The 53386-nt window shown below is 44.4% G+C and carries 40 protein-coding genes and 2 pseudogenes; 17 read left to right on the plus strand and 25 right to left on the minus strand.

Going from position 1 to position 53386, the window contains the following annotated elements; genetic code table 11:
* Positions 1–160 precede the first annotated feature (160 nt).
* Positions 161–493, minus strand: coding sequence for a hypothetical protein (locus K1M91_RS17540; RefSeq protein WP_232803558.1), 333 nt, complete (start codon positions 491–493; stop codon positions 161–163).
* Between the two features lie 341 nt (positions 494–834).
* Positions 835–1146 (minus strand): hypothetical protein, encoded by a 312-nt coding sequence (locus K1M91_RS17545; RefSeq protein WP_232803559.1) that lies wholly within the window; start codon positions 1144–1146, stop codon positions 835–837.
* A 394-nt stretch (positions 1147–1540) separates the two neighbouring features.
* Here K1M91_RS17545 and K1M91_RS17550 point away from each other — a divergent pair.
* Positions 1541–1864: pseudogene (locus tag K1M91_RS17550) on the plus strand (transposase); the annotation flags it as partial.
* 320 nt (positions 1865–2184) lie between these two features.
* On the opposite strand, the gene K1M91_RS17555 reads toward K1M91_RS17550, so the two are convergent.
* From K1M91_RS17555 to K1M91_RS17585, 7 genes are all read right to left on the minus strand, one after another.
* Positions 2185–2862, minus strand: a complete 678-nt coding sequence (locus K1M91_RS17555; protein WP_232803560.1) for a hypothetical protein — start codon at positions 2860–2862, stop codon at positions 2185–2187.
* Positions 2863–3326: 464 nt separating this feature from the next.
* Complete coding sequence (locus tag K1M91_RS17560) at positions 3327–4295, minus strand: alpha/beta fold hydrolase (protein ID WP_232803561.1); 969 nt, start codon at positions 4293–4295, stop codon at positions 3327–3329.
* A gap of 97 nt (positions 4296–4392) precedes the next feature.
* Positions 4393–5652: an AAA family ATPase gene (locus tag K1M91_RS17565; protein WP_232803562.1), complete on the minus strand. Its 1260-nt coding sequence runs from the start codon at positions 5650–5652 to the stop codon at positions 4393–4395.
* A gap of 1 nt (position 5653) precedes the next feature.
* Positions 5654–6295, minus strand: coding sequence for an RNA ligase family protein (locus K1M91_RS17570; protein ID WP_232803563.1), 642 nt, complete (start codon positions 6293–6295; stop codon positions 5654–5656).
* Between the two features lie 156 nt (positions 6296–6451).
* Positions 6452–6796 (minus strand): phosphotyrosine protein phosphatase, encoded by a 345-nt coding sequence (locus tag K1M91_RS17575; RefSeq protein ID WP_232803564.1) that lies wholly within the window; start codon positions 6794–6796, stop codon positions 6452–6454.
* A complete protein-coding gene (gene prfH / locus K1M91_RS17580; protein WP_232803565.1) occupies positions 6796–7452 on the minus strand; it encodes a peptide chain release factor H in 657 nt (218 codons plus the stop codon). The genes K1M91_RS17575 and prfH overlap by 1 nt, the downstream gene beginning before the upstream one ends.
* Positions 7449–8639, minus strand: a complete 1191-nt coding sequence (locus K1M91_RS17585; protein WP_232803566.1) for an RNA ligase RtcB family protein — start codon at positions 8637–8639, stop codon at positions 7449–7451. The genes prfH and K1M91_RS17585 overlap by 4 nt, the downstream gene beginning before the upstream one ends.
* A 400-nt stretch (positions 8640–9039) precedes the next feature.
* On the opposite strand from K1M91_RS17585, the gene K1M91_RS17590 reads away from it, so the two are divergent.
* Positions 9040–9909 carry a hypothetical protein gene (locus tag K1M91_RS17590; RefSeq protein WP_232803567.1) on the plus strand — a complete coding sequence of 290 codons (870 nt, stop codon included), beginning with the start codon at positions 9040–9042 and terminating at the stop codon, positions 9907–9909.
* A gap of 66 nt (positions 9910–9975) precedes the next feature.
* Here the strand turns inward: K1M91_RS17590 and K1M91_RS17595 are convergent, their stop codons facing one another.
* The 6 genes and pseudogenes from K1M91_RS17595 to K1M91_RS17620 form a co-directional block, all read right to left on the minus strand.
* Positions 9976–10299, minus strand: a complete 324-nt coding sequence (locus K1M91_RS17595; protein ID WP_232803568.1) for a hypothetical protein — start codon at positions 10297–10299, stop codon at positions 9976–9978.
* Positions 10300–10435: 136 nt separating this feature from the next.
* Positions 10436–11803, minus strand: a pseudogene (locus K1M91_RS17600) (PfaD family polyunsaturated fatty acid/polyketide biosynthesis protein); the annotation flags it as partial.
* A 177-nt stretch (positions 11804–11980) separates the two neighbouring features.
* On the minus strand, positions 11981–17380 hold the full coding sequence (locus tag K1M91_RS17605; RefSeq protein WP_232803570.1) for a beta-ketoacyl synthase N-terminal-like domain-containing protein: 5400 nt from the start codon (positions 17378–17380) through the stop codon (positions 11981–11983).
* Positions 17380–19623, minus strand: a complete 2244-nt coding sequence (locus tag K1M91_RS17610; protein ID WP_232803571.1) for a PfaB family protein — start codon at positions 19621–19623, stop codon at positions 17380–17382. The genes K1M91_RS17605 and K1M91_RS17610 overlap by 1 nt, the downstream gene beginning before the upstream one ends.
* 5 nt (positions 19624–19628) lie before the next feature.
* Positions 19629–27020, minus strand: a complete 7392-nt coding sequence (locus tag K1M91_RS17615; RefSeq protein WP_232803572.1) for a type I polyketide synthase — start codon at positions 27018–27020, stop codon at positions 19629–19631.
* Positions 27021–27076: 56 nt separating this feature from the next.
* Positions 27077–27811, minus strand: a complete 735-nt coding sequence (locus tag K1M91_RS17620; RefSeq protein ID WP_232803573.1) for a transcriptional regulator — start codon at positions 27809–27811, stop codon at positions 27077–27079.
* A gap of 211 nt (positions 27812–28022) precedes the next feature.
* On the opposite strand from K1M91_RS17620, the gene K1M91_RS17625 reads away from it, so the two are divergent.
* Positions 28023–28814 (plus strand): 4'-phosphopantetheinyl transferase superfamily protein, encoded by a 792-nt coding sequence (locus K1M91_RS17625; RefSeq protein WP_232803574.1) that lies wholly within the window; start codon positions 28023–28025, stop codon positions 28812–28814.
* 24 nt (positions 28815–28838) lie between these two features.
* Here K1M91_RS17625 and K1M91_RS17630 read toward each other — a convergent pair whose 3' ends face one another.
* Positions 28839–29270, minus strand: a complete 432-nt coding sequence (locus tag K1M91_RS17630) for a thioesterase family protein (protein WP_232803575.1) — start codon at positions 29268–29270, stop codon at positions 28839–28841.
* 214 nt (positions 29271–29484) lie between these two features.
* Between K1M91_RS17630 and K1M91_RS17635 the strand changes: the two genes are divergently transcribed.
* Genes K1M91_RS17635 through K1M91_RS17650 form a run of 4 tightly spaced genes read left to right on the plus strand, consistent with a single transcriptional unit; the run spans position 29485 to position 34130 of the window.
* Positions 29485–30534, plus strand: a complete 1050-nt coding sequence (locus K1M91_RS17635; RefSeq protein WP_232803576.1) for a 3-oxoacyl-ACP synthase III — start codon at positions 29485–29487, stop codon at positions 30532–30534.
* Positions 30534–31415 carry an alpha/beta fold hydrolase gene (locus tag K1M91_RS17640; RefSeq protein ID WP_232803577.1) on the plus strand — a complete coding sequence of 294 codons (882 nt, stop codon included), beginning with the start codon at positions 30534–30536 and terminating at the stop codon, positions 31413–31415. The genes K1M91_RS17635 and K1M91_RS17640 overlap by 1 nt, the downstream gene beginning before the upstream one ends.
* Positions 31408–33138: a fatty acid CoA ligase family protein gene (locus K1M91_RS17645; protein WP_348983277.1), complete on the plus strand. Its 1731-nt coding sequence runs from the start codon at positions 31408–31410 to the stop codon at positions 33136–33138. Before K1M91_RS17640 ends, K1M91_RS17645 begins: the two co-directional genes overlap by 8 nt.
* Positions 33135–34130, plus strand: coding sequence for an NAD-dependent epimerase/dehydratase family protein (locus K1M91_RS17650; RefSeq protein WP_232803578.1), 996 nt, complete (start codon positions 33135–33137; stop codon positions 34128–34130). Before K1M91_RS17645 ends, K1M91_RS17650 begins: the two co-directional genes overlap by 4 nt.
* A 61-nt stretch (positions 34131–34191) precedes the next feature.
* On the opposite strand, the gene K1M91_RS17655 is transcribed toward K1M91_RS17650, so the two are convergent.
* Positions 34192–34683, minus strand: coding sequence for a hypothetical protein (locus tag K1M91_RS17655; protein ID WP_232803579.1), 492 nt, complete (start codon positions 34681–34683; stop codon positions 34192–34194).
* A gap of 290 nt (positions 34684–34973) precedes the next feature.
* Between K1M91_RS17655 and ccoN the strand changes: the two genes are divergently transcribed.
* From ccoN to uspE, 10 genes are all read left to right on the plus strand, one after another.
* Positions 34974–36401, plus strand: coding sequence for a cytochrome-c oxidase, cbb3-type subunit I (ccoN, locus tag K1M91_RS17660; RefSeq protein ID WP_232803580.1), 1428 nt, complete (start codon positions 34974–34976; stop codon positions 36399–36401).
* Positions 36402–36413: 12 nt separating this feature from the next.
* The gene (gene ccoO, locus K1M91_RS17665) at positions 36414–37052 is read left to right on the plus strand and encodes a cytochrome-c oxidase, cbb3-type subunit II (RefSeq protein WP_232803581.1); all 639 of its coding nucleotides are present in this window, start codon (positions 36414–36416) and stop codon (positions 37050–37052) included.
* Between the two features lie 11 nt (positions 37053–37063).
* The gene (locus K1M91_RS17670; RefSeq protein ID WP_232803582.1) at positions 37064–37255 is read left to right on the plus strand and encodes a cbb3-type cytochrome c oxidase subunit 3; all 192 of its coding nucleotides are present in this window, start codon (positions 37064–37066) and stop codon (positions 37253–37255) included.
* Entirely contained in the window at positions 37255–38229 is a 975-nt protein-coding gene (gene ccoP / locus K1M91_RS17675) for a cytochrome-c oxidase, cbb3-type subunit III (RefSeq protein WP_232803583.1), read from the plus strand. Before K1M91_RS17670 ends, ccoP begins: the two co-directional genes overlap by 1 nt.
* A gap of 89 nt (positions 38230–38318) precedes the next feature.
* Positions 38319–38801, plus strand: a complete 483-nt coding sequence (locus K1M91_RS17680) for a FixH family protein (RefSeq protein WP_232803584.1) — start codon at positions 38319–38321, stop codon at positions 38799–38801.
* The gene (locus K1M91_RS17685) at positions 38788–41181 is read left to right on the plus strand and encodes a heavy metal translocating P-type ATPase (RefSeq protein ID WP_232803585.1); all 2394 of its coding nucleotides are present in this window, start codon (positions 38788–38790) and stop codon (positions 41179–41181) included. Before K1M91_RS17680 ends, K1M91_RS17685 begins: the two co-directional genes overlap by 14 nt.
* On the plus strand, positions 41178–41414 hold the full coding sequence (gene ccoS / locus K1M91_RS17690) for a cbb3-type cytochrome oxidase assembly protein CcoS (protein ID WP_232803586.1): 237 nt from the start codon (positions 41178–41180) through the stop codon (positions 41412–41414). The genes K1M91_RS17685 and ccoS overlap by 4 nt, the downstream gene beginning before the upstream one ends.
* Entirely contained in the window at positions 41407–42093 is a 687-nt protein-coding gene (locus K1M91_RS17695; RefSeq protein ID WP_232803587.1) for a sulfite exporter TauE/SafE family protein, read from the plus strand. The genes ccoS and K1M91_RS17695 overlap by 8 nt, the downstream gene beginning before the upstream one ends.
* A 162-nt stretch (positions 42094–42255) precedes the next feature.
* Positions 42256–43005, plus strand: a complete 750-nt coding sequence (locus K1M91_RS17700; RefSeq protein WP_232803588.1) for an FNR family transcription factor — start codon at positions 42256–42258, stop codon at positions 43003–43005.
* A gap of 109 nt (positions 43006–43114) precedes the next feature.
* On the plus strand, positions 43115–44047 hold the full coding sequence (gene uspE / locus K1M91_RS17705; RefSeq protein ID WP_232803589.1) for a universal stress protein UspE: 933 nt from the start codon (positions 43115–43117) through the stop codon (positions 44045–44047).
* A 63-nt stretch (positions 44048–44110) separates the two neighbouring features.
* Here the strand turns inward: uspE and ttcA are convergent, their stop codons facing one another.
* From ttcA to K1M91_RS17745, 8 genes are all read right to left on the minus strand, one after another.
* A complete protein-coding gene (gene ttcA / locus K1M91_RS17710) occupies positions 44111–45004 on the minus strand; it encodes a tRNA 2-thiocytidine(32) synthetase TtcA (protein WP_232803590.1) in 894 nt (297 codons plus the stop codon).
* Positions 45005–45312: 308 nt separating this feature from the next.
* Positions 45313–45963 (minus strand): DUF2987 domain-containing protein, encoded by a 651-nt coding sequence (locus K1M91_RS17715; RefSeq protein ID WP_232803591.1) that lies wholly within the window; start codon positions 45961–45963, stop codon positions 45313–45315.
* Positions 45956–46741, minus strand: coding sequence for a hypothetical protein (locus tag K1M91_RS17720; RefSeq protein WP_232803592.1), 786 nt, complete (start codon positions 46739–46741; stop codon positions 45956–45958). Before K1M91_RS17720 ends, K1M91_RS17715 begins: the two co-directional genes overlap by 8 nt.
* Positions 46742–46912: 171 nt before the next feature.
* On the minus strand, positions 46913–47650 hold the full coding sequence (gene cobB / locus K1M91_RS17725; RefSeq protein ID WP_232803593.1) for a Sir2 family NAD+-dependent deacetylase: 738 nt from the start codon (positions 47648–47650) through the stop codon (positions 46913–46915).
* A gap of 186 nt (positions 47651–47836) precedes the next feature.
* On the minus strand, positions 47837–48136 hold the full coding sequence (ihfA, locus tag K1M91_RS17730) for an integration host factor subunit alpha (protein WP_232803594.1): 300 nt from the start codon (positions 48134–48136) through the stop codon (positions 47837–47839).
* Between the two features lie 3 nt (positions 48137–48139).
* Positions 48140–50527, minus strand: a complete 2388-nt coding sequence (gene pheT, locus K1M91_RS17735; protein ID WP_232803595.1) for a phenylalanine--tRNA ligase subunit beta — start codon at positions 50525–50527, stop codon at positions 48140–48142.
* 16 nt (positions 50528–50543) lie between these two features.
* A complete protein-coding gene (gene pheS / locus K1M91_RS17740) occupies positions 50544–51524 on the minus strand; it encodes a phenylalanine--tRNA ligase subunit alpha (protein ID WP_232803596.1) in 981 nt (326 codons plus the stop codon).
* 178 nt (positions 51525–51702) lie between these two features.
* The gene (locus K1M91_RS17745) at positions 51703–53322 is read right to left on the minus strand and encodes an EAL domain-containing protein (protein WP_232803597.1); all 1620 of its coding nucleotides are present in this window, start codon (positions 53320–53322) and stop codon (positions 51703–51705) included.
* Between the last annotated feature and the right edge of the window lie 64 nt (positions 53323–53386).

Raw genomic sequence — 53386 nt, forward strand, 5'->3', positions numbered from 1 at the left:
GACCGCACTAAGAGAGCCTCAATATGTGTTTGTTGTAGGCGATATCCTAACAACAGCATGACAAAGCGAAGTAAACGGCTTTGCTGATTGGCTTTAAATTCGATTGAAAAACAGTCGAAGGGATCAGCGTACCTCTTGACAAACGGGAGGCTCATATGTGTTAGGTGTATGCCTCCGAGATTTCTGCAACTGAAACGCTCATAGCCAAAAAGGAAATACCTGAGTCAGACTCATAGTTATGAACTTCTATTTGAGCATGTGCCCATTGACGCTCACTGATATCTACAATCGCTGTACCACCAAGATATCCATTAAAGCCTTCTTCAATTTCTAGGTTAGACACACCTTCAAACTTGAAACTTTTGAACATGCCTTTCCTGTCGTGAGCAACTAGTTCAATTGAGCTCAACGTAGAATCCCAAGGGTCGATATTATACTTAAACTCAACCAAATCATTATTGGCGAAGCCTGCAAAAATCACTTTTTCTGACATTTTAACCTCCTGACACCTAACGAGACTGTAGAATAACTCCAACAGCCAGATTTGACTAAAAAACGGGGCCCTGCAATCAATCCTAAGCGCTTTTAAAACAATTGGTAATGCATTTTGAACCCATAAAACAGGCTATATTTCTTAAAAAAGAGAAATTCTACAGCCTCAACGCCGAGTTCAGCGGCGGATTTTAAGTTCTAGTTTTGCGGTAAAGTGAGTGCAGCGAGCCGCAAAACTGCGACTTAAAAGCTTTCCAGCACGCGAAGCGTGCGGTGCTGCAACGACTTGTTACGTGATATTTTCAATAGATAGACATAAAATTTATGCATAAAAAATAGCTTTCAACCACTCTTATAATTTTCAAGTATTTTTTTATATGCAATATAAAAGTTTAATTGCATTGACCCAATAACCCCACCGATAAATAGCAAATTCTTAACAAAGGTTCCTATTTCCCCATATTTCAACGCAATATTCAAACGAATAGCTAGAAAATATGCAGCAAGGCAGCCGATAAGAACTGCCCATGGCCAAACACTCGAGTACCCCAAAAGAGCCTTATTATTCCATATGGTGTAGGCTTCTTGAAATGAAACGCCTAGATCTTCTGATAATTTTCTCGGCCAAGTCATTAATATTCGTCGTAATTTCATAGCTTTCACCATAACCCAAAAAATATTCTTCTTCACCACATATGGGATAAGAATAACTAAAATGTTAATTCTCGAACCAACGCACTCTATTTAATTGATACTCTTATATTTTCAATGGTTAGCACAAAGCCAAAAAGAACGCACGTAACGCCGCATTCTAGCGAATCCCCACAAAATATCTTTCGCTATCAAATATATAGAAACGCATCGCGTTGTGTGATCTAATTAATTTCGCCAAAAACAAACCAGATTACAACGAGATGCGTGAACTTAATATCATACACCAACAGCTACAAAATCAATGCCCTTCCTTTCATTCACAAAAAACGACTTCAATCCCTCATCGATTCTACCCAAGCATTCCTCCAAGGTGACCGCCTCACCCTTACTCAACATGGAGTCTAGCCCGCTGGGTAAGGCGATAAAATACACGTTCGGCCAATGGCCAAAGCTCATCCGCTATATCGATGACGGCCATTTATCGATAGACAATAACCGCGCTGAACGCGCAATTAAACCGCTGGTCATTGGCAGAAAAAACTGGCTCTTCTCGACCACCCCTAACGGGGCTGAAGCGAGCGCGATGCTTTACAGCATCGTTGAAACCGCGAAAGCCAACGGACTCATCCTCTATGACTACATGGTCAAGTGTATGCAGGAGTTAGCGAAAGCGGAGCCAGATATCGATGCGCTCCTGCCTTGGAACTTCAAACATTAGCAATATCAGCCCGTGGGATCATGGGTCGTTTACGATCTATCTCCCCTATTCGGCTGTATCTACCCTTTTCATGTGCCATTTAGCATTGGTTCGGGCGGGGTTTATGACGCGCTTACTAGCAAACTGATAAGGCAAGCGTTTACATTATGATCGCCCCTTACATCCCTCCCGCTCGTCTTGAGAAAGGTACTCAGGCTAAGCGCGGTTAAGGCTCAATGCAGCAATTTACTTAATAAGGCAGGAAATCGAGCTCATCGAGGCTCCGGGCTTGTCCAACACTTGAATATAGGTGTCGGCTTCGCGACACCTATTCTTATCTGTTACACGGATTTAACCACCAGCATTTGAGTGGCTCCTTTTTGAAACTCGTAATTAATACCCTTTTGACAACAGACTAATCCTTTGGCGCTCAATGTTTCAATTACACTATTTAGGTGGGGTGATATTTCTCCGTTGAGTGATAATAACGGATATATTCGAACTTCTTTAGCAACCCTGCAAAGCTCTAGGATAGATGCAATGTGCTGTTCTAAATTTACATGCTCGCTATATAGAAACAAATAATGGGAACACAGTGCAAGATCGAACTGTTTATCTTGAAAGCTCAGGCTAGGTAATGATTCATTAATGTAACGGCCTAATTCTTTGCCATTCTCGTAATCATCAATGAACGCATTCATAGCACTCATTCGGAGTTCTCCTAGCGCTTCCACTGTGGGGATGCTTTTCCAAATGTACTTATCTTTATTAAGTTGCATTTGAGGCATAATTTCATCATAAACCGAAGCTATACGACTTTTCAGCTCTTCACCACTAAATTGATAGGTAGGATCAACTGAAATAACATTTCCACCAAGTTTTGTCAGCTCAGCATTAAATGATGCGGGACCATCACCGCAACCTAAAATTGATTTATCCAGATCAACTTCCGTTAATGAGAAGATTTCTTGATATTCATCTAAAGACCTACCCCAAGGTACTACGTTTTCCAACTTCACTTCTTACTTCCTTAATACGCTGTTACACGTATTATACGGAATTCCGTATAAACCCCGCACGCTAGCGCACGAGAATCGTTATTCCGTAAAAAATAAATTAATAATATTCAGCCAGTTAAATGCTCTTTTACCACCCTTAACTAGCTAAACAGGGGTAAACAAAGGGAGCCTAGTATTTACCGAGATCAAATTTGGCCCCCATAAAGAATTCAGCTGATTTATTTTGTGATTATATATCAAAGTATTATAAATAAGGTGTGAACAAAGCGAGACTTTTGCAATTACTTTACCGCGCCAAATCCCGAGATATTGCCATTTATCTCATTACCATTGGTTTTATATGCAGAACTTTTGAAATGCATTTTATCGACCCATCTTGTTTGGCCAACTCACCTTGTTTCTGAGGAGAAATCACACTATTTCTCTTATTCAGGTTAAATCAGGCTGCTTAAGGAGAAACCTTTTTACAACTTACCTAACCAATCCCTAAGCACGGGTTGAACCTCTGGCCCAACCACTACACCCATATGGGTCACATCGGGTAATAGCTTCACGTCTACTTTTGTGTATTCACTGATCAATGGTTGGTATTGGTCTACATACATGGTTTCGTCAGCAGTACCTGCAATTACCAGCAATGGCTGGTTAATACTGCTCAAATCTTGCTGATAATCTCGCGGCGCAAAAGAAGTATTAAGGCGATAGGAGTAAACCAAGGTTTCACTGCCATTTCGCAGTGGCTCTGGCAGGTTAAATTGTATTGCCGTGAGTGAATCAAACCAGTGAACACCGATGTTATTTAACATAGTGAGTCCCACAATCCGTCCCGTATAAGGCTGTGCCCAACCGCCTGCATTTGGCTTTGTGGTGGGTGCGTTGTAATAGATAAAAGGCGCTAATAATACATAGGCGTCGGCTTGCCCGCCATACTGGCCACCAGCAAAACGGATAGCTAATCCGCCTCCCGAAGAATGACCGCCAACGATCACCTTAGTGTCGGGATGGCGGGTTTTGATCATTGCCATAAAATCGGCTAAATCATCTTCAAATTGGCCAATGTAATCGACATCGCCACGTCTTTTCGGATCATGCCCATGGCCGCGTAAATCTGGTGTATAAACCTGCGCCAAACCTTGTTTGCTGACATAGTTTGCCAAGGATAAAAATTGCTGGCTATGCCAACCCGAGCCATGCAATAAGATGAGTGTTTTATTAGCCCGACTAGGATAATGGCGATAAGCGAGCGCAGTATTGTCCCGGGCCTGATAATATTGCAGTTCAGGTAATGAATTGTAATCTATCAACATTTCGTTGAAGTTAATGTTATCAGCACCTTGCTCTGCAGATATTTTTGGCTTGCTAACTATTATTAACGTCGCCGCGATGCCAAGATAAATTAGCACTGCAATAAGTAAAATTTTTAATATTATCAATACTTAAGCCCATATTTAAAACTAAGTAAAACCCCCGCTAAGTGGCGGGGGTGTTTGGCGACAACAGACTAAGTGTAAGTCTAGGACAAGCTGGTAACTAAAACGTACCTTGCCTGAACAATTCATTGCCTTTGTCACCAATAATAAGCATTCGGTGTCCTTCGGTCATGGAAGGCCACTCTAACTTGGTTAATTGGCGGTTAATAATCTCATCTCCAACAACATGCTGCCGGCTTTTATCATGACGTCGCAGCGTACTTTCCTTTACTTGAAAAGCAACAATGGTAATTAACGCCCCATAATTCAGGCCAAAGTCGCAAATTATTTGCCTAAAATCTTTACGAATATTAGTCGCATCCCACACAACATTTCGCTTATTTGCTAACGCTGTTTTTAATCGAGATTTAGCCAGCTGCAACATTTGACCACGATTTTTTTGGCAACTTCTTTTTCCGTTGATCTCTTCGCGTATTTCATCTAATGAAATAACCTCGAATCCGTTAAGGTTTTGCGCAATCCAAGTGGATTTACCACTGCCACTAATGCCACACATCACGTAAAGATGGCTGTAGCCTAAAGCACCTTGGTAGTTCTTAGCGAGCGCTTCCTCTATCATATTTATTTGGCCAATTGCGAGCTGACGAACAGCATAACCATTCAAATAGGCTTGTTCAGAACGAGAAGGTTTAACCTGAATAGGCTTTAATATATTGTCTGTTGGCTCATCCACACTCCATAGCTCATATTCTTGAGCGAACATTCTAAACTGTTCAAGCAAATCGATTTGTAGCGATGAGTCTGTACACGTTCGGCCTTGCATATCCGCTAATTCAAGCCAATAAAGTAGTGCTAAGTCTACATGCAGTGAAAGGTGCAAGTAGTCGCTGTAACTATTATTTTTGATCACTAGGCTTTTTGGCATCTGATGGTAGCCCACTAGCCCTATAATGGCTCTTATTACTTTATGCTCAAGGGGTAACTCAAGCAATTTAATAGCTAAATAGCTGGCACCAACCTCCTCGTGCTTTGGCGCAACAACACGTTCAATACCCGCAATTAGCTTACGCTTTGTGGTTATCGGTTTTGCAATATCGTGCAGTAGAGCCGATAGGATCAATATCTGCCTTTTTACGCCGGTTATATGCTTGGCGTCAGCGTTGAATATTTCATACAGTTTACTCAATACCATGTCTGTATGGATGGCCACATTACCTTCCGCATGCCAAATGCTGTCTTGCTCAGTGTCAGCAAATTGGTGCAATAAGGGAAATGTCTCTCCTAAGTACCGTACACATTCAGCAAAATTTGGCGAATGGTCTAAGGCTAAGCTATCTAGCCAGGTTGCTAGTTTGTTCATCTTAACCGCCTTTTTTTAGATTTATATTGCTTAATCCATTAGGAACCAATTCAGCATGCATCCAATGTTTATCAGTGATCACATGGTTACTTCTCACCCATTTAGCGACACTTTTATTAAATTGTGAGTAGTGAAAACCATCAGTTACTCTTACTACGTAACCTTCTTGGTGTTTTGTATCCAGCACTATGTTTTTTATTGTTTTTTCGCACCATAAGCCAACATACAACTCTTTCGGGGTGATTAAGCCTAATTGTGCAAAAAAACGTTTGCTGTCTTGCCAGCTTAAGCATTCGTTGTTTTCATTCCATAGTGAAAACGCCATAAAATAACTCATTAATGCTTCATAACTAATCGAGTGCCTTGCATAGAGGTTTTCACCACAAATACGCCACCCTTGTGGAATTTGGTAACCAATCTCAGCTTGCAATCCTTTCACCCATGTTCTGGATGGGTGAAAGCGACTATCAATCGAGCGAGCATGCACAAAATCACTGTAAATAGTGGTATTTTCGCCATCCATTTTTTCTGTCACAACGACTTGTCGGTTTTCAAAACAGCTTACATTACCTTGGTAAAGGTCATCATCGGTCGCCCCCGGTGACCAAGGCAAGTGCGGGGTGCGAGGGTATTTAATTCTCATTATGTAACTCCAAACTTAAACGTTATGATTGCCCGTTAGGTCAATCTCTTAATGGTTTTATGCAGCGCATAGTTAATTCTCCATTCCTGAAATGGCGAATATGACGATGCGCTGCTGAGCTAGAATTACATTGCCCTACCCTCTAATGTTCTGAATTTAAGTTAGCGCCAAATAGCTACTAACATGTTGTTTTATTAGAATTACTAATTCTTTGTCCATGTATTGATATTCATCAGGAATATCTAATACCTGAATATCTTTATGAATTAACAACTTATAAAACTGTGCTTTTAACCTATTCTTGTGTTTTTGCTCCATAACAAAAATAACATCCGCCCACTGAATGGTATTGGCATTCACCCTTCTATGCGCCTTTGTGCTTGTACCTGCTGATTTTACAGCTAGCGTAGGATGATTTTTCCATACCTGCTCACCCGTTGGGCTTCGCCATTGGTTACGGCTACAAATAAACAGTACATTTGTTACTTGATGTTGCTGCATTAAATCATCGCTCCCTTACTCACAGAGCGCTCATGACTTAAGATAAATTTTTCACCTTTAAATGTTTTTACCGGATCACCGCGCTCAACTTGCCAGTGCTGTTGCCAACGTTTCTTTTCTTGCTGCGTCATGGTTGCCAATTTCGTTGCTTCAAGCTTTTGCAACAATATGGCCTTGGCTAAACGTTTATTGGCATGTTGACTGCGCTCACTCTCAACCCGCACTGACATACCTGTTGCGGTATGGGTGGCTCTTACCGCCGAATCGGTGGTATTAACATGCTGACCACCCGCACCCGACGCACGGCATGTTTGAAAAGTCACACTGTTATCAAGTTGACTGTCATCAATGTCATACATTTGACCGCTAAAAAACCAGTTTTTACGTTTGTGCTTAGGTCGATACTGACTTTGACATACCCACAACATAGCGCCCTGCCATGATATAGCAACTTGCCTCGCACCATCCTCGGGGGTGGAATCAAGTTGCAACAACACCGATTTATAGCACTCTCGTTCTTTTGCCGTGATCGTTTCAACGACATCCAACTTGATACCTTTATCTAAACATTGTTTATTAATCATGTTGAACGCCAAGCCAACGGCTTTACAGCATTCCATTGGGCCTTGCCCTGCTGATATTTGCAGTAAAATCATGCTGAGCACTCCCCATTGGTTTTAAAGGTTAAAACGGGGCGCAGCCTTGCCAGCACCTCAATTAGTCCTGCTTCTACCATATCGCTGATCACCGTTTCACATTTTTTGTATGCTTGGGGGGCTTCGTCGTATAGCAATTCTTTATTGCCACATACTACGCGGCTACCTAGCGCGGTTCGGTATAAGTCTTCACGCTTGTATTTATGACCGAGGCGGCCATGGCATTCACCGCGTTGCCACTTACGACCCGCGCCATGGGCCAGTGAAAATAAGCTAATGCGGCCATTTTCAACTTGGTTTGAGCCATCCTCATTTGAATTGACTAAAAGCGGTTTAACCAGATAACTGTGATCCCCCCGCGACCCCGGAATAACCACATAGCCTTTGTCACTCGGGGTGGCGCCTTTTCTGTGTAGCCAGCCATTCAAACCATCCATGTTTTTTGCCGATACTAAATTGTGATTAATATCTAACGTGCAGTTTCCATTGGCGCGAATGGCCTCTAAAAAGCGCATGGCAATTAATTCACGATTCAGCTCTGCAAAGCGCACGGCTTCGTCATGTTGTTGCATGTATTTGGCAAAGTCGGCATCACTTTCAGATAATCCATCGTGACTGTATTTTGTTATATGCGCGGCTAGAATTGACTGCCCAAGCCCACGTGAGCCTGAGTGCACAAGTAGCTGCAGGTGCTTTTTATTCAACCCTAACTCATCTAATACTGCTTGATTGTAAATCTCATCAATGGCCTGAAATTCAGCGAAATGGTTACCCCCACCTATGGTGCCCAAGGCATGGTCATAGCCATTGATGGTGATGTTTTTGGCCGCTTTTCTAGATTGAATAACCGACTGCCAGCTGTCATCGAGTGGCTGCTCAACATGGGTGAATTTTTTGGCTAATTTATCAAGATTAACCTTTGATACTTTGGCGGAGGTTTGCCATAACGACATACCACAACCAATATCATTACCCACCAGCGCGGGGTAAATTTTGTTGCTAGTAAAAAAAGCTGCACCAATGGGGTAACCTCTACCGGGGTGTAAATCAGGCATGCCCGCAACGCGCTGCATGCCCTCTAGCTGAGCTGTTTTGATCAGTTGTTGTATTGCCAGCCCTTCAATCCACGTATTTTTAGACGCAATGAGGCTAACGTTTTCAGAAATTTTTTGGACGGATTTGCCCATAGTACCAATTCCTTTTTCTTTATTAGAAAAATAGGATTAAAACGAAAATCGAATTGGCAGGTCTGGATCTATGTTGAAATCATCGAAAGGAATGAAGTTAACGCGGTGTTTAGCTAAATATACTTAGTGTACAAAGACGTATTTGAGCAACCCGTTTCTTATCGGATAAGACCTGCAAAGGATGTTAATGTAAATGTCATGATATTTTCTCCTTACAGTAAGTTGATCAATTGAGTTGGTATAGAGCACTTTTGGTTAGTGCTCATTAATTGGGCGGCATAGTATTCAGTTTTTGTGCGTAAAGCAACTGCAATTTTAGGTTAATTTGACTTATCATCCTGCGGCTGTTGCAATATTTCCCCCTGAGCGCGCATTTACTTACACAATTTTGGAGAGGTGTATGCCCTTTAAATCGTATATTTTTTGTTTTTTCGGCTTTTTCTTAATGAGCTGTGATGCCAGCCCTGACTACTTGACCGATCTTAGACGCCATAAAGACACGGTGGGTAATTTTGTCGGTAAGGGCTTAACCGTTGCAGAGCGCGATACGGACCTGGATTGGTATGTAGCCGACTTTCATAGCACAGCGCTAAAAAATGCCTCACTGCTTGAATTCGCGCCCGAGAATGATTTTAAGTTTGTGCGTAGTTACAAGTTTTACGACGGCTCAGGGCTGCTCTGGTCGTGGACTCACTCAGGTCGCCAGTTCAATATGATTTATAGCTTTGTCGGCCCTGGCACCGATGTCACCATAGTTGAAAACACCCATCACCTTACGGACGATGAAATCATTATTGCGCTGTACTTTGAAGACAAATATCAAGCCGTACTCAATGTGTTTGAAGCCCCTAAATGGCGTATTGTTGATCAGCCAATCACTTACCAGCCCGAAGCGCTGGGCTTTTTAGATCTCGTCGGCGACATTTTTCAAGGCAAGGTTGCCACCCTACCTTATGTGCTAATTGAAAGTTCAGGTTGCGCCTATTTAGAAGACAATCAAGAAACATGTACCGATCTGCCCGCTCCTTTCAAGCAATGGTTAACTGAAAATGCAACGAGTTTGTTTGGTGATAAATCCAAAGCCGAATTTGGTCTCAAAGTTGTTTACAACGATAAGGCAGAGTTTAGCGAGGTAATTGCTGCCTATCACTACAGTGAAGGGTACGATAAAAATGGATACCCACTTCTTAGTGACATCCAACTGCCTATTGCTAAAGGCTACCTAAATGAAGGCAGCCGACTTAAGCTGCCGATTGGATACAGGTATTAGCAAAGGTTTAATTTTAGCTTCTGACGTTCTGAGGCTTCGAACTTTATTTATTGAGTGTCATACTTATTATTCGACAATCTTGCTCCCTGCATGATGAATACAAGACACGATCTTTTCACCATAAACTTGTTGTTCATCTTGGGTAAGCTCAGTGGGTAAATTTAGTTTGTTAGGCTCTGCCAAACAATTTTGATACAACTTGTTGATTAACTCTCTACACTTCTTCGTTGTTAGCGCTTTACTTTGAAGGTAGGACTGATCCCTTACACTACACAAATGACTACTTAAAACAGGTTCAAGTGAAAGTAACCATTGCTCGGTTGCCAATTGATCAGCGTAGGCGCCACTACTGATTAGTAACGACAGGACTAAGGCTTTATTCAGTTTCATCGTTTCCCTTATTCACGAATAATCAAATCGATCGGCAACTCATTGTGTTGGTGCTAAATATTCTTCAAATGATTAAACAGATAAAGGATATTATTAAGCACCAACAAAATGGAGCTGACATATCATCAAGTTTTTACTACACCCGATACTGACACAGCTCAGGCGCTAGCATCAAGCCTTGGCTTTTCAGTAATTGAATGCGTTGTAGATACGCAGCGCCTGTCATTAAGTGACTGACTACGTCCACCACTTTACGGTTTTGGTATTCGGCTAAATAAGTACCCTTAGTCCATGCGTTAAATGCGCCCAGTGCAGGGCCTGCCCAAATTTGATAATCCATTTCGCGCCCGACTTCGCCTTGGTTTGACCAGCGGCTGGAAAGGCCTAAATACCAGCGGAAAATTAACGCCATTTTGCGTTTAGGGTTATTTTGCGCGCGCTCGATTTGTTTAGGGTCACGACTGTTAAAATGGGCAACGGTGTTCTGCCACACCACTTCAAGGGGTTGACGAAATACTTGCTGCTCGAGCTTTTCACGCTCAGCGGCAGGAATAGCATCAATGCTGTCGTATTGCTGATACAAGTCGTATAACTTTTGCGCGCGCATTGGGAACAAGGTGCCGCGTTTAACCACTTGTAGTTGTACGCCCATTTCAAACATATCGGCGGCTGGCGCCATGGTCACGTCGGCCATTTCGGTGGTCGATAATAGCTTTTTGGTGTGTTCACTGGCACCTGCTTCAATACAGGCTTGGTTAACCGAGCCGGTAACAATAAAGTCTGCGCCCATGGCAAAGGTAGCTAACGCGGCACTTGGCGTCCCCACGCCGCCACCCGCACCTACGCGCACGGGCGTGCTAAATTGATATTCAGCTTGCAACTGGTCGCGCAAACTGATCAAAGTTGGCAATAAAGTGACTAATGGACGGTTATCAGTGTGGCCACCAGAGTCCGCTTCGGCGGTAATGTCATCGGCCATTGGCACCTGCTGTGCTAATTCAAATTGTTGCGCGGTGATCAAACCTTGATCTAGCAAGCTTTGCAGTAATTTAACCGGCGCAGGTTTAATGAACTTTTCGGCTACTTCAGTGCGTGATACTTTGGCGATCACTTTGTTAGCTATGTTGATCTGACCTTGCGCATTCACACTTAACCCTGCGGCGCGATAACGCACAATGTGCTCAGTTAAGCCCAAAAATGCCGATGCTTCAACGGTATGTACGCCATGGCTTAAATATAATTCCACGCAGCCACGCTCTAACGCTGGCTCACTGGGGCTGTGGATCAAGTTAAATGCATAAGGGCCATTGGGCAGCGCCGCTTGAATGGTGCTAATAGCTTGCTTAACACGTTCTGGCACTAAACCCGCCGCGCCAAATGAGGCTAAAAAGCCCGCTTGGCCTAACGCTATTACCATTTCTTCTGAGGCAATGCCATTGGCCATGGCGCCCGCGTAATAAGCATAGTTAACGCCGTGACAGGCTTTAAAGGCGGCGCTGCCAAGTTCAGTGGCATCACAAGCAGGTGCAAAGGCTAATAGTGACTCGCCATTAACAGCATTGGCATCGGGGCGAATGGTGACGCCCTGCGCGCTATTAAATACAAAGCTATTTTGCGCCAGCTGACGCAGTGCCGTTTGGTTGGCGGTGGAAAATTCTAGTGTATTCATTGTCATTCTTCGTTAACCCTTAACTTCGGCATTAGCAGCGGCATTGGCCGTGTCTTGCTCGGTCTCTTTAATGCAAAGAGCAATATCTGTAACTTCATAAATGCGCAGACCGTCTTTAGACAAATCGGCATTGGCAATTAGCGTGACTTTATTTGGCTCGCAGATCACTTGGGTGATCTGCACGTTAATGTTCATCAAGGTATTGAGCGGGTTAATTTGCCCGCGATATTTCCATTTCACATTACTTAGCAGTGGCATAAAGCGCGGTGAAATAAGCTCGCTGCCTAAGTCTTGTTTTAAGGCAAACACTTGCATTACTTCAATAATGGCCTCAACGCCCAATGAGCCCGGCATCACCGGATCTTGATGGAAGTGAAATTGGAAGAACCAATCACTTGGATCAATCGTGCGCTCAGCGTAGCAATAGCCTAACTGATGCGTGCCGCTATTTGGCAGCAAGTAAACGGTATCAACAAAGTTTAATCGCCCTCCCGCCAAGCGGTAATGTGGCCGCTTCGGGTCAACGGCAAATAAAGGGTTTTGTTGATTGGTTAAATCAATGCGCTCAGGCATTTGATTGCTGCCAACGGTGGCGGCGTCTTGCTCTAAGTACCAAGCTTGACGCACCTTGCCGTTATCTAAGCCCAGTTGATGGGTCAGCGCCTCGGCTTTAAAATAACCAAATACCGCGCTGCCTTGATAAAACGGCGCGCCATCGGTGGAGAGCACAAAATCAAAGCTTTGAATAATGTTAGTCCCTGCGATCACCGTTGATTTCAAGGTCGATTCGTTGACGATGGTTTTACCGCGCAAGTCCACTTCACGCAGCAACTCGCCTTGACCGTCGAGGTTTCTAAAAAACAGCTCGGTGCCAGGAAAGCCTAATGTGGTGCCCATGTAGCCGGAGATAAAGCCATTAGGTTGCAAGGATATTTCCATCAAGATGGAATACGGCATGTAATTGTGGTGGCTGTTGCCCTGGAAGTACCAAGCATCAGCAGGCACATCATATTCCGCAATACAGCTAGCAGGATGTTTTAAATCGCCGCGTTTACCTTGCACATCAATCACTCGGGTGGTGAGTTGTAAATCACCACATGGGGTGCGCGGCGGGATCAAGCCATCGTAAATACGGTAGTCTTCACCAAAACACTGGCAAATATCACCTGTAGCAAATTCAAACAAATGATAAGGGGTAAAAGGCAAGGTATCGGGCGTGCGGTTTTCACCCACCACCACTGGCGCGGGCACATGTTTTAATGGCACAACGCCTTTGATTTTTTCGGCGCTTAAATCGGGCACTTGCGCCATTAACGGTGCGCTGGTACTGGGCAATCTGGTATTAGGTAATTTCAACCCTGCTTTCGCTACCCCTTTAATCATTACGCCAAGGTTTTTAAAGTCCACCACTACCTTGCCATTAAGCACTATGTCAATGTCGGCTTTGGCATAAGGCATCGGATGCAAACCGATTTCCGTTACTTGCATGCGATACACCAAGGTGCCATGTTGCGGCAGTACTTGACCTCGACAGCGCACTTTTTGCGGCTCGTTCGCCATCGGTTGAAAGCGCCCTTGCTCGACTAAGGTGTGTAAGCCTAAATACATCATGTAAAACTGCAGCAGTTGACCACAGCCTTCAGCCATCAGTGAGCCCGCCATCACTTGATCGTCTTTAAAATGACACGGGAAATACCAGTGCTGCGGATCAAGGCATTTTTCACCTTGCAGTGAACCAAGTCCCCAAGGGCCGCCGTGGATATCGATATTGGACACTTGCTCAATCATCAAGAATTTTTCAGATGAGAAACAAAGTGATGAGTTTTTATCAGTGGCGTATTCAGCGCCAAAACAAGCCGAGACATCGCCTTGGATCAAATGGCGGATTGCCTCTGTGTTAAAAGCAGTTTGCTGATGGGCTAGCAGCGGTGTGAAGTGTTGTTTTTCAACTTGAGCCAGCGCCTTTAATTCATCTTGTGTTTTGATCACCCCTTTACCATCGGCTAGCTCTTGGTCGGTGAAAAAGCCGGCGCAGCCGCCGTCCATTTTCAGCACCATGGTATCGCCCACGAAGCACTCATAAGAGAAGAAGAACAACAAGGTATCGCCATTGCGCGCAAAATGATTGATGCTAATGTCGTAGCGCAAGGTCTCACCGCCTTTTGGCAAGTCAGCGAGGAAGGTTAAAGTACAATCAAGTAAACGATATACTCGCTCACCTTTGTTTTCAAAATCAATGCCTAAGTAGCTGATCAGCATTAAATCACATTGGCCTGATTCAACCGCCACCGCCCAAGGAATTTGTCCGTCCACTAGATAAGGGGCATCCAGCGGAATATCGTATTCGGTGGTCATGGTGCAAGGCTTGTATTCGTTGACCTTGGCATTGAGCTTGGTCACCCGCGACACCAATAAGTAATCGGTAGTCGGCAAACGCACGCGGCGCGGATAACTGTCAATGATGGCGTATTCAGGGCCAAACACCTTAGCAATCGAGCCTTCTGAATACTCAACTAAATCGTCATAGTTCCAGATCTCGCCCGCTTTTGGCTGATAAGTTTTAGCTTGATAGGTTTCAGTGCGCTTAGGCAAAGGAGTCTGGCGCACCAGTCGAGCAAAATCATTTAAACCTTGCTGGCGCGTTTGTGCCACTTGGCTTGCTTGCTCATGTTGCGCCAAGGTGATTGGCTGAGCGGCTGTGTGTAAGTTAACTGACAAGGCTGTTCCCTGTTCGATTATGGTATTTGAAATAGAGGGGCCGCCGAGCACGACGGCTTTCACTAAGCCGACTTTCTGCGGCGTGGGCACCTTGAATGCCTTGGACATCTTGACATTAACGGCACTTTGCAACGTGACTTGGCTTAAGCTGCCATCAATACACTGCATGTAAGCCGCCGCTAATTGGCCTTGTGGTGCTGGACTTGGTAAAGCTGGGTTTAACTTGACCAGCACACTTAATAAACTAAACAAACCGCTGGCAGCATAAAGGTGACCCGTCTGTTCGCTACTGGTTTGCACCATGGCGTTCGGATGACGTTGTTGACAACGCTGTTGTAACTCCTGTTGCCCTTGTTGGCTATCACTGCCGGTGATGTCCACTAGGCTAATGTCTGCGTCATCGTTTTGTGTGCTTAACTCATTAAGTTGACCACGGGTAGCAAAGTTTAGGCTGGTGATCTGGCCATAATAGGGCTGGGAAGTCACTTCATCACTGGCTAAACGCAGCACAATCGCACCCGCTCCGTCACTCACATGGCCGCAAAAATCAGCCGTTAATTGCTGGCGCAGAGCAAAGTTTTCAGCACTGGCGGCTAAATCGACAGCGGCCACGACAACGGCATCCACTTCCCCTTGTACCAGCATATCCTGGGCAATTTGCAAGCAGTTGTAAACGGAGTTTTCTTCGCTGGAAATAGTAAACGCTGGGCCATTGAAGTCCCACAGTGACGCTATTCGCGAAGCCATAATATTGCCAATAAAACTGGTGTATTGATTTAACTTGGCAGCGCCTAACACGCTGTCCATGGCAATGGCTTGTAACTTGGCTTGCTCAGCTGTCGTAAGCGTAATGCCTGCTTGCTTGAGGCTGGCAGGAAGTTGCGTTTGCAAATTAACTCGGCCACGAAATTGATGGGTTTCTGGCTCAGCCGACATGGCCACCAGCACAGCAACATTATCGCCAACTTTCACTTTGCCATCCTGCAAGGCTTGGTCGGTAACTTTCATTAACAATAACTGCTGAGGGATCAAGCTATCATCATTATTTGGCGGCACTTTAAATTGCATAAAGTCCAGCTCAAACTGTTCAATAAAACCGCCTCTCATTGCTTCAGGCTCTGCCACTAATTGTTGCTCCATGCCCTTCCAGCGCAGTGGCGGCAAAGGGACAAACACGTCTTGTTGCTCAGACATAATTTGCGCAAAATCAACTATGTTTTCAGCGCGACCAACATGACAAGCGACGCCGGTGATTGCCATTGCAGTGGTGCTTGACTCACGTTTGTTCGCTGCTATTGATTTAACATCGGTGGCAGGCGGTTGTTGTAATACTAGATGGGCGTTACAGCCGCCAAAACCAAAGGCTGAAACCCCTGCACGCTTTGGCGCACTGCTGTTATTGGCTGGCCAAGGCTGTGCATTCCTGACTAATTGTTGCTCGCCCCACGCAAGATTACCTGAGCTAATAGGCGCATTAATGCCAATGCTGGCAGGTATTTGGTTATGTTGCATCGACAATATGGTCTTCACAATACTGGGCATACCCGCCGCAGTCAGCAAATGACCGATATTACCTTTGACTGAGCCAATCAGTGGTACCTGCTTGCCATCGCCAAAAAATTGCGACATCGAGTTCAACTCGACTTTATCGCCCAGTGGTGTGCCGGTGGCATGACACTCAATGTAATCCACGTCGCTGGGTTTAAGCTTCGCTTGGAGATAAGCACGCTGATAGGCCAGTACTTGGCCTTTACTGTTTGGACTAAGCACAAACTGACCGCGGCCATCATTAGAAAGGCCGACGCCTTCAATAGTGGCATAAATCTTATCTTGATCACGCAGTGCATCATCAAGGCGTTTCAGTACCAGTACTCCCGCTCCCTCACCGGCAAATAAACCTTGGCTTTGCTGATCGAACGGCGCTGAAATCCCATTGGCGGGATAAGCCTGAAAAATGGAAAATCCCATATTGATAAAAAAGGGGTCTGAGCCAGACACGGCACTGGCCAGCATCACATCACTGCGCCCCGCGATTAAGGCATCACACGCTAGCTTAACGCTATATAAAGAAGAAGCGCAGGCCGCATCTAAAGCATAATGACCACGGCCAAGCCCTAATGCATTGGCCACTAACCCGGCGGTGTAGCCGGCAATCAAGCCTTGTTTGGCATCGGCTTGCTGATCATTAACGTGATCAGTGGTGTGATAGTCTTGATCAAATGCCTCCAGTTTAAAGTCTTTGCCGAGTACTTGCTGCAACCCTGCTTCGACCGCGCGATGATATAGCGCCAAGTAAACTTGGTTTGAGCCTTGAGTCGGAAACGATAACGCGCCTAGGACTAAACCTGTTTGCTTTAACACCTCGTCCGTTAACGTTACCCCAGCGTCAAGCAAGGCTTGCTTGCAAACTTGTAAGATCCAGTGCTGGTGGCAGTCAAGTTGACTTAATTGCTCAGCAGATACTTGATAGCCAGTTGCATCAAAATCAAACTGCTCGATATACCCGCCGCGATGACTGTAATGTTTGTCATTGTCACCCTTACTGCCGGAGAAATCGGCAGGATCGGCACATTGGCGCGCGGGATTGACGTGTGTGCGTGAATCACGTTGCTGCTGTAAATTTTGCCAAAACCCCTCAAGATCATGACTACCTGGAAATAAATGTGCGATACCGACAATGGCAATACTGGTCATTAAATGGATTGATCCTGTTGTTGATAAAGAGATAGAGAAAAGTGACGGCCAAATAAACTATCTAGTTCGGGCTTAAGACCTAAACTGACCAGCTGAGCCAATAAACGTAATAGACTGCGGCTACTACTTTGCCCCTTGCCATTGGTGGCTAAACTCACATGAGGCTGATGTTGCAGTATTTTATCTATATGCGTGCAGCAACTTCGCCCCGCGCCCACTTCAATAAAAATACGCGCGCCGGCTTGATACACTTGCTGCGTTAAATGGGCAAAATCCAACGGCTGACAAAAGCAATCATGAATACTTTGGCTGATGGCATCACTGGATACCTTAACTGGTTGATAGTTCGCGCTGGAGAATAACTTAATTGCTGGCTGTCTCGTTGATGCCTGCAGCGCAAGCGCTTGGCCTTGCTCCGATAGCGGCAGGTGAAATATTTGCGCGATTTCGTCGCCATAGTATTGCGCCGCAGGTGTGTGCATCGCCGTGACAAATCCGACCTTAATCGCTCTTACGCCTGTGTCATTCAATAATTGCTGACATTGCTGCGAATCACCCACCAAAATACCGCTGTCGCCGTGGTTGATCGCCAGCCAAGCTTTATCATAATGGGCAAGGTTTTGCGTAAAACCGTCGGGTAAACGCAGCGAATAACTGGCCCAATGCACCTCTTGTTCGGGTGCTAATTGCCAGTGCTGCGCGACGGCGTTTAACTCACCGGTAATGCCACTGTTGAAGGCCACTGATTTTGCTAGCCGCTCGCCAAGCACTTGAGGCGATTGCCATAATGACAAACCGGCCCACATGCTTACTTCGCCTAGGCTGTAACCGAATGCATAAGCAGGCGTGATGTTAAGCTGTTGTAATAAGTGACTGAGTAACCAAGCGCTACCCACGCCGGCTTGTGCCAATGTGGTCAGCTTGTCAGTGCCTTGCCCATCTGCTAAAAAATGACGCGCAGCTAATAGCTCAGCCAATTCACCGTTTGTGTCTAATGTTTGATACAAACGAGGAAAATACCGCGACAAATCATGAAACTGCCCGGGATAACAAGTGCCGACCCCCGGATAAACAAAACAAACACTGTCAGCAATATACGAAGCTTGCTGATTATCTTTAACTTGGCGCACTGCACTGCCAGCTGGTGTTTGTATTGACGCTTGGCTTAACGCGGTCTGTTGCCCAAGTCTTTCTAATAATTGCTTAACCTCGCCATCAAGTGCATTTATTTCGCTGGCAACTAATACCGAAATCAACCCTTTGGCATTTTGAGTATCCGTTGAGGTTTTATGTTGTTGATAGGCATTTAAGTCATTCAGCATCTGCTGATAACGCTGACTGGTTGGCAAAGCTAAAATACGGTTGAGCTTAACAATTAATTCTGTCTTATTCAGCGCGGTAACAGGCCAAAACACTTGCCAATTTAATGGCTCCGAATCAAAGGTAGACTCTATTGGTAAAGCAGCTGAAGGCTCAGTACAAAGCAGTGGCCATGGCGTGGCAGTTTGGTTGCCCTGTTCAAATACTAATGTGGCTGATGCGACTACCCTTGGCTGCTCAGCGTTCACCATACCTGCAAGCTCAAGATACGCCTGACGGCTTTGATGCATGACGCCGTACCAATAATGTTGCTGCAATTGCCGCTGCTTCAAGCTTTGAACCAAGTTAAATATGCAAGAGGCCAGATCGTCGTCGCCGGATAATTGCCGCTGCCAATATTTAGCTAACTGCACATTTGGCTTAGCTGTTTGTTTCAATGGTTCGGGTAAAACTTGCCTGAACCGCGCTAGCATCTTAATGCCTTGCTTTAACGCAATCGGCACTGGCATAAACGTGAGCAACAAACCAAATGATGCATTTAGACTTGTTTTAGCATCTGCTGATAGGCGCGAGCGCAGCCAAGCAGGTAGACCCGCACCATTAACGGGGATGACAATTGAAGATCGGGCTTCAATATTTTCGCCAGCCTTTATATCTATTCGGCGCGCTAATAATTGCTGACAATAACTCAACAACGCAGCGCGATTGTCGAGCCATTGAGCGCAGCCATGTACGTCAACTATGCTAGGTCTTTCCCTTGCTGGAATTTGAGCTAAATTCAAGACAAATTCATCACTTAGATCAATCGCACAGGTATTAGCTAAGTTGGCTGGAACATCATCTTTGGGCAGCGCCACACAATAGAGACCACAAAGGGCCCATTTGGTGGCGATGCCGTTATTGGTTATGCTACGAGTGGACATCAATATTAATTCATGCCCTGTTTTTTACCTAAGCTTTGGCTTAACACCACTTTGCCTTGGCTCATCACGACCAGTGCTTGGCCTTGTTTATTAAACAGGCCGATATCGGCAATCAATTCACTGTGTGTTTGTTTTACAACCGTTAGCTGCAGGTACAATGTCTCGTAGGCCTTTGGTCGCTGGTAAAATGTAACTTTGGCCGCTGCGACAGGCAAACTCGCCATGCCCAACTGATCTTTTGCCCAGACCAACATGACTTGATACAACAGATCGTCTGCTAATAACGCACTGCTCGTATTGGCAAAATCGCCAAAGTAGCTGGCCTCAGGCGCTGGGATCTGCGCACTAAATAGCGCGCCATGTTGATCCATTTGCAAGCTTGCGGTTAAGCCTTGAAAGCGCTGACCATGAAACAAGGTGCCATCTTGATACCAGGTAGGTTTACTTGCTACTTGATCAACCAACAGATCAAGATCCAACACCTCCGCTGGCGCAACAACGCGGCCTTTAGCTAACATGCATAATTGCGCACCATAATGAAACACAGTACGGCCATTTTGCTCGCTGCTTATACGTGCATCCACCACTCGTTCATGCGCTGAATCGCTGACTAACTCAAGGGTTAAGTTTAACTCCGCGTTGGCATCGGCGTCTGCCAGCACCACGCCTTTAAACAAGCGGTAATCCTGTACAGCCGTTACCGTAAAGCCAGATAACCAAGTTTCGGCTTGAGCAACCATCCAACCGGTAGCGAACACTGTCGGTAACACAGGTGCGCCCGCTATCTGATGGTCGAGCAAAAATGGATGAGTCGCGACCGCGATGGTTTTAACACTCACATTTTTGTCGTGCAACTTTGCCGATTTCAGTTTATCTAGGTGCAACAAGCGTTTACTTGCTTGCTGCACCTGTGGCTTTTTTGCTGCATCAACTCCTGACTCAGGTGCTTCACCAGCCATATCGGTGCCAACTAGCACTTGTACATTAGCTAATGCGCCGCAACTGATTTGATCGGCAAATAACTGTGCACCGCCAGCAATCGGGATCACATATACACCGCGTTGCTCAAACATACGTTTTAGCTCAGGTGTGACCATGCCACCGTCCCAAGGGCCCCAGTTAAAGCTCAGCACGCGCGTTTGCGGATATTGCTGCGCTAACGACAACGCCGTTTTATTGAGTATTTCATTAGCGATGGCGTAATCAGCTTGACCTTTGTTGCCATAAAAACCAGCGGCAGACGAAAACAGCGCGATGTGTTTTAAACTCGCCACCTCTAAAGCCGCCAATAACGCCTGCAGTCCTGCTACTTTAGTGTTAAAGACGCGCTCAAAGTCGCTGAGTTTTTTGTTCTCAATAAAGCCATCGGCTAATACGCCAGCGCCGTGGATCAAACCAGTGATCGGCCCTAAGGTCATCTTGGTTTGTTCTACTACGCGTGCTATCGCTGCAGTATCAGTGACATCGGCAGCAACGTATTCTGCTAATCCTCCGACGGCACTGATCGCTTCAAGACCGGCGTTAATTTCCAGCTGCGACAAGATAGGTTGGATCATCTTTTTCAAGCTGGCTGGCGTAGCTTTTTCGCCAATCGCTTGGCAATGCCCTAACGCCGCTTGTTGTAACTCGTTAGCTTGAGTTAAACCTTGCGCCCAAGCAGGAATAGTAATCGGCTCAGAGCGGCCAAGCAGAACAAATTTAGCTTGATAGCGTTTTGCTAGCTCAAGCACACAGGCATGAGTCACCCCTTTCGCGCCGCCACTCACAATAAACACATCTGCTGGTGTCGGCGTGCAGTCAGTTTGACGCTCAGCTGATACCTCAGTATTAGCTTGCGGCACTAAGGTAAAGCGGCCTTTTGAGTTGATTGCTACTTCACTTAGCACGACGTCACTGTCGAGGATCTCGTCGAATAACAGACTTGCTAATTCACTGCCTTCAATGCCGGGCGCGATATCCAGCGCGCGACACAAGGTTTGCGGCCATTCCTGCTTTAAAGTTTTACATAAACCTGACAATCCCATTTGCATCAGCTCTGTATTCGCCAAACCAGACGCATAACCTAAACCGCCATCGCCTCGTGCCACGGTAATAAAACAGTGCTCAGGCTTGGCGAGTTGTGCTTTTAAGTTTTTAGCGAATAAAAACACCGCCGCCAATAACTGCTGGCTTTGCGCTTCATGTTTTGCCACTTTAAAGTCGTTTGGTTGCAAGTGTACAAAACCTTGTAGCTCAGGGTAACTGACGATTAAATCTTGGCAAAACGCGGCCACTGTGGCTTCGCTAACTTCATCAAGCGCGCGGCGCTCAATTTTGCTGTTTAAAGCTGAGCTGGCTTTTATTAATGACTTAGGAAAGCTCACCACCACGGGTACTAGCCCCTTGGCTAGTAATTTTTCCGCGATAATGCCAGTGTTATGGCCATCATCGGTCAGTAAAATTACTTGGCCCTGACGCGCCTTAGTACTAGCTGGCTTTGGCGCAGCTATTGGACTCATCAGGGCATATTGAAAAGGGACCTTTGTCTGCTCCTTATCACTGTTATCTGTCACATTAGCTTGTGGCTGAATCAGCTCACCCTCGCCTAACTGCGACTGCATGTAGGCAACGATTTCACCTAAGGTGCGCAACTCGGCTAAATCTTCTGGGTTGAGCGCAGGCAATGCTGGCAGTTGGTCTTGCACTGTACCGAGAATTTCCACGCGCTTAATTGAGTCGATACCTAAATCGGCTTCCATGTCCATACTCAGCTCTAGCATATTAGCTGGGTAGCCCGTTTTATCGGCCACCACATTTAGCATGGTTTCATTAATTGCTTCTAAGCTTAGATCGGTGCTTGGTTGCGCAGAGGCAGGTTCAACGTCACCTAGTTGCGCCTGCATGTAAGCGACAATTTCACCTAAGGTGCGCAGCTCGGCTAAGTCTTCAGGATTGAGCGCAGGCAAGCTTGGCAGTTGATCTTGTACTGTGCCTAAGATTTCCACCCGTTTGATGGAATCGATGCCTAAATCGGCTTCCATGTCCATACTTAACTCAAGCATATTGGCGGGGTAACCGGTTTTATCGGCTACCACGGCGAGCATGGTCTGATTGATGGTTTCTAGACTGAGTGCCACAGAGGCAGTTTCAGCTGGCACATTCACTGCGGCAACATCACCTAATTGCGCCTGCATGTAAGCGACGATTTCACCTAAAGTGCGCAGCTCCGCTAAATCTTCTGGATTAAGCGCGGGCAAGCTTGGCAGTTGGTCTTGTACTGTGCCTAAGATTTCTACGCGCTTGATGGAATCAATACCCAAATCGGCTTCCATGTCCATGCTTAGCTCAAGCATATTGGCTGGGTAACCGGTTTTATCGGCTACCACGGCGAGCATGGTTTGATTGATGGTTTCTAAGCTGAGTGTCGCAGGGGCGGTTTCAGCCGCTGCTTGAACAACAGCAACGTCGCCTAATTGCGCCTGCATATAAGCCACAATCTCACCTAAGGTGCGCAGCTCGGCTAAATCTTCTGGGTTCAGCGCGGGCAAGCTTGGCAGTTGGTCTTGTACTGTGCCTAAGATTTCTACGCGCTTGATGGAATCGATGCCTAAATCGGCTTCCATGTCCATGCTTAGCTCAAGCATATTAGCTGGGTAACCGGTTTTATCGGCCACCACGGCGAGCATGGTTTCATTAATCGTTTCTAGGCTGAGACTGACTGAAGAGGTTTGCACGGGTGCTGTAACTGGAACATCAGATACAGTAGTTGTGACAACTTCACCCAGTTGCGCCTGCATGTAGGTCACAATTTCACCTAAGGTGCGCAGCTCCGCTAAATCTTCTGGATTGAGTACCGGTAAACTTGGCAGTTGGTCCTGCACCGTGCCTAAAATCTCTACGCGCTTAATTGAATCAATGCCTAAGTCGGCTTCCATGTCCATGCTTAGCTCAAGCATGTTAGCAGGGTAACCGGTTTTATCGGCCACCACATTTAACATGGTTTGGTTAACATCACTGGCGCTTAAGCTAGCGGTTGGTGTCACTGACACACTTGGCGTGGGAATGGGCTCAGCTACAGGCGTAATCACAGGATAAGCCTTGGGCATAATTGGCTCATTGCTAACAGCCGTCTCCACTTGAACAGGCGCTTGCTCGGGGGCCGAGGTCTGTGGCACCGGCGACGCTGAAACAGGTGCTCTTGAGCTAGAGGCAATACCAGACAACGAGTCTAACAATCGATTATTCAGCTGGGCTTGTTGCTCTAGAAACTGTTGCTGCAAAGCAATACTTTGATTTTGCTGTTGCTGCAACTGTTGCTGAAACTGCGCCATATTAGCAGCCAATGTTTGCTGCTGCTCTAGTAAAGCGGAGGCTATCGGGCTGATAGCGGGAGTATGGGCCGTTTGCTCAATTGATTGCGCACTTGGTGCGACTGGCACTTCTTTAATCACTTCTTTTACCACCTGTTTCACCACTTCAATGGTTTTTGGCTCGGGTTGGCTAACTTGGCCTTGCGTTAAAGCCTGTTGCATTTTTTGTTTGGTTGCATCGCTGAGATAATTTTGCCCACCTAAACGAATACTCAGCGGTGAAGATTTTTTCGCCGCAGATTTTGGTGCAAGGGCATATTTATCCAGTGCAGTCACAGGCAAGCCCAACACAGCAAGTTGTAGGTGTGCCAATTGCAGTTGTTTATCACTGCAATCACTGCTGCCATTGAGGGCGATGCTAATCACATCTTCTTTGTCACTTAATGTTTCTTGCACTAAACGACTCAAAACATTTTTTGGCCCAAACTCAATAAAGACACGACCGCCCTGCTGGTAAATCTCATTAACTTGGTCGGTAAAACGTACCGAACTCAGCATATGTTCTTTAAAGCTTTGCTTGATCTTAGCGCCGGTTTTAGCGTGGTTTTTACCGCTGCCATTGGCGGTTAATGTATTAACAGGCGCGTTAAATTTAACGCTGTCAATCACCTTGGCAAAAGGCTCTTGGGCAAATTCCACCAGCGGGGTATGGAATGCCGCCGAAACCGGTAATTTAACCCCTTTTATACCAAGTGCTTTAAGGTCGTTAACTGCTTTATCTATCGCACCACTGCTACCCGCCACCACTATTTGCGTCGGAGAGTTAAAGTTGGCAAACCACAGTTCGTCATTGCTTTCAATTAGCTGTTCAAGCGCTTTAACGCGGTCGCTAAGCTCATCACCAGTCAGACCTTTAAAAACAACGGCCATCATGGCACCACAGTCTTGCCCAGCTGGCGTATTTGCCATCGCTGCGCCGCGCGCCACACACAGTTTCAAATAATCGTCTTCGCTGATCACTTCACTGGCCGCAAGTGCAGTCAGTTCACCAAAACTGTGCCCTGCTGTGAAGTCAGCCTTAAAGCCTGCGCCTTGCATTAGTTTATGCAAACTCCAACTTAACGCGCCTATGGCAGGTTGAGCAAAACGGGTATTTTGCAGCGCGGTTGTTTGCGCTTTCTTTTCCGCAGCTGTGAATACCGGGATTGGCATCACAACACTCGATAAAGAGCTTTGATTTTGCTCTGTCAACAGTGCGTCAAATTGGCTTAGGGTGGTGCGATATTCCGGATAATTCAGCGCTAATGATTGCCCCATGTTGACATACTGAGATCCTTGACCGCTATAAAGTGCCACTATTTTACCTGTCATCTCCTGCGCCGAAGGTCGATAAAATAGGTTTTGTTGCTGCCATGATGAGGCATTATTTTGACTTAGTTTAGCCAAGGCTGCGTTAAGCTGCTCTTGAACCGGTAAACTGGCGTCAAGCCAAACGCCGAAACGGGCGTGTTCATTAGCTACGGGTTTAACACTGTATTCATTTAGTAAACAGCTTAAAGTCAGTTCGCCTGCTGAAAATTGGCTCACCACCTGGCGTACGTCTGCAACTAACTCTGTTGGTGTTGCACGACTAAATAATAGGCTAATGCCAACGCGGTGCATACGATACGAGCCTTGATGCTCTGGCGTGTACTCTTCAAGGGCAACATGATAATTGGTGCCACCAAAACCGAATGAGCTAATGCCCGCGCGGCGCGGTATACCATTACTGATCCAAGGGCGCGTTTCAGTACTTAAATAAAATGGTGTATTTGGCAAATCCATTTTCGGATTAGGTTCATTAACGTTAATGGTTGGCGGCAGCACCTTATGATGCAGCGCCAATGCCGCTTTAATAAAGCCTGCCGTGCCTGCGGTCGACTTAGTATGGCCTATCTGCGATTTCACACTGCCTAATGCTATATGTTGCTTATTAGGGTTATCTTGGCTAAAAACTTGACGTAACCCTTCAAACTCAGCCACGTCTCCCGCCGCAGTGCCGGTGCCATGAGCTTCAATTAAGCCGACCGTATGTGGCGCAAAACCTGCGTCAGCGTAAGCACGATTTAATGCTTTCGCTTGGCCTTCAGGGCGCGGCGCATAAATGCTCTTAAATTTACCATCCGATGACGTGCCGACTCCTTTCACTACGGCATAGATACGGTCACCATCGCGCTCAGCGTCAGCAAGGCGTTTTAGCACCACCATACCGATCCCCTCGCCGATCATCATGCCTTTGGAATCTTTATCAAATGGTTGGATCACGGAATTTTCGGTAAAGGCAGGTGTTTTGGAAAAACTCATGTACATTTGCGGCGAGTTATCGGTACACACGCCGCCGGTGATCATCACGTCTGCACGGCCTTCCCATAATTCTGATAACGCCATTTTGGTCGCGGCTAATGAGCCGGCACAAGCAGCATCCACCACGCAGTTCATACCACCTAAATCGAAACGGTTGGCGATCCGTCCCGCGATCACATTGCCTAAGGAACCAGGAAATGAGTTTTCTTCCCAATGGACATATTGGCTTTTGAATTTTTCGACCACGAGCGAGGCATCTTCCTCACTCACACCGCTATTAAGCAAAACCTTTTTCAGCACTGGATAGTGCAAACGTGCATTTAAGCTGTGGCTGATTTTTTGGCCGCCGCCCACGCCAAGTACGACACCAATTTTATTGCGTAACTCGGGCGATGCGTCACTTAATCCTGCATCGGCTAATGCGTCCTTGGCCACCACCAATGACAATAATTGTGAGGTATCGGTCAACTCCAGAATATTTGGCGGTAAGCCATATTCCATCGGATCGAAGTCGATGTCTGGAATAAAGCCTCCACGGCGGCAGTACACTTTGTCAGGTGAGCTTTTGTCACTGTCAAAGTAGTCATCAATGTGCCAACGGCTCGCTGGTACATCAATGATCGCATCCACTTTATTGCGGATCAGATCCCAGTAAGCATCTAGATGTGCCGATTCGGCAAACAAGGATGCCATGCCAACGATGGCAATGGGTGATTTACTGTCTTGTTCGGGTTTCAACTCTGATTTCAACAATGTTGTCGACATTAAGCTTCTCTTTGTTTTCTCATTCTAATTTGGTGATTTAAACACGACGTATGCCATTAATTGAAAATGGTTTTATTGCCGAATTTTTGTTTAAACACATGATAATTTTCTGCCAGTGTTCGCCTCATATGAAATGGCGCGTGGCGAAGAACGTATTTCATATAGCGAGTTGACGCCGCTTTTGCGCTATCGCTGTAAATATCGACATAGGCCCAATCACTTTGTGGGTCACTGGCAACAAACATATTAAGCGTCTCACCTTGGCTATATTGTTCAGGAACTGGCTGCGCCATGACATGCACAACAGGCTGCTTAGCATCACCTGTGAGCTCTAAGGCATGGGCTAACGTTTGATGGTTGATGGAAAAGTGCTGACACCGATCGGCTTCATCGCCAATGCGCAGCTGATCAAATTGACCAGAGCTGATTTTAGGTGAATCAGTTTCATCTATTTGCGACACACCGTGGCGCTTTAAACAACGAGCAAGGCCCGACCGGGATACTTGAGGGTTAATATGTTGTTGTGTTACCAGCAGTAATTTGTTGAGGCTGAATTGTAAAATTAACTTGAGCTGCACCACCACATATTCCTGTGGCGGAGTGAGAGTTGTGTTCAACTTTATAGGAATATTGGACGCATCATTAACGTTTTCGCGTTTTTTCCATTTACGAACGGTGGCTTCACTGATATTTAAAATACGAGCAAGTTTGGCCACAGGTAGGTCTGATGTCTGGATGAATTCACGCATTTCAGGCGTAGTTGTCGCGTTGGCATGGCGTTTCTCTGTCATGCTTTATAACTAAACCTGTTGCTGAAACAATAATTTACCATTTATTCCTCAAATACAGTGGGTTTGCCGGTTCTTTGCTAAAGTTATCTTTAGGAGAATTATTCGATATTAAAAACGCTGCCAGATTACATGACTCAAGCAAACGAAACAATCTGCCGGAACAAGTGGAATTAAAATAAACCCATTTTTTGGGTTTTTAAGGGGAAAAATAATGTCAAAATATGATCTGGATCGCGCCAGAGTGGAAGTCATTTACTCCGATATCAGTAAAATTCCCGAACAAGCCTTTAATGAGCTATCAACAATATGGTGCACAGCGGAGGAAATTACCGCGCTATCCCAATCTAAGAACCCCGAAAAGAATAATTCTCGGTTACTTAGCCGCATGTTATTACGCTACGCTTTGAAACTAATGCATCCAAAAATTAACCATTTGCATTGGCATATCGAAAACAATGCTATGGGACAAGCAATTTTACAAGGTCGATTAGATCGCCTAAATAACTTGGTTTTACCGCGTTTTAGTTTTTCGTACAGCTACCCTTACGTTGCTGTGGCTTTTCACAAAGATCTCATCGGCTTGGACATAGAGGTACATAACGAGGAACTCGATTACTTAACCATTGCAGAAAATTACTACTCGATGAGCGAAGTGGCTTTAATGGATTCGTTACCAAAGGAAGACCGGCAGACTTTCTTTTACCATCTCTGGACGATAAAAGAAGCCAGTGTCAAAGCCATTGGCAGTGGTTTGAGAATGAAACTCTCGGATATTAATGTTGATCACGATCCCAAAGACTTACTAACCGAGTACGGCCATGTGCCCGTTCGTATCTTTGATGTAAAAGAAGTGTTTGACCCAAAAAATGGCATGAAACTGCGTAAGCGAGTGCCGATGCGAGAAATGTACAGTCAATGGTTTATCATTAAACCTAATGTTCATTTTGCCATTACCCAAGATCACGCTAACCCCATCTCATTAGAATACATTGAATGGGATTAATCCTTTAGCCTTGTTTAACGACGCTCATGTTGCTAACAAGGCGATCACTTCTTGAGGTAGTGGGCAAAGGCTGCGAGCTTTATTCATACAAACCATTTCAATTTCAGCCGTTACGGCTGCCTTTGTGGCGTTTGGCCGCCATATTTCTTGTAACCAAATAGAGCGATATGGGCCATCAAAATAGAAACGGGTACGCACATCGATGATGTCGGCGAATTCTACCCCCTCGAAACACCCCATATTGGTTTTATAAACGGCGAAGCCGATCCCTTGCTCATGCCAGAGTTGTTGCAACACGTTCGCGCCAATGACATGTTCTCGTGCACGTTCAAAATATTTTAAAAAGTTTGGATGATAAACCACTCCCGAAAAATCGGTATCTTCATAATAAATTTGCACCGGAAAATTAAACTCGGCGCTTAACCTAACATCTGTTTTAGTTTGCATACTTTTCATCGCGTCGCCTGTAACATAGAAGCTATGGGTTATAAACAATCCCCGCTTTTGCTTCAAGTAGAGATATTTGGGTGGCTAATTATTCAGCGATAAATCAAAGAAAGACCACTTGCATGACATTAAACGGCACAAAACATTGCATCTTATTTTTTTTCTTGTTCCAATGAGCCGTTTTTTTTATCGACCGATTTAAGATAAGGCTTTATCCATTCAGATGAATTACTCCAACGTCTATGTTAATAGCATTGCTTATGAGCTCGCACCAATTGCTGTTTCCAGCGAAAGCTTAGAAACCAGATTAGCGCCTATCTACGATAAATTTCGTATACCCAAAGGCCAATTGGCCGTATTAACGGGCATTGAAGAGCGTCGTTGGTGGCCAATGCATACCAAAGTGAGTGACGGTGCAATTGCCGCAGCAAAAAAAGCGATTAACGAAACGGGTATTTTATCTGACGACATCGGTGCCTTGGTTTATACCGGTGTATGCCGTGACCAGCATGAGCCTGCAACGGCTTGTCGCATAGCTGCTGAATTAGGCATTAAAAATAAAGCCAGTATTTATGACATTAGCAATGCTTGCTTAGGCGTACTCAGTGGCATGTTGGATATTGCTAATCGAATTGAACTGGGCCAGATAAAAGCGGGATTGGTAGTGTCGTGTGAATCAGCCAGAGACATAGTAGATACGACCATCGCAAAAATGGTCGCCAATCCAAGTATGCAGAATTTTGCCGCAGGGTTAGCAACCTTAACAGGTGGCTCAGGCGCGGTAGCGGTATTACTCACCGATGGCTCATTTAATCTCAACAGTAAACGACAACACAAGTTAGAGTCGGCAACCACTTTAAGTGCACCTGAACACTACGACTTATGTTATTGGGGCATGGAAGAAACCGCCAAAGGACTGTTTAAGGAAAACATGCGCACTGACGCGGTTTCATTACTAAAACATGGCGTGGCACTTGCTCAGCAAACGTGGGTGGAATTTTTAGATAACGCAGGCTGGCAAGCCGAGCAAATTAACAAAGTGATTTGCCATCAAGTGGGCTCTGCCAACCGAAAAAATGTGCTTGAAGCGTTGAATATTAGCCAAGATAAAGAATTTCCGAGTTATCAAAAACTCGGCAACATGGGCACCGTTTCGCTACCCGCCACCGCAGCACTAGCCCATGAACAAGGTTTTTTAAATGCAGGCGACAAAGTCGGCTTTCTTGGTATTGGCAGCGGCTTAAATTGTATGATGTTGGGGTTAACTTGGTAATGAAAACAGCAGCAGAATATTCACCTTACCCAGCCAATTATCTTGACCGCAACGGCCTAAAATACCACTACATCAATGAAGGCAGTGGCGATCCTGTTGTGATGGTGCACGGCAATCCTAGCTGGAGCTATTATTACCGAGAGCTTGTTGCCGAACTTAAACAAAATTTTCAAACGATTGTACCTGATCATATTGGTATGGGACTATCGGATAAACCTGATGACGCTCATTACGAGTACACCCTTAAATCGCGTATTGACGACTTAGAAGCGCTGTTACAGCACTTAGGTGTAAACAAAAATATTACCTTAGTTGTACATGATTGGGGCGGCATGATTGGTATGGGTTACGCCGCTCGCCACCCTAAACAGATCAAAAAAATCGTCGCACTCAATACCGCAGCCTTTCATATGCCAAAGGCAAAAAAATTGCCAAAGCGCTTATTTATGGGCCGTAATACTGCCATCGGCGAGTTTTTGATCCGTCGATTTAATGCTTTTAGCTCCCTAGCATCCTATATCGGCGTAAAACGTGCGCCCATGCCTGCCGATGTACGTCAGGCTTTTGTCGCACCATATAACAACTGGCAAAACCGGATTGCCACCGTTCGTTTTGTCCAAGATATTCCGCTTGAGCCTGGCGACAAGGCATACGATTTAGTCAGCAATATCGAAGCGAGCCTGAGTCAATTTGCTGATACTCCCGTATTCTTAGGCTTTGGTTTGCAAGACTTCGTGTTTGATAAACACTTTTTAGCGCAATGGAAACGTCACTTCCCCCAGGCTGAAGCACATGAATATCCAGACTGTGGTCATTATGTATTACAAGACGCGGCCAAAGACATCATTCCATTGATTAGTGAATTTATCCGTCGTGACTAAGACACAAAAAGGTTCGCAGCAAGACTTGGCAATACACACTAATATTGCCAATCACTTAACGGACATGGCCGGCCAGCAACCAAGCGCATTAGCCATTGCTATTCAAACACACTCTTTTTTTGGCAAGGTGGCACATTACACTGAGCTTAACTTTGCACAATTAGAAGCAGAAACGAATTTATGCGCTTGGGCACTTCACCACAAAGGGGTAAATGCTGGCGATAAAGTGGTGCTGATGGTCACCCCTAGTGTGGATTTTTTTGCTCTTACTTTTGCCCTTTTTCGCCTTGGCGCAATTCCGATTTTTGTTGACCCAGGCATGGGCATTAAAAATTTAAAGCAGTGTTTTGAAGAAGCGAAACCCGATGTGTTTATCGGCATAGATAAAGCGCATATTGCACGTGTATTATTTGGTTGGGGCAAGAGCACGCTGCGCTTGAATATTACTGTTGGGCAATTAGGCTATTGTGCTCGACTCAGTAAATTAAAGCAAAAGGTTAAACAAGACTTCGCTTTTGAATCGATTACGCTTAAACCTAATGCGATGGCTGCCATCTTGTTTACCAGTGGCAGTACGGGCGTGCCTAAAGGTGTGGTGTATAGCCATGGTATGTTTAACGCCCAAATTCACGCTTTAAAAGGTGATTATGGTATCGCGCCGGGTGAGCGAGACCTAGCAACCTTCCCTTTATTTGCCTTATTTGGACCCGCCTTAGGCATGGCGTCAATTATTCCCGATATGGACGCAAGCAAACCTATTAAGGCTAGACCAGAATATATATTTGCCGCGATAGAACGTTACAAGTGCAGTAATTTATTTGCCAACCCTGCATTAATGGATGTGCTTGGCCGTGCTGGCTCACAAAGCAATCGCAAGCTAGACACTTTAAAACGGGTCATTTCGGCCGGCGCCCCCGCCACCCCAGCTTCGATAGCGCGATTTGAACAGTTATTAAATGAAACAACTCAAGTGTGGACCTCTTACGGGGCAACGGAGTCTTTACCTATTAGTAAAATTGGTAGCCACGAACTCTTGAGCGAGACTCAAGATATCACAGATCAGGGCGGTGGCATTTGTGTTGGTTCGACTGTGGCGGGTATAGACATCAAAATCATCAAGATCACAGACCTGGAAGTTGAGCGAATGGGGCAAGCGAAGCTTGCTGCTCCCGGTGAAATTGGTGAAATTTGTGTCAAAGGTCCTGTTGTTTCCCCTCGTTATTTCGAGCGTGATAAGGCAACCGCATTAGCAAAAATACAAGATGAGATACAAGGTGGGTTTTACCACCGCATGGGTGATGTTGGCTATTTAGATTCATTTGGCCGGCTATGGATGTGTGGTCGTAAAAGTCACCGTGTTACCTTATTAGAAACTGAACTTTATACCTTATGTTGTGAGCGAATATTTAATCTACATCCTTTAGTGAACCGCACTGCATTAGTAGGCGTAATAAAGAAAGGGGTAAAATGGCCAGTTCTTTGTGTGGAGCTCAAACCAGATGCCACTAAGAACAATGATGAAAAAGTTTTGTTTAGAGAGTTAGCATTAATAGGGATGCAACATCCTCACACTAAAATAATAAGTCAGTTTTTAGTTCATCCAAGTTTTCCGGTAGATGTTCGGCATAACGCAAAAATATTCCGAGAAAAACTAGCCGTTTGGGCGCAACAACAAATTGACCAACTACCACTTGTGTCTATTAATCAGGTGAATAAACAATGAAGACTGTATTAGTCACTGGTGCCGGTGGGTTTCTTGGCCTTGCCTTAACCAAACTACTGATCAGCAAAGGGATCAAGGTACATGCTTTGATCCGTCGTGATAACCCTGAGCTCTCAGATTTAGGCGCGATCATTTTTAAAGGCGATTTAATTGACTACCAAGCCATTGAAAATGCCGCTCAAGGCTGTGACACCGTGTTTCATGTTGCTTCTAAAGCCGGTGTGTGGGGTGCTGAAGCTGATTACATCGCTAGCAATATTTCTGGCACAAAACATGTCCTTGAAGTTTGCTTTGATCTTGGCATCCCACGTCTAATTTATACCAGTACACCCAGTGTTATTTTCTCTGGTCAAGACGAAAATGGCGTTAACGAAACCGCGCCTTACAGCGCTCATCCACTTAATCATTATACTTCAACCAAGATAGCCGCTGAAAAAATGGTGCTAGCAGCCAATAGTTTTGAATTAAAGACGACAAGCTTAAGGCCTCATCTAATCTGGGGGCCTGGCGATCCACATCTTGTACCAAGGGTGATCAACAAAGCTAAACAAGGCCGATTGGCTTTGGTGGGCAAACAAGATAAGTTAGTAGATACGGTTTATGTCGATAATGCTGCCCTTGCCCACTACCAAGCAGCAATTGAACTTGAGAATGAAGCAAAGTGCGCGGGGAAAGCTTATTTCATTAGTAATGATGAGCCGGTGACCATGGCTGTCATGCTCAATCATATTTTGTCAGCAGCGGATTTACCGCCAGTAAACAAACGTGTCCCCGCGAGTATTGCTTACACCTTAGGACTAATACTTGAAGCTGTTTATGGATTGCTCAGTATTAAACAAGAGCCAGCCATGACCCGATTTGTCGCTCGTCAATTATCCACTGCACACTGGTTTGATATCAGCGCAGCAAAAAAAGATTTTGGCTATCTTCCTCAAGTCAATTTAAAGCAAGGAATGCTCAGGCTAGAAGCTTGGTTAGCAAATAAGACCTAGGGTCTGTTGATTTTTGTTCGAGAGGGGACACCTTGTCTAAAAGATCAACAAACCCTAGTTACTAGTAATGATTACGCATTTCAAATTCAAAAGTAACGTCCTCAGTTATTTCAGCTTGGCTTAAACTTAACTTCATTTGCCAGATCATTTTCTCGGTAATGCATGCCCCCAATAGAAGCTCTCCTTGCCAAGACTGGTTGGTCTGCCCCGCTTCAAAAATAACCGGAATGGTTCCCATAAACATATCTTTACCTACTAATACAGCTTTATTGATACTGACACCAGGAGGAAGAGTCAGCGACAGTGGTAACGGCGTTTCGGCTAATACCTGTGCGTCTTGCTCTGATTGGATCGTGACCACGCCATTTAACTTAGATAAATTCACTTTACAGCCGCGAGCGAAATCACATAAATTTGATTCTTTACTGGGCTGATGCATAGCAGGGCTATTGCGCTCTTGGTTAGATTGTTGATATGTCCGGTAGGAGAAGGCGCTGATTAAAACCACCAATACAAAAACAATTTGTATGACTCTTTTTAGCTCTAACTTCATGTCAAATAACTTCCTATTAACCCTATATTGTGTAGGTTTTAATCAATTGCTGTTTTCTTGGACAGATATAGTTAACAAATTTGTTCTCCATTAACAATTTAGCCTCAGTCTGACTGTCATTGTATCGCTTTCTGCAGTAGAATTCGCACCGAATATCGTGTTTTTAAAACTCCTAATCTTTACAAAGTGCGGGGTAGCCAGTTTTAATGTAAGGCACATATTTGCTAATTGTTTCGTGAATAACCTTTAATTTACGTGGTAACAATGGACAGCAGTGGAAGCATAATAAAATGACAAGCCATATAGAAACTCAACCTGACTACAACTACACAGTTGTACGCCAATTTACCGTGATGACTATCATCTGGGGTATTGTTGGCATGAGTCTCGGTGTGTTAATTGCAGCCCAATTAATTTGGCCAGCATTAAACTTCGAGACCCCTTGGCTAACTTATAGCCGTTTACGCCCTCTTCACACCAATGCCGTAATTTTTGCTTTCGGTGTTTGTGCTTTGATGGCAACCTCCTTTTACGTGGTACAACGTACCTGTCAAACAAGATTGTTTGGTGGTCCTCTGGCACAAGCTGTGTTCTGGGGCTGGCAATTAGTGATCTTATTGGCTGCCATCACTTTACCTATGGGTTACACCACAAGTAAAGAATATGCCGAGCTTGAATGGCCTATCGATATTCTTATCGCGGTTGTCTGGGTGATGTATGCGGTGGTGTTCTTTGGCACGATCGTCAAACGTAAGACATCGCATATCTACGTTGCCAACTGGTTCTTTGGTGCATTTATCATCACAGTAGCAGTCCTTCATATTGTTAACAGTGCGGCAGTGCCTGTGGCAATGATGAAGTCTTACTCTGTGTACGCTGGTGCAGTAGACGCCATGGTACAGTGGTGGTACGGCCATAACGCCGTAGGTTTCTTATTAACCGCTGGTTTCTTGGGTATGATGTATTACTTTGTGCCAAAACAAGCTGGCCGTCCTGTTTACTCATACCGTTTATCCATTGTGCATTTCTGGGCGTTAACCTCGGTTTATATCTGGGCGGGTCCTCACCATCTGCACTATACTGCTTTACCTGACTGGGCTCAGTCCCTTGGTATGGTAATGTCTTTGATTCTTTTCGCTCCATCTTGGGGTGGTATGATCAATGGTATTATGACGCTATCAGGCGCATGGCATAAATTGCGTTATGACCCTATCTTGCGTTTCCTTATTGTTTCATTGTCTTTCTACGGTATGTCTACCTTCGAAGGCCCGATGATGGCAATAAAAACGGTTAATGCCCTGTCTCACTATACCGATTGGACCATTGGCCACGTACACTCTGGTGCACTAGGCTGGGTGGCAATGGTATCTATTGGCGCCGTTTACCATCTGATCCCGAATCTATTTGGCCAAGGCAATATGTATAGCACCAAATTAGTGAATGTGCATTTCTGGTTAGCAACAGTAGGTACTGTGCTTTATATCGTTGCAATGTGGATTTCTGGTGTAATGCAGGGCTTGATGTGGCGTGCGGTGAACGCTGACGGTACGTTGACTTACAGCTTTGTTGAATCACTGCAAGCCTCGTACCCGTTCTATTTCGTTCGTTTCTTAGGCGGCGCTATCTTCTTATCGGGCATGTTGCTTATGGCATACAATGCTTATAAGACAATTGTTGCACCTAAAGGCTCTTTGCAGCCTGCACCGCAACCAGCATAAGGAGTAGCCATAATGAAACATGAAAAAGTCGAAAAGAACATTGGCTTGATGGCTATTTTGATTGTAATTGCAATCAGTTTTGGTGGCCTAGCGGAAATTACCCCGCTTATTTTCCAAAAAGAAACCACCCAGCCAATTGAAGGCCTGCGTCCTTATAGTGCGCTTGAACTAGAAGGCCGTGACATCTATATCCGTGAAGGTTGTACTGTATGCCACAGCCAAATGATCCGCCCGTTTCGTAGTGAAACAGAACGCTACGGTCACTATAGTGTGGCTGGTGAACACGTTTGGGAACACCCATTTTTATGGGGATCTAAACGTACTGGCCCAGACTTAGCGCGTGTTGGACAGCGTTACTCGGATGATTGGCATCGTGCTCACTTAATCGATCCTCGCTCGGTTGTGCCGGAATCTAATATGCCTGCTTTCCCTTGGTTAGAGGTAAATGAATTAGACGGCCAATTGACCGCTAAGAAGATGGAAGTCTTCAACATGTTGACGAAAGGTAGCTGGCATACTGATGAACAAGGGAATGAAATTCCTTTGTATTCAGCGCAAGATATTGCGGCAGCTTCTGATGCAGTTAAAGGTAAAACAGAAATGGATGCCTTAATTGCTTATCTTCAGTCTCTTGGTCATGCACTTAAATAAAGGTAGTTAATATGGATTACGGAACATTCAGTGGCTTATATACCGGATTTTTAATTGTAATCTTTATTGGCATTATCGCCTGGGCTTATAGCAATAAACGCAAGCCTTCTTTTGATGAAGCGGCAAACCTCGTGTTTGCCGATGATGAAAAGTTTGCCAATAAGCCAAGTGCCGACAATAAAAACGCAGGAGCGAATTTATAATGAGTACTTTTTGGAGTATTTGGATAACCGTAATCACTCTTACTGTGATTATAGGTTGTGCGGTTATTTTGTACTGGTGTGCAAAAGACAAAATGGGTGTTCAAGAAGGTGAGTCCATGGGACATACTTTCGATGGCATCGAAGAACTAAACACTGGTTTACCTAAATGGTGGGTTGGCTTGTTTGTTTTCACTATTGTTGGGGCGTTAGTTTACGTATTAATGTTCCCTTCTTTTGGTGGTTTTGGTAACGGCTTGTTGGGCTGGACCAGTGCTGATCAGGATATTGTGTCAAAACAGGACTCCATTAACCGTGCTGCAACGTCTACTTCGCAATATCAACGTGAAATGAATAAGGCCGATGAATTATATGGCGAAGTATTTAAAGGTTTAACTCATGATGCGCAAGGACAGTACTTGCCTGTTGAAGAAGTTGCTAATAATACTGAAGCGGTAAAAGTTGGCCAACGTTTATTCTTGCAGAACTGTGCTCAATGTCATGGCTCTGATGCTCGTGGCGCGAAAGGCTTCCCTAACCTAACGGATAATGATTGGTTATACGGCGGTACTGGCGATATCATTAAGACAACGCTAATGGAAGGTCGTAAAGGTAACATGCCAATTCGCGGCCTACTAAGTGAAGAGCAACTGGATAAAGAAGGTTTAACTAACCTAACATCTTATGTGCTTAGCCTAAGCGGCCGTAAAGTGAACGCGATTGAGGCTCAAAAAGGTAAAGAATTATTCGGTACCTGTATGGGCTGTCACGGTGCGGATGGTAAAGGCATGCAAGCTTTAGGTGCACCTAATCTAACCGACAACGTTTGGTTATATGGCGGTAGCCGCAAAGATGTTGAAACCACACTGCTACATGGCCGTAATGGTGTTATGCCAGCGTGGAAAGATATTTTAGGTGAAGATAAAGTACATATCATCGCTGCCTATGTTTACTCTCTTTCAAACGAAAAAGAATAAATATTAAATCTTGCTCAAAACCCCGAATTTTCGGGGTTTTTTTTTGCCTTTTTGTTACACTCCATTAGTCCAATTTAAGGAGTATTTTGGTGAAAAATAAATGGTACCAACAAGCCCCCGTGTGGCTCATTATCCTCTTACCTCTTTCCGCCGTCATCGCCGGTATTTCGACCGTTATCATTGCCCATAATAATAAGGTGGATTTAGTCGCTGAAGATCATGTCAAAACAGGCAAAGCCATTCATGCTGATCTGTCCAAGTCAGAACAAGCCGTTAAATTAGGGATTTCACTCGATCTGACACTTGATGGCACATCGGGCCTTATTTCTTTTAATGGCGGACAATATCAACCAGGACAGGTACTAAAACTGAGTTTTTACCATGCTACACTTGCTGAGAATGATTTTAACTTAATGTTATCGGCCGATGCCTCAGGCGTTTATCGCTTTGATTTAGACCAAGCTATTGATGGTAAATGGGCAACGCGAATTGAGCCATTCGATGGCAGTTGGCGTGTACAAGAAGATATCGAATTTCCTACGGGAAAGGTTACGTTAGATGGTAAACAGTGACACATTGGGCTGTTTTCATTGCGGTGAGCCTGTGCCAGAAAACAGCCATTTTTCCGTTGAGTTTGACGGAGATTCTAAACCTATGTGCTGCCCCGGTTGTGAAGCTGTGGCGGAAACAATTATTAAGAGTGGTTTATCGTCATACTACCACCACCGCACTGAGCCAGCGCAAAAAGCGGATCAGTTAGTTCCAGAAGCACTGCAATCTCTTGATTTATACGATCTTGAAGAGATTCAAAATGATTTTGTCGCCCTAAACAAAGATTTACAAGAAGTCATGGTGTCTATCGATGGCATTACTTGTGCAGCTTGTGCTTGGTTAATTGAAAAACAGCTTCGCGTTATACCGGGGCTGACTTTTATTAATGTAAATACGACATTGCATCGCGCAATTATCCGCTGGGATCCCAATCAGCTAAAACTCAGTGATATATTAAAAGCCATCGCCACGGTGGGATATCGCGCTCATCCTTTTCAGGCGGACGATCAAGAAAAGCAATATCGTGAGCAAGTAAAATCCTACATGAAACGCATTGGTTTGGCGGGTATCGCCACAATGCAAGTGATGATGTTTGCAGTCGCCCTTTATGCCGACTTATTCACCGGAATGGAAGACCAGTTTCGTCAATATTTCCGCTGGGTCAGTTTGATCATGGCCACACCGGTATTACTCTATAGCGCCCAGCCATTTTATTTTAATGCATTGAGAAATATCCGTAACGGCACTTTAGGGATGGATATTCCCGTTTCGATTGCCCTACTCGGCGCCTATATCGCCTCAACCTACGCCACTATTATGGGCACGGGGGAAGTATTCTTTGAATCTATTTCTATGTTTACTTTCTTTTTGCTCATTGGCCGTATGCTTGAACTTAGGGCTCGGCGCAAAGCATCGGAAAGCGGTAATAATCTCGCGAAGCTGATGCCTAAAATGGCGTGGCTTAAAGAAGGTGATGAACTTAAACACGTCCCCGCAAAATTATTACAGGTTGAACAAGTTGTACTGGTTAAGCCTGGTGAAACAATCCCAGCCGATGGCATCATTATTGCCGGTAAATCAACCGTCGAAGAATCAATGCTGACGGGAGAGCATATCCCGGTACTGAAACAAATTGAGGCGGCGGTATACGCAGGAACCATTAATTTAGAGAGTCCGTTGACCATTCAAGTTAAAGAGACAGGTCAAAGTACATTGATCGCGGATATCATTCGGTTACAAGATTTAGCTCAAGCCGAAAAGCCTCGCATTCAAGTCATTGCAGATTTAGTTTCACGATACTTTGTCGGCGCACTGTTAATTGTTTCTGCAGTCACTTACACCAGCTGGATGTTTATTGCGCCCGAGCATGCTTTCTGGATCACTCTATCGGTGTTGGTGGCTACCTGTCCATGTGCATTGGGTTTGGCTACGCCAACCGCATTAACTTGTGCCACCGCCAGTTTAAATCGCTTAGGCGTGTTAATTCGCAAGAACCATGTACTTGAAACCTTAGCAAAAGCAGATCACTTCATTTTTGATAAAACAGGCACCCTAACACAAGGAAAGTTTAGTGTTGTTAATACGTATTTGTATGGCGAGCTAAGCCAAGAGCAAGTTCTCGGCTTAGCTAGCGCATTAGAGCATCACTCTGAACACCCTATTGGCCGTGCATTTCACCCTTTCAAACAAAATAATATCCAGGTCGATTCTGTCACTAACTTACCTGGAGAAGGCTTAACAGGTTATTATCAAGGTAAATTACTGCGACTTGGTAACCCTGTATTTTGTCAACAAGCTAACCCTATTGATAGCCAGCTTTTAGTGATTATGCTGACGATTGATGCGGAATTAGTGGCTATTTTTGAGTTAGATGATGCACTTAGAAATGACGCTCAAGCCTGTTTAACTCAGTTTCATCAGGCTAATGTGCAAACCACAATGCTAACTGGTGACGGCTCTTATCAAGCGCAAAGCGTTGCGGATAAACTCAATATAAAGCAAGTTATATCTGGCGTTACTCCCGCACAAAAGCTTGCCGCCGTACAAAATTTCCAGCAACAAGGCAGTGTTACTCTGATGGTGGGCGATGGTATCAATGATGCGCCAGTGTTGTCTCAGGCTCATGTTTCAGTTGCAATAGGCAGTGGCACCGATGTCGCTAAAAATTCCGCTGACGTTATCTTATTAGGCGATTCTTTAAATAAACTTGCGCAAGCACGAAATTTAGCCATTAAAACACGCACTATAATTCGAGAAAACTTAGGCCTATCATTAGGCTATAACTTATTAATCTTACCGCTTGCTGCAACAGGGCATGTCCCACCTTATATTGCCGCGCTGGGTATGTCATTAAGCTCTGTAGTAGTCGTTTCAAACTCTTTAAGGCTGTTAAAAAAATGAGCATTATATTTACTCTGATCCCTATCGCCATTTTATTCGTCTCGATTGCGGTCGCCTTGTTTTTTTGGGCGGTAAAAACAGATCAATTTGAAGACTTAGATCGAGAAGGGGTTAATATTTTGTTTGATGAAGACAAACCATCAGCTGAGCATTTAGCAAACAAAGCCAATGCTCGCGAACATTTAGCGGACCAAACTAACGCCTCGGAGCAAGGCAAGCCGAATAATGGCTGATTTTTACGCTGCCGTATTCATTGGCTTACTTGGTGCAGGTCACTGTCTTGCTATGTGTGGTGGTGTTGCCAGCGCCATGACCTTTTCTATCGAGCAACAGCAGCGCTCTGCCCGTCAGCTATTAGCTATTTTGTTTTATAATCTTGGTCGAGGGATCAGTTATATCGTTGCAGGGATGATTATAGCCGGCGGCGCCGCCGCACTAAGCCAATTTTTTGAGATTAAGTCTGCGTTACTTTGGCTACGCTTGCTTTCCGCAATAATGATGCTACTGCTGGCGTTGTATATCAGCAAAATATGGCAAGGCTTACAAAGAATTGAGGCTCTAGGTCACTATTTATGGCGTATTATTCAGCCATTAGCTGCACATTTAATGCCAATAAAACATCCATTAATGGCCCTGCCCTTTGGCATCGTTTGGGGGTGGTTGCCTTGTGGCTTAGTCTACTCAAGTCTGTCATGGGCGGCGGTGAGCGGCAGTGCACTACAAGGCGGATTAATTATGGCTGGTTTTGCGCTAGGAACTTTCCCTGCAATGTTTAGCTTAGGTTTATTTTCTAACTATTTAAAAAACCTACTCAATTCACTTTGGTTTCGCTGGATTGGCAGCACGATGCTTGCACTATACGCGGTACACACTGGTTACATAGCGTTAAGACAAATGCAATATATTCAATAGATAAACCAACGCCTTGAGTAATAAACTAAATATCCGTTTTTTTTGTTACTTTAACCGTCTTTTATACGTTCTGTCACAGAATCTTAAATCGTATTGACTATATGATTCCGAGCAATAAATGTTACAATATTGATATATATCAAGTGGAGATTTCGGGTAATTATGAAGTCCGATAGTAAAGGCGTAAAAAGAGTCCAATCTGGTGGCTGCGAAATTCACTGCCAAGATTGCAGTATTAGTCAGCTTTGTATTCCTGTTAGCTTAAACGAAACAGAGCTTGACCAATTAGACAATATTATTGAACGGAAGAAACCAATACAAAAAGGTGAAGAGCTTTATAAAGCGGGCGAAGATATGCGCGCGTTGTATGCCATACGCTCTGGTACGGTTAAATCCTATACCATCACTGAGCAAGGTGATGAGCAGATCACCGGTTTCCACCTTGCTGGCGATCTGGTCGGTTTTGATGCGATTAATACAGGTACCCACCCTAGTTTTGCCCAAGCATTAGAAACATCGATGATTTGTGAAATACCTTACGAAACGCTAGATGATTTGTCAGGCCAAATGCCAAAACTTCGTCAGCAAATTATGCGAATGATGAGTAATGAAATTGTTGGCGATCAAGAGATGATCTTATTGCTATCAAAGAAAAATGCCGAAGAACGCCTTGGTGCTTTCATCTATAGCCTTTCACAACGTTTTTCAGAGCGTGGTTTTTCACCACGAGAGTTTCGCTTATCAATGACACGTGGTGACATCGGTAACTATCTTGGTTTAACCGTTGAGACGATCAGTCGATTACTTGGCCGTTTCCAGAAGAGTGAAATGATCGCAGTAAAAGGCAAATACATTACTATTATCGATCATGCTCAACTTGCAGAGGTCGCAGGCGCAGTAAAAGCTGAATAACTTATTTATAAGCCAAATTATTGATCATTATCCCGTCATAAATCATTATTTTAGGCTAGATTTATACTAAGTACGTGACATTATATATCAAGTAAACCGGAGGGTTTCCATGGTTAAATTTCGCAATATTTTAGTTGTTATTGATCCTACAAAAGAAGAGCAGGCTGCGTTATCTCGAGCAGCCTATATCTGTCAAAAAGAAGAAAATGCTAAATTGAAGCTTTTCCTCTCGGTTTATGATTTTTCATTTGAAATGACCACCATGCTTTCTCTTGAAGAAAGAGAAGCCATGCGCTCAAGTGTTATCGCGCAACAAATGGATTGGTTAGAAGAGCTTGCTGCTCCCTATCGAAATCAAGGCCTTTTGATTGACACTAAAGTGATTTGGCATAACCGCCCTTTTGAAAGCATCATTCAGGAAACGCTAGACTTCGGCCACGATCTCGTCGTTAAAGCAACACACCACCACCCTAAATTACAATCAGTCATATTCACACCTACTGATTGGCATCTGCTGCGTAAATGCCCAGAGCCATTGTTATTGGTTAAGAAACATGATTGGCCTGAAAATGGTACGATTTTAGCTGCAATTAATGCTACTGCTGAGGATGACGAACACTTGGCATTAAATGACAAAATAACCAATGAGGCATTAGACGTTGCAAAAATGATTAATGCTCATGTAAGTGTAGTTAATGCCTACCCCAGTACGCCAATGAACATCGCACTTGAGTTACCTGATTTTAATCCCGTTGAGTATCGCGATGCGATAAAAGAGCGTCATCAGCAAATGCTTCAAAAACACGGAGAAAAGCACGCTATTCCCCTTGATAGGCAGCATGTAATAGAGGGGTTAGCCGAAGATGTGATACCTCAAATTGCCGAAGAGCTGGATGCAGAGTTAGTGGTGCTTGGCACAGTGGGAAGAACCGGCTTGAGCGCCGCTTTGATTGGTAATACTGCAGAGCATTTAATTGACAGTTTAAATTGTGATTTACTCGCTCTTAAACCTCACGATTACGTCTCTCCACTCAGTCAGTAAGTCAGTAATGGACTAATTTAAATAAGTGAATGAAAAGGTCAGTCATGCTGACCTTTTCCGTAATTAAACGTTAGTCACATCGATAAATAAAGATTCATCAATATTCGATGATGAAACAACCGCTTCCTCAAACGCATATGCTTTTCTGTCCTGTTCCCGATCGATGGGCAAATTTGCAAAATCGAATATGTTTTTATCAGCTAACTGACTTGGACTGATATTTTGAATGGACTTGAAAATACTTTCTACACGGCCCGGTGTCTTTTTGTCCCATTCAACCAGCATCCCTTTAATATTTTGTCGTTGCAGATTCTCTTGTGAGCCACATAAGTTACAAGGAATAATTGGGAATTGCTTTTGTTCAGCATAAGCGATGAGATCTGACTCACGACAATAAGTTAAAGGTCGGATGACCACGTTTCGTCCGTCATCTGAGCGTAACTTAGGCGGCATTGCTTTTAAACGAGCGCCATGAAACATGTTTAAAAATAAGGTTTCAACAATATCATCAAGGTGATGGCCTAACGCAATTTTAGTAGCACCAATGCGCTCAGCAAAAGAGTACAAGGTGCCTCGACGTAAACGGGAGCACAGACCACAAGTTGTTTTACCTTCTTCGATCTTTTCTTTAACTACTGAATAAGTATCTTTGTCGACAATGTAATAAGGTATCCCTAAGCTCTCAAAGTATTCTGGCAAAATGTGCTCAGGGAAACCAGGCTGCTTTTGATCCAGGTTAACAGCGATAACTTCAAACTTAATTGGCGCAGATTTTTGCAATGCTAGCAAAATGTCCAGCATTGCGAAGGAGTCTTTACCGCCACTAATACACGCCATTACCACATCGTTTTCTTCAATCATGTTGTAGTCGACAATGGCATTACCCACATTTCTGCGTAAACGCTTGTTTAATTTATTAAATTCAAGCGTTTCTTTTCGTATATCTTTTGGATTCATTCAACTTCTCACAGGCCGTTAAACATGGCTGCTGGCACACTAAGGGAATTAACAAAGTGCGGATTATACGGTGTTTTAAACACAGTTGAAATACCGCTAGACGCTTGGTATTGCGTATTACAGTGTTGAAAATGATGTCGACAGGAGGTAGAAAATAGCAAGGGGCAATCTGTTTGACATCGCATAGGGAGCGAAAGCTGAGGTTCCACTCGGCTCTCATCATGCAAACAATATGACCAAACAGCCCCAAAATACTTATTCAGCAAGCATTTGCTGGCTATACACGTATAGCCATGAGGAAAGTACTGCTAATTAGCCAACCAAGGCTTAATATCGATGACTTGAAAGGTCAGTTCAAGAGGCTTGTCACCCTGCTCTTCAAGCCATTGTTTAGTCAAGTTGACTTTATGGTTCACCACATTGAAATCATCACCAGCAATGCTCACTGAGTCGCTATCTAAGTCATCACTCAGTTGTAAACTAATGCCATTAAAATCAGGCAAAAAAAGTTTCCCCCAAAAACCAGCATGCCCCTTCATAAGCATTTCTAATTCATTGGCGATGTCTAACAGTGCAGAGACTTCCGTTACTTGGCTTATAGGCTTAATCAACTTAGTCTGTATCGACATGGCACAATTGGGCTCATCCGCAGCAAAGTCCATCACCAGCTCAGCCTTGTCCTGCTTTAACCGAGCATCAAATGGCAAAATTAACTCGCCATCTATGGTCTGCTTTACTGCTACTTTTTGAGCGTTAGTTTGTAAATACGCATCATTTAAAATACAAGGGCCAGTGCCATCGGGGCTCAGTAAAAAGAATGCCGGTGAAACTTGTGTTAAGCCTTGTTTATTGACCACATCTAAGCGTTTGTAAAAATCGCCATAAGAAACTTTTGATTCCGCCCCTTGGGCAGCCTGAGAGAGCAATAATAAGCAGCTAATAGACAAAATTTTATGCACTGAACTCACCTTTATCTTTAGCTACTTCAATACTCAAGCGGATCCCACAGACCTCGCGATAGATGAGCGCTTGGAGGGTAAAAGCGAAAGGGATCACAAAGGCTAAGCCAATCACTGTCATCACCGCTACCACCATTAGCACATTAATAACCGCATGGATTATAAACAGTTGCCCCAATCCTTTATGAACCACCCTAATTGATAGTGGTACCGCTTGGATCACCGACATTTTGCGCTCTATCATTAGCGGAATAACCAAGGAAAAAATAGCGCTGATGTAAATTGATGGAAAATATGCAAATAAGCCCAAGCCTAAATTCATAAATAACATGGAGAGCATGTTCGGAACGGCGAAAGCGATGGCGAGTGGCCCAAAATATTTAAAAAAATCAAAAACCATCAATGGTTTACTCTTAAGGCCGACAACGTGATTAATACTCATCATAGTAAAACCAGCAATCAGCGAGGGGATAACAAATACGGACATTAACAGCGCAATAGTGACCATTTCTTTAGTAAAAATTACGGGGTTACCCTCTTCATCAACCACCTCTTTAATTAAGCCCAGTAACTCACCACCGTGAACTAAAACACTGGCAACCAACATCATGAAACCGACGGCGGCTAATCCAGCCAACAACAAGGTCGACAAGTTTTTTAACGTTAATTGAAAAGATTCAGCAAATACATTCTTAAGGTCTAACTTAAAGCCTTGGGTTAAAGAGTTCGTTAAATTGCCGCCAATTTGTAACTGTGTTGGTTTATCTTGTTCGCTCATTACCTAACCACTATTAATGCATGGGGGGACATTTTAAGAGGTTGTGCCGAAGATGTGAAAGGGAAATCGCAATAATGAGCAATATTATTGTTTAGCAATCTCTTACGCAGAGAAAAAATAGACAATTTTACCTGATAAATGTTTTCAAGCGCTTTATTAGCCAGAATATGATTAAGTTATTCTAACCGCAGCTAAAATTTCTTCTACCAGTTGTGGTACTAACAAGCCAGCGGCACCTTGTCTAAGCTCATTAAATTGCGAGCTAATTTCACTAGGCTCAAGGTTAACCTCAATGGTATGAGCGCCTTGACTTGCCGCTTCATGAACGAAACCAGCCGCAGGATAAACACTGCCTGAAGTACCGATAGAAATGAATAAGTCGGTTTGCGATAACTGGCTATAAATGCGGTCAAGATACAGTGGCATTTCACCAAACCAAACAACATGTGGCCGAAGTGGCTCAGGAAACTGGCAACAGGTGCACATATCTTCAACGGATAAATCGCCTTTCCATTCAAGAGTTTGGTTAGTATTTGGACAGCGCACTTTAAGTAATTCACCATGCATGTGAATTACCTGATTAACACCCGCTCGTTCGTGTAAATCATCAATATTTTGCGTGACTAACGTAACTTCGCCGTTAAACTCTTCAGTGAGTTTAGCCAAAGCAAGGTGGGCAGGATTAGGTTGGATGTAAGGTTGCTGCAATTGTGCTCGGCGTTGGTTATAAAAACTATTAACCAATTGCGGGTTACGCTTAAACCCCTCAGGTGTCGCTACATCATTAATATCGTGATTTTCCCATAAACCATCTTTGGCGCGGAAGGTTCTTATGCCAGACTCAGCAGAGATACCCGCACCGGTTAGGATTACAATATTTTGACAGTTCTTTAGATCTATTTCAGGCATATAGACATACCATGTTTATTCAATTGGCCACAAATTAGCAACAAAGTCGCAAAATTAACATCACACTATGGTCGTAGTGTGATCAAACGGTGGCTCTTTGGGGCTACAGCCCAGTTGAATCGGTATTATCTTCCGCCATTCAAGAAATCAAGACAGAAAAACAAAACCGCCCGAAGGCGGTTTTGTTTATTTATTCTCTGACTGACTATCTTCAACTCGAGATTTTAACTTTTGACCAGGTCTGAAAGTTACCACACGACGTGCTGATATAGGAATATCTTCACCCGTTTTTGGATTTCTCCCTGGTCGTTCATTTTTGTCGCGAAGGTCAAAATTACCAAAACCGGATATCTTAACTTGTTCGCCCGATTCAAGTGACTTACGGATTTCTTCAAAGAATGATTCTACCATCTCTTTTGAACCGCGTTTACTTAGACCTACGTCAGTAAAAAGACGTTCTGCAATCTCGGCTTTTGTTAGCGCCATAGATTAATCCCTCAAGGAAGCGTTAAACTCTGATTTAACCGCAACAACGATTGACTCAACCGCGTCGGCTATCTCTTTTTCTTCCAGAGTACGCGCAGTATCTTGAAGTACCAAATTAATGGCTAGGCTCTTAAAGCCCTCCTCGATACCCTTACCCTGGTATACATCGAATAAGTTTACGCCAACTAACTGATTTCCGCCAATTTTTTGGATAAATTTTATAATTTTACCCGATTCGACTGTTTCTTCTACCACTAAAGCGATATCTCGGCTGTTCGCAGGATACTTAGAAACAGGCTTAGCCGCAGGTAGTTGACGATTAACAACTTTATCTAACTCTAGTTCAAAAACTATCGTTCTACCATTAAGACCTAATTTTTTCTCAAATTGCGGGTGAATGGCACCAATATAACCAACCAAAACACCACTACGATAGATCGCTGCAGCTTGTCCTGGGTGGAGAGCACTGTGCTCAGTAGGCTCAAAACTGAAACTATTTCGGTCAACTGTCAGCTCAAGTACAGCCTCTAAGTCACCTTTTAGGTCAAAAAAGTCAGCCGGACGTGAAGGCAAGTCCCAGTGCTCCTCATGGGCTTTCCCCGTGATCACACCTGCAAGCATTGGCTGTTGCAGCACACCATTTTCAGCTGTTTCGTCTTTAATGAAGCGCAAGCCTGATTCGAATAAACGAACACGATTTTGTTGGCGACTTTGGTTATATGCCACCGCATCTAATAAGCCTGTCCATAAGCTCACTCGCATCGCCGACATTTCTGTCGAAATAGGATTAGGTAATACTAATGGATCAGATTCAGGAAACAGCAACGCTTGGCGACTAGGGTCAACAAAACTATAGGTAATCGCTTCTTGGTAGTCTAAACCCACTAAGGTATCACGTAAGCGGGCTAATGGCAGCTTGGCTTCATGATGTGTCGCCATTGACAAATCACCGATTGGCGCCTTATTCGGAATACTGTTGTAACCAAATACTCGCGCGACTTCTTCTATTAAGTCTTCTTCAATGGCCATATCAAAGCGATATGTGGGTGTCGACACTGACCAATCCGCACCTTGAACCTCTACACTAAAACCTAAGCGAGCAAGAATTTCTGTAACAGTTTGATCGTTAATGTGAATACCGATGATCTTGTCTAATTTGGCACGGCGCAGTGTAATTTGAGTTGGTTTAGGTAAATGTGCTTCACTCACGGCTTCCACTACTGGACCGACTTGACCACCACAAATGTCTACAATTAGCGCTGTCGCTCGTGACATAGCTTGAGCCTGTAACTCAGGATCAACCCCACGTTCATAGCGGTGCGATGCATCGGTATGCAAACCATAATGACGAGCACGCCCAGTAATTGCTAAGGGGGCAAAGAATGCACTCTCTAAGAAAATATCAGTCGTCTCGTTGGTTACACCTGAGTCGAGGCCACCAAATATACCAGCCATTGCCAAGGCTTTACTGTTGTCAGCAATGACTAAAGTTTCGTTGTTAAGCTTAACTTCATTGCCATCAAGTAGCGTCAGTGGCTCATCTTCGTTTGCTAAACGTACTTTAATGCTGCCTTCAATCTTAGCCAGATCAAATGCATGCATCGGATGACCAAATTCTAGTAGCACAAAGTTCGTAATATCAACCACTGGATCGATACTGCGCACGCCACAACGACGTAGCTTTTCAACCATCCACAATGGCGTTTCTGCTGCGAGGTTAATACCTTTAATGACACGTCCTAGGTAACGCGGACAAGCTTCAGGATTGACCAGTTCAACATCGCGACTATCTTCAATGGTGACGGGAGCTTCTTGCCAACTCGGCACTGTCACATCTAGGTTATTTAACACCCCGACTTCACGAGCAAGACCTTTAATGCCTAAACAGTCAGCTCGGTTAGGTGTTAGATCAACATCAATTGTGACATCTTCTAAGGCTAGGTACTCACGCACACAAGTGCCAATCGGCGCATCACTTGGCAGCTCAAGAATACCGTCCGACGACTCAGCCATGCCTAGCTCAGAAAGTGAGCAAAGCATTCCCATTGACGGTTGGCCACGCAACTTCGCTTTTTTAATTTTAAAGTCGCCCGGTAATACCGCGCCGACTTTTGCCACTGCCACTTTAAGGCCTTGGCGACAATTTGCAGCACCACAAACAATGTCGATAAGCTCTGCTTCACCCACATCGATCTTGGTCACTTGTAATTTATCTGCTTCTGGGTGTTTACCACATTCAACCACATGGCCAACGACCACATTAGTAAACGATTTGGCCACTGGCTCAACACCGTCTACTTCTAGACCAGCCATGGTAATTTGCTCAGATAGCGCGTCAGTATCGATGGCTGGGTTTACCCATTCTCTTAACCAGGATTCACTGAATTTCATGATTTTCCCTTTTCCGTTACTTAAACTGTTTCAAAAAACGTAGGTCGTTTTCAAAGAATGAACGTAAATCGTTCACGCCATAGCGCAACATGGTTAGTCGCTCAACCCCAATACCAAAAGCAAAGCCAGAGTAAACTTCTGGATCGATGCCAACAGATTTAAGTACATTCGGATGTACCATGCCGCAGCCTAGAATTTCTAACCAACCATTTTTACCTAATACGTCAACTTCAGCAGACGGTTCGGTGAATGGGAAATAAGAAGGACGGAAACGCACTTGTAAGTCTTCTTCAAAAAAGTTACGCAAAAAGTCATGCAAAATGCCTTTCAATTCAGCAAAGCTTGCATTCTCTGTGACTAATAAACCTTCTACTTGATGAAACATTGGCGTGTGAGTTTGGTCGTAATCATTACGATATACGCGCCCTGGTGAAATAATTCTGATAGGCGGTTTTTCAACTTCCATGGTACGGATTTGTACACCAGAAGTTTGCGTGCGCAGTACCAACTTCGGATTGAAGTAAAATGTATCATGATCTGCACGAGCAGGATGGTGCGCAGGAATGTTTAGCGCATCAAAATTATGGTAGTCATCTTCAACTTCTGGGCCTGTTTTAACTTCAAAGCCAAGCTCACCAAAAAACTCACAAATGCGGTCGATGGTGCGTGTTACCGGGTGAATGTTACCAGGTAAATTCGCACGGCCAGGTAAGCTAACATCAATTTTTTCAGCAGCGAGTTTTTCATTTAATGCTGCCAACTCAATGCTAGTTTTACGTTGACTAAGGGCTTGTTGAATAGCTTGTTTTGCCTGATTAATGGCTTGGCCTGCTGCAGGTTTTTGGTCGTTAGGTAATGCGCCAAGCAATTTCATTTGCTCAGTCATTATGCCCTTTTTACCCAAATATTCTACGCGGATCTGATCTAGTTCTGCCGCATCAGTTACGGTTTCAATCGCTTTTATCGCGGTTGCTATCAGTTCATCAAGGTGTTGCATTTGTCCCTCGTCACCCTAAGCTTCTTATGGATTATAAAGGGGGAAATACTACTGAAAACTGCTTGATATAGCTAGTAATGATCGACTTTCTTACGGGGAAAGGACATAGATTAAGTGTACTTACTATCAGAATGTCAGCCTTTTAACCTTAGGGTCAACAAGATTTAACATTTCCGCTTTACTCATTGAGTTTTAAATGAGCTTTGGCCAACGTTTTCTCTTGCAACAAGCGTGGTTTAGCGATACCAAACCCCTGTACATAATCAATCCCAATTAGACTCAGCTTTTCTTCAATCGAGCCACTTTCAACATATTCTGCAATGGTCTTAACGCCAACAGCTTTGGCCAGTTCTGAGAAGGAGCGAACCATTGCAAAATCCGTTTCGTCAGCCAATATATCGCGTACAAATGAACCATCAATTTTCAAATAATCAATGGGCAGGCGCTTGAGGTAGGAGTATGAACAGAAGCCGACACCAAAATCATCCAGTGCAAAGCTGCAACCTAATTCACGGAAGGTTTCCATAAAAGATAAGGTACGATCGATGTCGCGAATCGCTTGCCCTTCTGTGACTTCAAAACAGATTTTTGTTGGCGCGATTTTATATTTCTCAAAACACTGCAAGATGTGGTTTTTAACGTCACGATCGGCCATGGATTGACCACATAAGTTAATACTGGCTTTCTCGATATCTTGATAAACATCAGGATGCTTATTCATCCAAATAAAGAAATGCTCAACCACCCACTTATCGATAGAAGCAATCAAATTGTACGTCTCAGCCGCAGGTAAAAACTCGCTCGGGGCAATTAAATCACCTTGTTCATCGCGTAGCCGAAGTAATACTTCAAAGTGATCACCTGTAGCCGTTTTTGTTAATGGCTTAATGGTTTGAAAGGCCAGCTCAAATAAATCGTGAGCTAATGCATCATTTAATTTAGACACCCAACCCATTTCTTGTTGATATCGGCTTACCATACTATTGGTTTCAGAGTAGAAATAAATGCGATTACGGCCCTGCTCTTTCGCGGTATAACAGGCCGTATCGGCAAAACTTAAAACTTCGGCAAACGATTTCATATTTGCTTCAATGGCAACGATCCCAATACTAATCCCCAGGCTAAATACTTGCTCTCCCCAAACAAAACGATAATCTTGTACTACGCAGCGAAGTCGCTCTGCTAGTTCAATGGCGTCATTAACAAAAGCATTAGTTAACATTACACCAAACTCATCCCCACCCAAACGCGCAAGAACTTGGTCTTTAGGGATTTCAGCCACTAACAAACGAGTTAAACTTTGCAGTAATTTATCGCCAACACTGTGGCCACAAGTATCATTTACCACTTTAAACTGGTCTAAATCTAAATAAAAAATGATGTTTTTACCGTGGCCTTCCTGCTCTCCGGTGATTACTTGAGTCACACACTCTTCAAATTTTCGGCGATTATATAAGCCTGTTAGTTGGTCATGCTGGGCCATGTAACGCAAGCGTAATTCCTGCTTTTTGCGCTGTGTAATATCAACAATTGAGCCATCAATAATGCGGTCTTCATTATGATAGAAGTTAGATAAACGTAGGTTTAATAGCGCCCAAAAAATACTGCCATCAACACGAACTACTTTAATCTCTACATTATTAACAAAGCCTTTTTCTAACATCTCAGTTATTAAATTATCGCGGCTGTTCTCATGATGATAAAATCGCGACATGTCGCCGCCGTAATTGGCTTGCAAATCGTCAAAATTTTTATAACCAAAACTGGCGCAAAGTGCAGCATTAGCGTAAGCGCTCAATACTCCGCAGGCTTGATTGTTAGGCGATCACTTGTTCTTGCGGATATTCCACGGTAGCAGTGCT

It is taken from the genome of Motilimonas sp. E26, from assembly GCF_021278025.1.
GTDB lineage: Bacteria > Pseudomonadota > Gammaproteobacteria > Enterobacterales > CBDFNC01 > Motilimonas.

Coding starts and splice junctions, on each gene's coding strand:
- K1M91_RS17610 (WP_232803571.1), bottom strand. CDS start 19,623: ATGTCCACTCGTAGCATAACCAATAACGGCATCGCCACCAAATGGGCC.
- ihfA (WP_232803594.1), bottom strand. CDS start 48,136: ATGGCGCTAACAAAAGCCGAGATTGCAGAACGTCTTTTTACTGACGTA.
- cobB (WP_232803593.1), bottom strand. CDS start 47,650: ATGCCTGAAATAGATCTAAAGAACTGTCAAAATATTGTAATCCTAACC.
- K1M91_RS17620 (WP_232803573.1), bottom strand. CDS start 27,811: ATGACAGAGAAACGCCATGCCAACGCGACAACTACGCCTGAAATGCGT.
- K1M91_RS17670 (WP_232803582.1), top strand. CDS start 37,064: ATGGATTACGGAACATTCAGTGGCTTATATACCGGATTTTTAATTGTA.
- uspE (WP_232803589.1), top strand. CDS start 43,115: ATGGTTAAATTTCGCAATATTTTAGTTGTTATTGATCCTACAAAAGAA.
- K1M91_RS17640 (WP_232803577.1), top strand. CDS start 30,534: ATGAAAACAGCAGCAGAATATTCACCTTACCCAGCCAATTATCTTGAC.
- K1M91_RS17630 (WP_232803575.1), bottom strand. CDS start 29,270: ATGAAAAGTATGCAAACTAAAACAGATGTTAGGTTAAGCGCCGAGTTT.
- prfH (WP_232803565.1), bottom strand. CDS start 7,452: ATGATTTTACTGCAAATATCAGCAGGGCAAGGCCCAATGGAATGCTGT.
- K1M91_RS17570 (WP_232803563.1), bottom strand. CDS start 6,295: ATGAGAATTAAATACCCTCGCACCCCGCACTTGCCTTGGTCACCGGGG.
- K1M91_RS17700 (WP_232803588.1), top strand. CDS start 42,256: ATGAAGTCCGATAGTAAAGGCGTAAAAAGAGTCCAATCTGGTGGCTGC.
- K1M91_RS17595 (WP_232803568.1), bottom strand. CDS start 10,299: ATGAAACTGAATAAAGCCTTAGTCCTGTCGTTACTAATCAGTAGTGGC.
- K1M91_RS17565 (WP_232803562.1), bottom strand. CDS start 5,652: ATGAACAAACTAGCAACCTGGCTAGATAGCTTAGCCTTAGACCATTCG.
- ttcA (WP_232803590.1), bottom strand. CDS start 45,004: ATGAATCCAAAAGATATACGAAAAGAAACGCTTGAATTTAATAAATTA.
- K1M91_RS17625 (WP_232803574.1), top strand. CDS start 28,023: ATGTCAAAATATGATCTGGATCGCGCCAGAGTGGAAGTCATTTACTCC.
- pheT (WP_232803595.1), bottom strand. CDS start 50,527: ATGAAATTCAGTGAATCCTGGTTAAGAGAATGGGTAAACCCAGCCATC.
- K1M91_RS17615 (WP_232803572.1), bottom strand. CDS start 27,020: ATGTCGACAACATTGTTGAAATCAGAGTTGAAACCCGAACAAGACAGT.
- K1M91_RS17545 (WP_232803559.1), bottom strand. CDS start 1,146: ATGAAATTACGACGAATATTAATGACTTGGCCGAGAAAATTATCAGAA.
- K1M91_RS17575 (WP_232803564.1), bottom strand. CDS start 6,796: ATGCAGCAACATCAAGTAACAAATGTACTGTTTATTTGTAGCCGTAAC.
- K1M91_RS17695 (WP_232803587.1), top strand. CDS start 41,407: ATGGCTGATTTTTACGCTGCCGTATTCATTGGCTTACTTGGTGCAGGT.
- K1M91_RS17685 (WP_232803585.1), top strand. CDS start 38,788: ATGGTAAACAGTGACACATTGGGCTGTTTTCATTGCGGTGAGCCTGTG.
- K1M91_RS17655 (WP_232803579.1), bottom strand. CDS start 34,683: ATGAAGTTAGAGCTAAAAAGAGTCATACAAATTGTTTTTGTATTGGTG.
- ccoS (WP_232803586.1), top strand. CDS start 41,178: ATGAGCATTATATTTACTCTGATCCCTATCGCCATTTTATTCGTCTCG.
- K1M91_RS17585 (WP_232803566.1), bottom strand. CDS start 8,639: ATGGGCAAATCCGTCCAAAAAATTTCTGAAAACGTTAGCCTCATTGCG.
- ccoN (WP_232803580.1), top strand. CDS start 34,974: ATGACAAGCCATATAGAAACTCAACCTGACTACAACTACACAGTTGTA.
- K1M91_RS17720 (WP_232803592.1), bottom strand. CDS start 46,741: ATGAGCGAACAAGATAAACCAACACAGTTACAAATTGGCGGCAATTTA.
- K1M91_RS17590 (WP_232803567.1), top strand. CDS start 9,040: ATGCCCTTTAAATCGTATATTTTTTGTTTTTTCGGCTTTTTCTTAATG.
- ccoP (WP_232803583.1), top strand. CDS start 37,255: ATGAGTACTTTTTGGAGTATTTGGATAACCGTAATCACTCTTACTGTG.
- pheS (WP_232803596.1), bottom strand. CDS start 51,524: ATGCAACACCTTGATGAACTGATAGCAACCGCGATAAAAGCGATTGAA.
- K1M91_RS17605 (WP_232803570.1), bottom strand. CDS start 17,380: ATGACCAGTATTGCCATTGTCGGTATCGCACATTTATTTCCAGGTAGT.
- K1M91_RS17635 (WP_232803576.1), top strand. CDS start 29,485: ATGAATTACTCCAACGTCTATGTTAATAGCATTGCTTATGAGCTCGCA.
- K1M91_RS17540 (WP_232803558.1), bottom strand. CDS start 493: ATGTCAGAAAAAGTGATTTTTGCAGGCTTCGCCAATAATGATTTGGTT.
- K1M91_RS17650 (WP_232803578.1), top strand. CDS start 33,135: ATGAAGACTGTATTAGTCACTGGTGCCGGTGGGTTTCTTGGCCTTGCC.
- ccoO (WP_232803581.1), top strand. CDS start 36,414: ATGAAACATGAAAAAGTCGAAAAGAACATTGGCTTGATGGCTATTTTG.